General features: G+C 55.3%; 46 protein-coding genes and 2 tRNA genes. 22 read left to right on the top strand and 26 right to left on the bottom strand.

From position 1 onward, the window contains the following. Nucleotides 1–907: hypothetical protein (locus tag F7C11_RS05750; RefSeq protein ID WP_297091827.1), on the bottom strand; the 907-nt coding region annotated here is incomplete at its 3' end. A 149-nt stretch (nt 908–1056) separates the two neighbouring features. Between F7C11_RS05750 and F7C11_RS05745 the strand changes: the two genes are divergently transcribed. Genes F7C11_RS05745 through F7C11_RS05730 form a run of 4 tightly spaced genes read left to right on the top strand, consistent with a single transcriptional unit; the run spans nt 1057 to nt 4691 of the window. Continuing rightward, entirely contained in the window at nt 1057–1752 is a 696-nt protein-coding gene (locus F7C11_RS05745; protein WP_297091836.1) for an FmdE family protein, read from the top strand. A 1-nt stretch (nt 1753) separates the two neighbouring features. After that, nucleotides 1754–2872 (top strand): iron ABC transporter substrate-binding protein, encoded by a 1119-nt coding sequence (locus F7C11_RS05740; RefSeq protein WP_297091825.1) that lies wholly within the window; start codon nt 1754–1756, stop codon nt 2870–2872. A gap of 5 nt (nt 2873–2877) precedes the next feature. Next, nucleotides 2878–3912, top strand: a complete 1035-nt coding sequence (locus tag F7C11_RS05735; RefSeq protein WP_297091834.1) for an iron ABC transporter permease — start codon at nt 2878–2880, stop codon at nt 3910–3912. Continuing rightward, nucleotides 3909–4691: an ABC transporter ATP-binding protein gene (locus F7C11_RS05730; protein WP_297091822.1), complete on the top strand. Its 783-nt coding sequence runs from the start codon at nt 3909–3911 to the stop codon at nt 4689–4691. The genes F7C11_RS05735 and F7C11_RS05730 overlap by 4 nt, the downstream gene beginning before the upstream one ends. Here the strand turns inward: F7C11_RS05730 and F7C11_RS05725 are convergent. Both F7C11_RS05725 and F7C11_RS05720 read right to left on the bottom strand, forming a co-directional pair. Then, complete coding sequence (locus F7C11_RS05725) at nt 4653–5612, bottom strand: tetratricopeptide repeat protein (RefSeq protein WP_297091820.1); 960 nt, start codon at nt 5610–5612, stop codon at nt 4653–4655. The genes F7C11_RS05730 and F7C11_RS05725 overlap by 39 nt on opposite strands. 104 nt (nt 5613–5716) lie before the next feature. Continuing rightward, on the bottom strand, nt 5717–8728 hold the full coding sequence (locus F7C11_RS05720) for a PKD domain-containing protein (protein ID WP_297091818.1): 3012 nt from the start codon (nt 8726–8728) through the stop codon (nt 5717–5719). 257 nt (nt 8729–8985) lie between these two features. Between F7C11_RS05720 and F7C11_RS05715 the strand changes: the two genes are divergently transcribed. The 14 genes from F7C11_RS05715 (at nt 8986) to F7C11_RS05650 (ending at nt 20018) form a co-directional block, all read left to right on the top strand. Then, nucleotides 8986–9930 carry a ribonuclease Z gene (locus F7C11_RS05715; RefSeq protein WP_297091816.1) on the top strand — a complete coding sequence of 315 codons (945 nt, stop codon included), beginning with the start codon at nt 8986–8988 and terminating at the stop codon, nt 9928–9930. Next, nucleotides 9927–10628 (top strand): TraB domain-containing protein, encoded by a 702-nt coding sequence (locus tag F7C11_RS05710; RefSeq protein WP_297091814.1) that lies wholly within the window; start codon nt 9927–9929, stop codon nt 10626–10628. Before F7C11_RS05715 ends, F7C11_RS05710 begins: the two co-directional genes overlap by 4 nt. After that, a complete protein-coding gene (locus tag F7C11_RS05705; RefSeq protein WP_297091812.1) occupies nt 10628–10804 on the top strand; it encodes a hypothetical protein in 177 nt (58 codons plus the stop codon). Before F7C11_RS05710 ends, F7C11_RS05705 begins: the two co-directional genes overlap by 1 nt. A gap of 49 nt (nt 10805–10853) precedes the next feature. Then, nucleotides 10854–11033 carry a KH domain-containing protein gene (locus tag F7C11_RS05700; protein ID WP_167903715.1) on the top strand — a complete coding sequence of 60 codons (180 nt, stop codon included), beginning with the start codon at nt 10854–10856 and terminating at the stop codon, nt 11031–11033. A gap of 21 nt (nt 11034–11054) precedes the next feature. Next, entirely contained in the window at nt 11055–11666 is a 612-nt protein-coding gene (locus tag F7C11_RS05695; protein WP_297091809.1) for a site-2 protease family protein, read from the top strand. 67 nt (nt 11667–11733) lie between these two features. After that, nucleotides 11734–12303 (top strand): glucose-6-phosphate isomerase, encoded by a 570-nt coding sequence (gene pgiA, locus F7C11_RS05690; protein WP_297091806.1) that lies wholly within the window; start codon nt 11734–11736, stop codon nt 12301–12303. A gap of 70 nt (nt 12304–12373) precedes the next feature. Continuing rightward, on the top strand, nt 12374–13738 hold the full coding sequence (locus tag F7C11_RS05685; protein ID WP_297091805.1) for an ADP-specific glucokinase: 1365 nt from the start codon (nt 12374–12376) through the stop codon (nt 13736–13738). A gap of 82 nt (nt 13739–13820) precedes the next feature. Further along, nucleotides 13821–15002 (top strand): mannosyl-3-phosphoglycerate synthase, encoded by a 1182-nt coding sequence (gene mpgS, locus F7C11_RS05680; protein WP_297091803.1) that lies wholly within the window; start codon nt 13821–13823, stop codon nt 15000–15002. A 2-nt stretch (nt 15003–15004) separates the two neighbouring features. Continuing rightward, on the top strand, nt 15005–15736 hold the full coding sequence (gene mpgP, locus F7C11_RS05675; protein WP_297091801.1) for a mannosyl-3-phosphoglycerate phosphatase: 732 nt from the start codon (nt 15005–15007) through the stop codon (nt 15734–15736). Then, a complete protein-coding gene (locus tag F7C11_RS05670) occupies nt 15733–17115 on the top strand; it encodes a mannose-1-phosphate guanylyltransferase/mannose-6-phosphate isomerase (RefSeq protein WP_297091800.1) in 1383 nt (460 codons plus the stop codon). Before mpgP ends, F7C11_RS05670 begins: the two co-directional genes overlap by 4 nt. 2 nt (nt 17116–17117) lie before the next feature. Further along, on the top strand, nt 17118–17534 hold the full coding sequence (locus F7C11_RS05665; RefSeq protein WP_297091832.1) for a hypothetical protein: 417 nt from the start codon (nt 17118–17120) through the stop codon (nt 17532–17534). A 10-nt stretch (nt 17535–17544) separates the two neighbouring features. Beyond that, nucleotides 17545–18915: a phosphoglucosamine mutase gene (gene glmM / locus F7C11_RS05660; RefSeq protein ID WP_297091799.1), complete on the top strand. Its 1371-nt coding sequence runs from the start codon at nt 17545–17547 to the stop codon at nt 18913–18915. A gap of 69 nt (nt 18916–18984) precedes the next feature. Further along, on the top strand, nt 18985–19467 hold the full coding sequence (locus F7C11_RS05655) for a permease (protein ID WP_297091798.1): 483 nt from the start codon (nt 18985–18987) through the stop codon (nt 19465–19467). Next, nucleotides 19464–20018, top strand: coding sequence for a permease (locus tag F7C11_RS05650; protein ID WP_297091797.1), 555 nt, complete (start codon nt 19464–19466; stop codon nt 20016–20018). The genes F7C11_RS05655 and F7C11_RS05650 overlap by 4 nt, the downstream gene beginning before the upstream one ends. 56 nt (nt 20019–20074) lie before the next feature. Here the strand turns inward: F7C11_RS05650 and F7C11_RS05645 are convergent, their stop codons facing one another. The 9 genes from F7C11_RS05645 to F7C11_RS05605 form a co-directional block, all read right to left on the bottom strand. Then, complete coding sequence (locus F7C11_RS05645) at nt 20075–20893, bottom strand: energy-coupling factor ABC transporter ATP-binding protein (RefSeq protein ID WP_297091796.1); 819 nt, start codon at nt 20891–20893, stop codon at nt 20075–20077. After that, nucleotides 20890–21549 carry an energy-coupling factor transporter transmembrane protein EcfT gene (locus F7C11_RS05640; RefSeq protein ID WP_297091795.1) on the bottom strand — a complete coding sequence of 220 codons (660 nt, stop codon included), beginning with the start codon at nt 21547–21549 and terminating at the stop codon, nt 20890–20892. The genes F7C11_RS05645 and F7C11_RS05640 overlap by 4 nt, the downstream gene beginning before the upstream one ends. 1 nt (nt 21550) lies before the next feature. After that, nucleotides 21551–21799: a PDGLE domain-containing protein gene (locus F7C11_RS05635; RefSeq protein WP_297091794.1), complete on the bottom strand. Its 249-nt coding sequence runs from the start codon at nt 21797–21799 to the stop codon at nt 21551–21553. After that, on the bottom strand, nt 21796–22410 hold the full coding sequence (locus F7C11_RS05630) for an energy-coupling factor ABC transporter permease (protein WP_297091793.1): 615 nt from the start codon (nt 22408–22410) through the stop codon (nt 21796–21798). Before F7C11_RS05630 ends, F7C11_RS05635 begins: the two co-directional genes overlap by 4 nt. 146 nt (nt 22411–22556) lie before the next feature. Next, complete coding sequence (locus F7C11_RS05625) at nt 22557–23357, bottom strand: proteasome assembly chaperone family protein (protein WP_297091791.1); 801 nt, start codon at nt 23355–23357, stop codon at nt 22557–22559. A 1-nt stretch (nt 23358) separates the two neighbouring features. Further along, nucleotides 23359–23538, bottom strand: a complete 180-nt coding sequence (locus F7C11_RS05620) for an RNA-protein complex protein Nop10 (protein WP_297091789.1) — start codon at nt 23536–23538, stop codon at nt 23359–23361. Further along, entirely contained in the window at nt 23535–24362 is an 828-nt protein-coding gene (locus F7C11_RS05615) for a translation initiation factor IF-2 subunit alpha (RefSeq protein WP_297091788.1), read from the bottom strand. The genes F7C11_RS05620 and F7C11_RS05615 overlap by 4 nt, the downstream gene beginning before the upstream one ends. A gap of 92 nt (nt 24363–24454) precedes the next feature. After that, nucleotides 24455–24652 carry a 30S ribosomal protein S27e gene (locus F7C11_RS05610; protein WP_012571194.1) on the bottom strand — a complete coding sequence of 66 codons (198 nt, stop codon included), beginning with the start codon at nt 24650–24652 and terminating at the stop codon, nt 24455–24457. Nucleotides 24653–24655: 3 nt separating this feature from the next. Beyond that, the gene (locus F7C11_RS05605) at nt 24656–24940 is read right to left on the bottom strand and encodes a 50S ribosomal protein L44e (protein ID WP_014012391.1); all 285 of its coding nucleotides are present in this window, start codon (nt 24938–24940) and stop codon (nt 24656–24658) included. A 184-nt stretch (nt 24941–25124) separates the two neighbouring features. Here F7C11_RS05605 and F7C11_RS05600 point away from each other — a divergent pair, with 184 nt between their 5' ends. Next, entirely contained in the window at nt 25125–25700 is a 576-nt protein-coding gene (locus F7C11_RS05600) for a hypothetical protein (protein WP_297091781.1), read from the top strand. Here F7C11_RS05600 and F7C11_RS05595 read toward each other — a convergent pair. The 3 genes from F7C11_RS05595 to F7C11_RS05585 all read right to left on the bottom strand — a co-directional run bounded on the left by F7C11_RS05595 (nt 25682) and on the right by F7C11_RS05585 (nt 26746). Beyond that, nucleotides 25682–25861, bottom strand: coding sequence for an HTH domain-containing protein (locus tag F7C11_RS05595; RefSeq protein ID WP_167891690.1), 180 nt, complete (start codon nt 25859–25861; stop codon nt 25682–25684). The two genes, F7C11_RS05600 and F7C11_RS05595, sit on opposite strands and share 19 nt — an antisense overlap. A gap of 61 nt (nt 25862–25922) precedes the next feature. After that, complete coding sequence (locus tag F7C11_RS05590; RefSeq protein WP_297091779.1) at nt 25923–26504, bottom strand: lysine exporter LysO family protein; 582 nt, start codon at nt 26502–26504, stop codon at nt 25923–25925. After that, nucleotides 26501–26746 carry a hypothetical protein gene (locus tag F7C11_RS05585; protein ID WP_297091778.1) on the bottom strand — a complete coding sequence of 82 codons (246 nt, stop codon included), beginning with the start codon at nt 26744–26746 and terminating at the stop codon, nt 26501–26503. Before F7C11_RS05585 ends, F7C11_RS05590 begins: the two co-directional genes overlap by 4 nt. Before the next feature lie 188 nt (nt 26747–26934). Here F7C11_RS05585 and F7C11_RS05580 point away from each other — a divergent pair, with 188 nt between their 5' ends. Further along, the gene (locus F7C11_RS05580; RefSeq protein ID WP_297091830.1) at nt 26935–28134 is read left to right on the top strand and encodes a pyridoxal phosphate-dependent aminotransferase; all 1200 of its coding nucleotides are present in this window, start codon (nt 26935–26937) and stop codon (nt 28132–28134) included. A gap of 85 nt (nt 28135–28219) precedes the next feature. Here F7C11_RS05580 and F7C11_RS05575 read toward each other — a convergent pair whose 3' ends face one another. From F7C11_RS05575 to F7C11_RS05565, 3 genes are all read right to left on the bottom strand, one after another. Beyond that, entirely contained in the window at nt 28220–28423 is a 204-nt protein-coding gene (locus tag F7C11_RS05575; RefSeq protein ID WP_297091775.1) for a MoaD/ThiS family protein, read from the bottom strand. A gap of 725 nt (nt 28424–29148) precedes the next feature. After that, a tRNA-Cys gene (locus tag F7C11_RS05570) sits at nt 29149–29223 on the bottom strand. A gap of 21 nt (nt 29224–29244) precedes the next feature. Further along, a tRNA-Ser gene (locus F7C11_RS05565) sits at nt 29245–29330 on the bottom strand. 102 nt (nt 29331–29432) lie between these two features. Between F7C11_RS05565 and F7C11_RS05560 the strand changes: the two genes are divergently transcribed. Beyond that, on the top strand, nt 29433–30701 hold the full coding sequence (locus F7C11_RS05560; RefSeq protein WP_297091774.1) for an Nre family DNA repair protein: 1269 nt from the start codon (nt 29433–29435) through the stop codon (nt 30699–30701). Between the two features lie 66 nt (nt 30702–30767). Continuing rightward, nucleotides 30768–31889: an alkaline phosphatase family protein gene (locus F7C11_RS05555; RefSeq protein ID WP_297091771.1), complete on the top strand. Its 1122-nt coding sequence runs from the start codon at nt 30768–30770 to the stop codon at nt 31887–31889. Nucleotides 31890–32008: 119 nt separating this feature from the next. Here F7C11_RS05555 and F7C11_RS05550 read toward each other — a convergent pair whose 3' ends face one another. Genes F7C11_RS05550 through F7C11_RS05515 form a run of 8 tightly spaced genes read right to left on the bottom strand, consistent with a single transcriptional unit; the run spans nt 32009 to nt 41410 of the window. Next, the gene (locus F7C11_RS05550; RefSeq protein ID WP_297091769.1) at nt 32009–32656 is read right to left on the bottom strand and encodes a 30S ribosomal protein S7; all 648 of its coding nucleotides are present in this window, start codon (nt 32654–32656) and stop codon (nt 32009–32011) included. 5 nt (nt 32657–32661) lie between these two features. Continuing rightward, complete coding sequence (locus F7C11_RS05545) at nt 32662–33105, bottom strand: 30S ribosomal protein S12 (RefSeq protein WP_014788295.1); 444 nt, start codon at nt 33103–33105, stop codon at nt 32662–32664. Nucleotides 33106–33115: 10 nt separating this feature from the next. After that, the gene (locus F7C11_RS05540) at nt 33116–33553 is read right to left on the bottom strand and encodes a NusA-like transcription termination signal-binding factor (protein WP_297091766.1); all 438 of its coding nucleotides are present in this window, start codon (nt 33551–33553) and stop codon (nt 33116–33118) included. Continuing rightward, nucleotides 33553–33858 carry a 50S ribosomal protein L30e gene (locus F7C11_RS05535; protein WP_297091764.1) on the bottom strand — a complete coding sequence of 102 codons (306 nt, stop codon included), beginning with the start codon at nt 33856–33858 and terminating at the stop codon, nt 33553–33555. Before F7C11_RS05535 ends, F7C11_RS05540 begins: the two co-directional genes overlap by 1 nt. A gap of 13 nt (nt 33859–33871) precedes the next feature. Then, entirely contained in the window at nt 33872–35047 is a 1176-nt protein-coding gene (gene rpoA2 / locus F7C11_RS05530) for a DNA-directed RNA polymerase subunit A'' (RefSeq protein WP_297091762.1), read from the bottom strand. Between the two features lie 5 nt (nt 35048–35052). Further along, nucleotides 35053–37770 (bottom strand): DNA-directed RNA polymerase subunit A', encoded by a 2718-nt coding sequence (locus F7C11_RS05525; RefSeq protein WP_297091760.1) that lies wholly within the window; start codon nt 37768–37770, stop codon nt 35053–35055. 5 nt (nt 37771–37775) lie between these two features. Beyond that, entirely contained in the window at nt 37776–41144 is a 3369-nt protein-coding gene (locus tag F7C11_RS05520) for a DNA-directed RNA polymerase subunit B (protein WP_297091758.1), read from the bottom strand. A 17-nt stretch (nt 41145–41161) separates the two neighbouring features. Continuing rightward, entirely contained in the window at nt 41162–41410 is a 249-nt protein-coding gene (locus F7C11_RS05515) for a DNA-directed RNA polymerase subunit H (RefSeq protein ID WP_088865748.1), read from the bottom strand. Nucleotides 41411–42060: the final 650 nt, after the last annotated feature.

The following is a 42060-nucleotide window of genomic DNA, read 5'->3' as shown; positions in this document are numbered from 1 at the left end:
TTTTCCTCAGCTTCCATGCCAAGAGGACAAAGGTGCCAGCGCCCAGGAGGCCTTCACCCCTGATGCCGTTGAGCTCAAGGATTATGTCGTAGGGCACTAACCAGAATGCCAGAAAGCCAATGACTAGGGCGTACTTTCCCCTTTCGTCCAGACGGGCGGGCGTGGAGTAGAAGTGCAGCGTTACGAGGAGTCCCAGGAGGGACGTCACGACCGGGGGCATCGGAGAGCGCGGAAGGGTGGTGGATATCAAAAACAGGATAGAAGACACCAGGAGGCCGTAGAGGAAAGGATGTCTCCTCGGGAATGTCCCATCAAAGAGGGCCTCCCTTTTTATTTTCCTGGCCATCAGGAGCAGGGAAATCGAGAGGATTGCCGTGAGGAGATACTGGAGTGCAGGTGCTCTGTATGAACCAAGGACGGCGAAGAACACTGCACCGGACAGCAGAAACGACGCTGATGTAAGCAGGATTCCCCGCTTTCCGAGAAGACTCTCGTTCCGGAACTCCGGATAGAGGGCATCAATCACCATTATTGGAACCGCTATGCTCATCAGGGAGTGGAATATCGTCAGCCATACCGCCCAGACGGTGTTAACCCCCCATGCTCTTCCATAAACCCCAAGGATTCCAAGGTCGGGCCATTTCGGATTGAACCAGGATTTTATGACGAGCCCCTCCTCCACGATCCCGTAGACAAAGCCGAGTAGCATGAGTCTCAGGTAGTTTCTCCCCCACCGGACCCAGGCCTCGCGAACGAGGAGAACGCCCGCACCGTAGTATGCCCACAGAAGGGGGAACGATAGCGGATTGGTAAGTGCCTCCAGGGGAGGGGTAGAACCGCTCAGCACCTCTGCGAAGAACGGGGACAGGAATGACATGACCAGAGCAACCCTGATTCTGCGCTCCATGGAGGGGGCTTGTGCAAAGGGTGATTTATACCTTCCCCTCCTGCCTAATCTGGTTAGTTGCTCTCTGTCCGGTGCAACACCAAAGGTTGATAACACCTAGCTTAAAAAACCGTTAAAAACGTGCTACTTAATTGCCAATTGGTGATACCATGCTCGCGCTCAACCGTCTCGTAGAAGAAAAGGATGCAGAAAAAATCCTTGAATACGCCCGCGAGTTTCACGGCCACGTCTGTCCATACCTCGCTCTTGGAATAAGGGCGTCGCTGATAGCCATGGAGGAACTAGGCGTCGGAAGGCTCGACTACTCTGGAAGCGTCGATGAGTCCATTCTTGCCATGGTCGAGGTCAACAGTTGCTTTACTGACGGCGTCCAGGTGACGACAGGCTGCACGCTGGGAAACAACTCCCTGATATACATCGACCTCGGCAAGACCGCCCTGACCCTCGTCAAGCGCTCCACATGGGAGGGCGTTAGGGTCTACGCCGACGCTGAGAGGCTGAGGAAGTACTACCCTCGGGGCACGACCGAACTCTTCAATAGGGTCGTTAAGGAACGGAGGGGAACCCCGGAAGAGCGGAAGCGTCTCTGGGAGCTCTGGGAGGAGATAGCCCGCACCATGCTGGAGCTCCCAAAGGACGAGTTCAAAATCGAGCGTGTTAGGGTTCCCCCGGTGGAGCAGGCGCCGATAGTGGAGAGCGTTCGCTGCTCGAAGTGTGGGGAGCTGGTCATGGAAACCCGGGTCGTTTACATAAACGACGAACCCTTCTGCCTCCGCTGTGAGGGAGAGGTGTATCGTGCGGTGGTTGGAAGGGGAATAGTTGACGTCTCGCCGAGGGGGTGCTGAGATGAGGAGGCTCCTTGCTCTGTTGCTCGTCCTCATGGTGGTTTCAATAAGCGGCTGCATCGGGAATGATACAATCACCGAAAGTGGGAAGGCAACGATAACCGTCACGGACGCCCTTGGGAGGAGTGTGGAGGTTCCCGCGAAGGTGAGCCGGGTGGTTGCCGTGGGCCCGGGAGCGCTGAGGCTTGTTGTTTACCTCAACGCAAGCGACATGGTGGTTGGCGTGGAGGACTTTGAGAAGAGCTACAACTTTGGAAGGCCATACATCATAGCCCATCCTGAACTCAGGAAACTGCCCACAGTGGGCCCCGGTGGGCCTGGCAAGCTGCCCGACTTCGAGGCGCTCGTAGAGCTGAAGCCCGACGTTATCTTCATAACCTACGTGGACAGGAAGACTGCCGATGAGATACAGTCGAAAACCGGCGTTCCGGTCGTTGTTCTAAGCTACGGTCAGCTAACGACCTTTGAGGATGCGGATCTGTTCAAGTCCCTTGAGCTGGCCGGCAAAATCCTCGGAAGAGAGAAGAGGGCGGAGGAGGTAATAAACTTCATTAAGGCAACCCAAGAGGACCTGATGGAGCGCACGGCGGACGTTGAGCCCAAGACGGTTTTCGTTGGCGGCATCGGTTACAAGGGTGCTCACGGCATGGAGAGCACCGAGGCAAGCTATCCGCCGTTCATTGTTGTCCACGCCAAGAACGTTGCCGATGAGCTTGGAAGCGGCCACCAGTTCATTGACAAGGAGAAGCTCCTTGAGTGGCAGCCTGATTACATCTTCATCGACGAGGGCGGCCTCCAGCTAATCCTCGATGATTACTCCAAGACTCCGGACTTCTACGCCTCGCTCAGAGCAGTGAAGGAGGGCAACGTCTACGGCATACTGCCCTACAACTTCTACACAACAAACATCGGAACGGCCCTAGCCGATGCGTACTTCATAGGAAAGGTGCTCTATCCTGAGAAGTTCAGCGACGTGGACCCTGCAAAGAAGGCGGACGAAATATACACGTTCCTTTTAGGGAAGCCCGTCTATGACGTCATGAAAGAACAGTTCGGCGGCTTTGGTAAGATAGACCTCTCCAACGGGACGGTCAGCTACTCACTGCCGGTCTCACCGTGATGGAGATGGACTACGAAGGCTATGTGGCAAAAAGGGTCTTCATTGGCCTTTTTCTTTCTCTCTCAATCATGGTGGTTAGTCTGTACGCCCTTTCCCACGGGGCCTATTCGCTCTCCGTGAGGGAGGTCGTTGACGCCCTCTTCGGCGGCGGAACGGACAGTGCCCGGCTCATAGTCTGGAACATAAGACTTCCAAGGATAGTTGCCGGACTTTTGGTCGGTGCCTCCCTGGCCATAGCGGGCGCGGTCATGCAGGGCTTTCTTAGAAATCCACTGGCCACGCCGTTCACGATGGGCGTCTCTCATGGGGCGATGTTTGGTGCTTCCTTTGCGATACTCCTTGGAGCGGGCTACGCGGAAAGCTCCGGGAGAATTTCACTGGACAACCCCTACGCTGTTGTCCTCTTTGCTTTCATCGGTGCTATAAGCGCCACAGCTGTGATTCTGACACTTGCAAGGCTTAAGGGACTTAGCCCGGAGGCGATAATCCTGGCCGGTGTTGCCATGAGCTCGCTGTTCGTGGCCCTAACAACGCTCGTTCAGTACTTTGCGGATGAGCTTCAGCTGGCCGCTATGGTCTACTGGAGCTTCGGCGACCTCGGGAGGGCCACTTGGCGGGAGGATTTGATGCTGTTCGCGGTTTTTGTTCCTGTTTTTGTGTATTTTGTCGTTAAGCGCTGGGATCTGAACGCATCCGTTATGGGTGATGAGGTAGCCAAGAGCGTTGGCGTTGACGTTGAGAGGGTTCGCCTCATCTCGACGTTTCTGGCGGCTTTAGTAACCTCCGTAAGCGTTGCTTTTGTGGGTGTCATTGGCTTTATAGGGCTGATAGCGCCCCACGCCGTCAGACTTGTGGCCGGGGGAGACTATCGCTTTCTTGTTCCTCTATCTGCCTTGGCGGGCGCTTTGCTATTGGTGGCAGCGGATACGGTTGCACGGCTTGTTCTGTCCCCTATGATTCTGCCGGTTGGCATAGTGACGTCATTCCTCGGTGCTCCCGCCTTTATATACCTCCTTGTAAGGATGGAGGGGAGGAAATGAGTGCCGTAAAGGTCACGGACCTTCACTTCACCTACAACGGTTCGGAGGTTCTGAGGGGAATCAACCTTGAAGTTGATGAAGGTGAATTTGTGGCCATACTCGGCCCTAACGGTGCAGGTAAGAGCACGCTCCTCAAATGTATCGCGGGCATATTGGAATGTGACGCCGTGGAGATTCTTGGGCGGCCCATACGTGAATACTCCCGAAATGAACTGGCAAAGGTTCTCGCCTACGTGCCGCAGAGATACGAACCGGGTTTTATGACGGTGTTTGACACCGTTCTTCTTGGCAGGAGGCCTTACATGGGGCTGAGACCATCGAAGGGCGACGTTGAGACGGTACGGAGGGTGATGAGGATTATGGGTATCGGGCATCTCGCCCTGAAGACCACCAACGCGCTGAGCGGTGGGGAGCTCCAGAAGGTCAGCATAGCCAGGGCCTTGGCACAGGAACCAAGGATACTCCTTCTCGATGAACCAACCAACAACCTCGACCTTAAGAGCCAGCTGGAGGTCATGGAAATAGCGAGACACTTCTCCGAGGAGGGAGGGACGTCAATAGTGGTTATGCACGACGTTAACCTTGCCCTTCGATTTGCCCGAAGGTTTATCTTCATGAGTAATGGAGGCATTGTGGCAGACGGCGGAAGGGGAATACTGGAACCGGGCCTCTTTGAGGAGGTTTACGGGGTGAGGGTAAGGATAGAAGAGATTGGGGGAATCCCCATGGTGGTTCCCCTCTCACATCTCGGCCTCTCCGAGGAACTCAAGAAGGTCTAGCAGGCGTGGATCCTTGACCTTTTCTATGACTTTCCCTGCCTCCTCGGCCTCGATCTTCCCATCCTTGTACAGGGCTATCGCCTTCACGGCCTCAAAGAAGTCCGCCAGCTCGGGGAGGGCATTTGCGAACATGTCCATGTGCAGGTAAACCGTCTCGAAGTCGTCCTCAAGGAACAGCTGCCAGAGGACGTCCATGAGCGAGCCGAATGCTATGTCCTCGTAATCGGTACCCCTCGCATGTATCAGGGCGTAGAGGCATTCCTGAAGTGCCGCGTCGTAGTTCTCGTCCTCCTCGAATATTTCCTCAAAGCTGAGGTGGATTTCAACGAGGAGGTCGCTCTTGTTCAGAACCTTCGGCAGAATGCCTGCGAGCATGGCCTTTGCCTCGTAGGTTTCCCCAGATTCAAAGAGAACGTACGCCTTGTGGATAGCTATCTTCAGAACCTCGTCCTCGTCTTCAAGTTCGCGGTATATCTCCTCCGCCTTTTCCATGAGGCCTATGGCCTTCTCGTACTCCTGGAGCTCCTCATGGATGAGCGCCATGGCGTAGTAGATCTTCGCTATGTTCTCCTTGTTCCCCTTCTCGGTTTCCTCTTCGAGAAGAGCCCTGTAGAGGTCGAGGCTCTTTTCAAGCTCCCCTATCAGGTAATAGAGGTCGGCCAGCTCGAACTTTACCTCAAAGGTGTCCTTCTCCTCCGCCATCTTTTCAAACTCGCCCAGCTTGTCTATGCCGAGAAGCTCATGGAAGTAGTAAACGGTGAGCTTGTACAGTTCGAAATCACCACACTCCAGGGCGAGCTTTTCGGCCTTTTCGAGGGCTTCTTTAAGCTCCTCGTCGCCCAGCCCGTCGACCCTGTGGTACAGGAGGGTTGCAACTTTTTTGCAATCCTTTTCCTCGATTGCCTTCAGAATCTCCTCCATGCTAAACACCTCAGAATAGTTAGCCCTCCCGGGTATTTAATGCTTTGGTTAAGCCGGTTTCATTGTGCCCCGGGCTGACTTCTGGGGAAAAATAAATGGGAAGCTCAGCGCCTCCGGAAAAGCGCCGCTAAGACTGCCACAAGGGCCATAATTCCAGGCCCGCAGGTTCCCCCGGATTCAGTTGGAGAAGGCTGATTGCTTGTTGGTGTCGAGCTCTGAGATGCAGTCTCGGATGAGGGGGTTGTTGGGGGACTGCCCGTTTCCGTTGCGGTCGAGGAAGTGGACTGCGTCGTTGACGTCGTGGTAGTGCTGCTCTCTGTCTCGGTGGTCGTCGCTGGAGTGACCTCGGAGACGGTTATGGTAATCCTCCTGACGTCCTCTCCGCCCTCCTCGTCCCTTACGGTTAGCGTTACCGTGTAGTTACCGGGGCTGGAGAAGGTGTGCGTTGGCTCGGCCTCGCCCGAAGTGGCACCGTCACCAAAGTCCCAGCTCCAGCTTATGATGTTGCCGTCCCTGTCGTAGGACTTGTCGGCGAAGCTCACCTCTTCGCCTGCCTTCGGCTCCTTCGGCAGGAAGGTGAAGTCGGCCGTTGGGAGGTAGTTCCTCGGCTGGACGGTTATCTCCTTGTAATAGCTTCCCCTCAGTCCGCTCTCGTCCTCAACAGTTAGCATCACGGTGTAAACTCCGGGCGATGAGTAGACGTGCCTCGGGTTCCTCTCGTCGGAGAAGTTGCCGTCGCCGAAGTTCCAGCTCCAGCTCACAACGCTCCCGTCAGGGTCAGAGGAGCTGTCCACGAAGCTCACTTCATCGCCGGCCCGGAGTTCTGCCGGCGAGTAGCTGAAGAGGGCCTCCGGCCTCTCGTTGGGCTCGACGTTTATCGTTGCACTGCACGTCGAGTTGGCGTTCCAGATGTCGTAGACGGTGAGTGAGAGCCTGTAGGTGCCTTCTCCGGTATAAACGTGCCTCAGCTCGGTGTAGTTGCCCTCAAGGGTTGCGCCATCGCCAAAGTCAAGCTCCCACCTCACCGAACCGTTCTCAGGGTCGCTGAAGTTCAGGTTAAAGCCCACCTCAAGGGGCATCTTGCCGGAGTTCGGCGTTGCACCTATGGAGCACTCCGGGGGATTGTTCAGTGCTTTAAGGGCGTTGAGGTTGATCCGGAACAGCCCGAAGTTTATGAAGATTGGGCTCAGCTCCCTCGCCTCGTAGTATGAGCCCTTGCTCGGGACGTAGAAGTCGAGGACGAGATGGCCATCTTCGCTGTCCGTGTAGATGACCCCTGTCGCGTTGTACCACTTGCTCCCCTCGTCTATCCTGCCCTCGTAGGCGACCAGCACAGAAGTCTCGTTCGAGAACGTAACCTCGTGGGTCGTCAGCTTCTCGTGGCTGTAGTCGCCCTGGACGGAGCCCTCAAACCCCGTGAGAACCTTGCTCCCCAGCGTGCCGCTGAAGGAGAGGGACACCCCAACGGAGAACGTGTTGGCCTGCTTTTCCCAGCTGAGCTGCCTCATGTACTGTTCGTAGGAGCTCTGGACGTTGCTGGCCTCTATGGTGAAGACCCCGAGGACTCTGCTGGCGTCGTAATTCTTGAGGTCGGTTATCCTGGTCGGGTAGGTGTTGATGTCGCCTATTTCATGGAGGTTCGAGTCGTAGCTCTGGAAGTGCACGTTGGGCGGCCCCTTGGGAATCGAGACGAGGACGTACTGCTGTTTGCCGTTTATCACTGCGAGCTCGGGCGGGGATATTATGGGGAACTCGTAGACGTCGTAGTCCGTGCTCACGTATATCGCCCCATCGGCCATGTCGGCGAGCATCTTATGGGTTATCGCGGTTTCGTAGCTCTGGCCGGTCTCGCGCTGGAGCTTCTGGCCGACCATGGTCTTCAGGCCGAGTTTGTACGTGACTAACCCCGGTGCGCTCTGCATGAACTTGAGCTCCGCCGTCATCTTCATGTCGGTGGTGGCCCTGATTGAAGCTGTAGTCGTCTGGGTCTGCTTGCTAGTGTACTCCGCGTAGAAGGTTCCGCTCTCGTTTATGGCGTCGTAGTCAACGGGCGGGGCGTTTATAACCGCCAGAATCTGGTTAACCACGTGGAGGGTGGCCTTGTTAGGAGGACCGACGACTATTGAGTCGCCGTTGAGGTCGCCGACCGCTAAGCCCGCCCCGTAGGTGAACTCAGTCTTGAAGCCGTTGGGGCCGTTTAGCAGGTCACCTATCATGCTGTAGACCCTGACCCTTCCGTCTGACTGTGAAGCCCACACTATCTCAGCTAAACCGTCGCCGTTGACGTCGCCGACGACCATTCTGTCGCCCTTTTGGAAGTTCATCGGGAAGTAGCTGAGCTCCCTGAGGGAGTAGGCGTTGTTCCTGTAGTCTATGCTGAATACGTGGATTCCTCTCTTTGCACCCTTGTTGTCGTTGTCCTGCGTGGCTATGACGAGCTCCTCCCTGCCGTCGAAGTTCACATCGCCAGTACTTACCTCGTCCCTGTCCGTGAGGTCAAAGTACCCGCTGACGTCGAGGGAGGCCCTGTAGATGATGGGGCTGTAGTGAACGGAAAAGTCCAAGTCTATGATGTGGAGCTTGTTCTCGTCGTGGTCGGCCAGTATGATCTCCTGACTACCGTCATCGTCCGCATCAATCGCCGCGAGGCTGTCCCCGTACTCGAAGTCATTAAGCTCTTCCAGCCCGGCCTTGCCCAGGGGCTGAGTGTAGGCCCAATGTGAATCCATAATGGTAATACTGTCCTCGCTCCTGTCCGCAAAGACCAGCTTGAAAGTCCTCCCTGTCCGCATGCACGCCAAATCGTCCCCTTCCTCAAAGTCCACGTCCTTCTTGAAAAGCTCGTTCCCGTACATGTCGTAGGCGTAGATCTTGTCCGTGCTCCTGTCTCCCTGGATTATCTCGTCCTTCCCGTCCCCGTTGATGTCGCACGCTACCAGCTCGTCCCACTTCTCGTAGCCGGTGTGGAACTGCATCATAACTCCACCGCTCTCGTTCTCGTAGCTCCACAGGTAGTCGTCCCTGTCTCCGATGATGATCTCGTTGTTGGGTATCATCGTACCGCCTTGGTTGTCGAGGAAGTCTACCTCCTGAGCGTGAACTGCTGCGAGGGGCATACCAACTAAAAAAGCGACTAGGAGTAAAAATATCAAGAAGACTCCGGTTTTCATAAACACGCCTCCCGAGATCGAGTTTACAAAGGCCTGCAGAAGGGCAAACCTATGTAAACCCATAATACCATTAGCGCTTGAAATATAAAACGATTTTCATGGATTAATGTTACGAAGAACCAGAGAAATCTATATGTTTATCCACCGTTTCGACAGAGTCAACCGACAGTGGGGTTTTAAAGGCCTTCCGAGCACTATACATCATGCTGGAAGTGGTCTTCCTCGGCACAGGCGGCATAATGCCAACCCGGGAACGGAACGTGCCTGCGATAGCCCTTCGGTACAAGGGGGAGGTAATTCTCTTCGATGCCGGAGAGGGCACGATGAGACAGATGAACGCGGCAAAGCTGAGCCCCATGAGGGTCGAGAAAATCTTCATAACCCACTTCCACGGCGACCACTACCTTGGGCTGGCCGCCCTCATACAGACGATGAACCTGTGGGACAGGGAAAAACCCCTCCACATTTACGGCCCCAAATACACCTTTGAGTTCGTCCAGCACTTCCTCAACAGCGGCTTTTTCCGGCCGGGCTTCGATATACACGTCCATGAGCTCGGTGAGACGAGGCTGAAGTTCGGGGACTATGAAATCTGGAGCTTCAAGGTCGAACACGGGATTCCGGCTCTGGGCTACGTCTTTAGGGAAAAAGACCGGCGCGGAAAGTTCCTGCCCGAGAAGTTAAGGGAGTACGGCCTGAGTGAGGGCCCGATACTCGGAAGGCTTGAGCGGGAGGGTCAAATCGAGTGGAACGGCCGGGTAATCCACCTTGAGGACGTCACCGGGCCGAGGCGGAGGGGGCTGAAGGTGGTTTACACTGGGGACACAGAACCCTGCGAGAGGGTCAGGCTCTTCGCCGAGAGGGCAGACCTGCTGATCCACGAGGCGACCTACCTGAACCCCGCCCACAGGGGCGATAGCTATCACTCGACGGTGGAGGAGGCTTGTGAGGTCGCTAAAAAGGCCAAGGTCAAGCTCCTTGCCCTCTTTCACAGGGCCTTCCGCTACACCTACGACGAATACCTGAACGAGGCCTCGCGGATATGCCGGGATTTTGGGGTGGATTTCATAGTTCCGAGGGATTTCGACATTCTGACGTTTAAATCCGGTGAATTCAGCGTGAGAAACCTTCTGGAGGAGAGGAGATGAGCTATCTAAGGTACGTCAAGCTTATAGGCACGATGCACGTTTCGCCGAAGAGCAGGGAGGAGGTAATCAGGACGATACTCACTGAAAGACCCCATGCCGTTGCGATAGAACTTGACAGGGCGCGCTTTCTGGCAATGAATGAGAACCGGCGGCTAACTCTGGAGGAATCACTGCGCTTCGGCAGGAAGGGGGTGATAAACTACGCTTTGGCAAAGGTCGAGGAGAAGCTCGGGGAGGAGTTTGGGATGAAGCCGGGGGAGGAAATGAAAGCTGCTATAAGCGCCGCTCAGACCCTCGGCGTCCCCCTCTACCTCATAGACGAGGACATAAACCTCATACTCTCAAAAATCCTCGCCGCACCTGTGAGGGAAAAGCTCCTCATGGCCCTGGAAGCGCTGGGCCTTTTCCTTCCAGTTGGAGGTGGTCATACTTCAGACCCCATGGCCGAGTACAGGGTCATGATGGTTCAGTTCCGGAGGAGGTATCCCTACCTCTACCGCGTCCTGGTGGAGGAGCGCAACGAGGTCATGGCGAGGAATCTCATCTCAATAGTCGAGAACCTCAAGCTCCGGGGGGTTAAGAGGCCGAGGGTCATAGCCGTCGTTGGCCTCGGCCACAAGCCGGGGATAGAGCACCTTCTCGACAGGGCAGAGGAGGGAAAGCTCCTCTCGCCCTACTGGACTGCGGGGGTGGTATGATGGAAAGAAGGCATCTGGTTTGTCCGCTCTGTGGTGGGTCGGATTTTAAGGTTGAGGAGGGCAAGATAGACAGCAAATGGGGATTCACCGCCCACAAGGTGAAGATAGTCATCTGCAGGAACTGCGGCTATGTCATGATGTTCTACAAGGGGAGAACCATCTGGGACTTCGATTGATTCGTTACTTTTATATTTGGAACCGCCACAGCATTCTTGGGGATCCACCATGAAGGACAGGCTCGAAAAAATGCTCAACGTCAAGATTCTTGAAATCGAGGAGCTTGAGGACAGGATAGTCGTTTACGTTCCGGAGGATCAGGTGAGAATAGCCGTCGGGAGCGGCGGTGCGGCCGTTAAGGCGGCGGAGCTTGTAATCGGCAAGAAAATTGAAGTGAAGGGCAAGTGAATTCCCCTGCGGGGCGTTCTGATGAACTACGAACCCTGGCGGGCTGTGAATAATCCCCGGGGTGCAGGAAGGAGTGAGATCGAAGACCTGCTGATTTCTTTTCTAGTCCTCACTCTGCTCTTTTCCAACTTTGACCCTCACTCTCTCCCCTACGCGGCCGTGGCGGTTCTGACGGCTTTTCTCTTCCACGAGCTCGCCCACAGACAGGTGGCGAGGCACTACGGCTACAGGGCCTACTACAAACGCTGGGAGACAGGCATGCTCCTCGCTCTCCTCGTTGGCATAACCACCCGTCTTCTCACCGGGACGACGTGGATATTCGCCGCCCTAGGCGCCGTTCAGGTTTATGCCCCCTACGCCGTCGACTCTAAGGAAGCCTTCGGGAAGATAGCCCTCGCTGGCCCTCTGACCAACATAGCCGCTGGCATGGTCGCCCTGATCCTTTTGAGAACTGCCCCTCCGTTCACCTCCCTCTGGTGGGTTTTTAGGACGACGGCGGCCGTCAACCTGTGGCTGGCGTTCTTCAACCTGCTCCCGTTCCCTCCGCTGGATGGCTCGAAGGTCGTCCGCTGGAACGCCGGAGCCTGGGCCGTGTCCATCGGTGTTGCCTATCTTCTCTTCAGGTTGGTGTAACACTTTCGGTGATATAGAAGGGAAAGGTTAAATAGGCCCGCCCTTACTTCTATCACGGTGGTTCCCCATGGAGTACAAGAATCCGCTTGGTGTTAATATTGACCTCGAAACCGGAGTTATTCCCGGTGCCAAAAAGCTCGTCAGAAGGCTGAGCGACTTGAAGGGCTACTTCCTCGATGAAGAGGCATACAGCGAGCTCCTCAAGGAAAACCCGGTCGTCTATGAGGTTTATGCAGTAGAGCAAGAAGAGAAGGACGGTGACCTCAACTTCGCAACCACCGTCCTCCACCCGGGCAGGGTTGGTAAGGAGTTCTTCTTCACCAAGGGACACTACCACTCCAAGGCGGACAGGGCGGAGATATACTACGGCATCAAGGGAAGGGGAGGGATGCTCCTCCAGACGCCCGAAGGGAAGGCCGAGTGGATAGAGATGGGCCCGGGGACGGTAGTCTATGTTCCACCATACTGGGCGCACAGAACCGTCAATACGGGCGATGAGCCGTTCATCTTCCTGGCGATTTATCCTGCCGACGCGGGCCATGACTACGGGAGCATAGCCGAGAAGGGCTTCTCCAAGCTGGTCGTTGAGGAGAACGGCGAAGTCAAGGTTGTGGACAACCCGCGCTGGAATAAGTGAGCTTTTAATTTTCCCTTTCTCACCGCAACCCTTATTAACTTCCAATGGTTACATCACTCCCGGTGATACAATGTCATGGGACGCTCTTTACTCATCGGCCTTTGATAAAGTCCGCGGGAACATCGGGAAGGTCGGAGGGGTTCTTCTCGCCTACAACACGAACATCGACGCGGTAAAGTACCTTGACTCCAAGGACCTGGAGCGACGGGTGCGGAATGTGGGGGAGGATGAAGTTCTGAGGTACTCGGACGAACTCCCGGAGAAAATAACCTCCCTTGAGCATCTCTTCGGCGGAATTCTCTGGAGCGTTCGCCGGGGCAAGGCCGCAGAGCTCTTCGTGGAGAGCTGCAGCGTCAGGTTCTACATGAAGCGGTGGGGATGGGACGAGCTGAGGATGGGCGGCCAGGTGGGGATAATGGCCAACCTCCTCGGCGGCGTTTACAACGTTCCGGTCATAGCCCACGTCCCCCAGCTTTCGAGGCTCCAGGCGGAGCTCTTTAAAGACGGCCCTATCTACGTCCCTAAGGTCGAGAACGGAAAGCTCAGGCTTGTCCATCCGAGGGACTTCGCTGGGGACGAGGAGAACTGCATCCACTACATCTACGAGTTCCCGCGTGGGTTCAGGGTTTTCGACTTCGAGGCGCCGAGGGAGAACCGCTTCATAGGCTCTGCCGACGACTACAACCCGAACGTTTACATAAGGCCGGAGTTCCATGAGCACTTTGAGGAGATAGCCTCCGAGTCCGAGCTGGCCGTAATAAGCGGCCTGCAGGCACTCACGGGGGAGAACTACCGTGAGCCCGTTGAGACTCTCAGGGGACACCTTGAAATCCTCAATGATAAGGACATCCCCGTCCACCTTGAATTTGCCTTTACCACCGACAGAACCGTCAGGGAAGCCCTCGTTGATCTTCTCGGGAAGTTCTGGAGCGTCGGCTTTAACGAGGTCGAGCTTGCATCGATAATGGAAGTTGTTGGCGAAGACGAGATAGCCAGGAAGCTCCTTACCCACGACCCGGTTGATCCAGTTGCGGTTACCGAGGCGATGCTCAAACTTGCCGAAAAAACCGGCGTCAGGAGGATACACTTCCACACCTACGGATACTACCTGGCTCTCACGGCTTATAAAGGCGAGTTCATCAGAGACGCGCTGCTCTTTGCGGCTTTGGCAGCTGCAGCCAAGGCAAAGCTTGGTGACGTCCATTCCATAGATGACGTGGTCAAGGCCATGGAGGTCCCTGTGAACGAGAGGGCAAAAGCCGTGGAGGCGGCTCTTGAGGAAAGGTACGGTATGGAGAAGGGAATCGCTGACGTAGATGGCTACCAGCTTTCATTCGTTCCAACGAAGATAGTGGAAAGGCCAAAGTCCACCGTTGGAATAGGCGATACCATCTCAAGCTCCGCCTTTGTCGGCGAGTTTGCACTGCGTCCGTAGAACAAACCTTTTTATTTTGTGTTTCCCAAATTTTTTACGGGATTTCCTTTTCATCTTTGAAAATTATGGCGGGGTGGTCGATTTGCTTTTGGAGGCTCCGGTTTACAAGGAGCTGTTTGGAGCAGTTGAGATTTACGAGGTTCAGAAGGTCATCAAGCTGGACACTCAGACGCGAGACGTGGGGAGCTTTACCGTCACCAATGTGCCCAGGGAGGACATCTACGGCATACTTGAGGACATGGCCATAGTAGTCCCGATGAAAAACGAGAAGCTCCAGTTAGTCGACGGGGTTCTGAAGGCGATACCCCACCAGTGCCCGATAATAATAGTCTCCAACAGCAGGAGGGAGGGGCCCAACCTCTTCAAGCAGGAGGTTGACCTGGTCAAGCACTTCTACAACCTGACCCGGTCGCGGATAGTAATGGTCCATCAGAAGGACAGCGGCATTGCCGCAGCATTCAGAGAGGCGGGATACACCGACGTGCTCGATGAAAACGGTGCCGTGAGAAGCGGCAAGGGGGAGGGGATGCTCATTGGAATACTCATCGCCAAGGCAATTGGAGCCAAATACGTGGGCTTTGTTGACGCGGACAACTACATCCCCGGCTCGGTCAACGAGTACGTGAAGGACTACGCGGCTGGCTTTCTGATGAGCGAGAGTGAGTATGCGATGGTTCGCCTGAGCTGGAGGCATAAGCCAAAGGTCAGCACCAGAGGGCTCTACTTCAAGAAGTGGGGGCGTGTGAGCGAGATAACCAACCGCTATATGAACGCCCTCTTCGGCGTGGCGACCAACTTTGAGACCAACATCATAGTCACGGGGAACGCTGGGGAGCATGCGATGACCCTGAAACTGGCTGAGATTATGCCGTTTTCGACCGGATACTCGATAGAACCCTTCGAACTGGTGCACCTCTTTGAGACCTTCGGCAGGTGGGGCAGCGACCCCCACACGGACGTCTATGACCAGGGGGTTGAGGTCTTCCAGATAGAGACCCTAAACCCACACCTCCATGAAGACAAGGGGAAGGAGCACGTCAGGGACATGATTCTAAGCTCCCTTGGAGCAATCTATCACTCCAAACTTGCCACAGAGAGCCTCAGGCGGAGAATCCTCCAGGAACTGCGTCTCCACGGCCTCATCGGCGAGAATGAGGAACCGCCGAAGCCGAGGATCATGCCCCCCATCGAGAACATAAACCCGAACCAGTGGATGAAGACCCTCGAAGACAACGCCGAAACGCTCCTGCGCTTTGAGGTGTGAGGATGAGGGTGATATTCCTGGATCTCGACAGAACCCTGCTCGGTGACGACTACTCCCCCAAGCCGGCTAGACCAGTCCTCAAGTCCCTTGTCAGCGAGGGTTTCGAGGTCGTGCTCAACTCATCGAAGACCTTCGCGGAGCAGGAATACTACAGGAAAGCCTGGGGGCTGGAGGGTCCTTTCATAGTCGAAAACGGGAGTGCCGTCGTGATCCCGGAGGGCTACTTCCCCTTTGACGTCCAGGGAGTGAGGCGCGGCGGGTACATCTTCATTGAACTGGGAGAAAGGTACGACCGTATAAAACGCATCCTTGACCACCTGGCACCCGAATACGGCCTCAGGTACTACGGAAACTGCACGCTCGATGACGTCATGGCCTTCACGGGTCTGCCCGAAAATCTGGCGGGGCTTGCAATGAAACGGGACTACAGCGAGACGATATTTGCATGGGAAAGACCGGGCTTTGAGGAACTGCTCTCCGATAGGGGTCTCAGGGTATCGCGGGGCAGCAGGTTCATCGGCGTGACCGGGAGCACCGATAAAGGGCGTGCCGCCGTGGAACTGCTGAGGCTGTACTCCCGCCTTGGGAGGGTCGAAAGCTACGCCGTTGGTGATGGAAAAAACGATTTCCCCCTCCTCGACGTTGTGGACCATGCCTTCCTCGTAGGGGCCCTCAGGCATCGGAGGGCTAAAAATATAAGCTCGATCGACGAACTACTGGAGGTGGTGTTATGAAGACTCTGATTCTCGCCGGCGGGAAGGGAACGAGGCTGTGGCCTCTCAGCAGGGAGCTGATGCCCAAGCAGTTCATAAGGATGTTCGATGACTATTCCCTCTTCCAAAAGACCGTCCAGCGGGCACTTGCGTTTTCCAAACCGGACGAGATTTTTGTGGTCACCAACGATATGTACCGGTTCCGCGTTCTCGATGACCTGAGGGAGCTGGGCCTTGAGCTTCCGGAGAACAACATCCTCCTTGAGCCGAGGGGAAAGAACACCCTGCCTGCGATATTCTGGGGGATAAAGAGAATCAAGGAAGCCTTTGGAGATTCGGTGGTGGCTGTGCTCCCATCGGATCACCTGATAGACGCCAACGAGAACTACGTAAAGGCATTTAGAAACGCGGAGAAACTTGCCAGGGACTACCTCGTGACCTTCGGCATAAAGCCGACCAGGCCCCATACCGGCTACGGCTACATAAAACCCGGGGAGAAGCTTGAGGGTGGCTACCTGGTGGCGGAGTTCAAGGAGAAGCCGGACCTTGAGACGGCGAAGCGCTACGTTGAGAACGGCTACTACTGGAACAGTGGAATGTTCATGTTCAACACGGAGGTTTTCACCGAGGAAGTGAAGAGGCACGCCCTCGGTGTCTACGAGGCCTTTGAGAAGGCGGAGAGCATCGAGAAAGCCTACGAGCTCGTCCCTGAGCTGTCGGTTGACTACGGGGTCATGGAGAAGACGGACAGGGCGGCAGTAGTTCCTCTCAACGTCTACTGGAACGACCTGGGCAGCTTTGACGCCATCTACGAGGTAATGGAGAAGGACGAGAGCGGAAACGCCGTCAAGGTGGGGGGCAGGAAGGGCTACCACATTGGCGTTAACTCCCGCAACAATCTCGTCATGACGAGTCGCCTCACAGCGACGGTCGGGGTCGAGGATCTCATAATCATAGACACGGACGATGCCCTCCTCGTCGCCCACCGCGGTGAAGGGCAGAGGGTGAAGGAAGTTTACAAACGCCTTAAGGAGATGAACGACGAGCGTGTCATGGTTCACCGGACAGCCTACAGGCCATGGGGAAGCTACACTGTTCTGGAGGAGGGAGACCGCTACAAGATAAAGCGCCTGACAGTTCTCCCGGGCAAGAAGCTCTCCCTTCAGATGCACTACCACCGCTCTGAGCACTGGGTTGTCGTCAGGGGCACCGCAAAGGTTCGTGTGGGGGAGAAGGAGATACTTCTCCGGCCTGGGGAGAGCACCTTCATACCCGCTGGTGTCGTCCACAGACTTGAGAACCCAGGTAAGGTGGTTCTTGAGGTCATTGAAACCCAGATCGGGGAGTATCTGGATGAGGACGATATAGTTCGTTTTGAGGATGATTTCGGGAGGGAGTGATAATGGCTGAGGATGAGAAGAAGCAGAAGAGTGCCAAGAACTGCGGGGATGAGTGGGAGCGGTTCAGCAGCTCCATATCTTCCCTTTCGCTCAGCCTCCTGCCCACGCTGCTCTTCGTGCTAATAATGTCCTACATAATCGTCGTGGGGCTTCAGAACGCCGACATAACCTTCACCGTTCAGGGCCAGGAGGTCACCATAACCTACCCCCAGATAAACATACCCGTGGACTATTCAGCCATAAAGAACGCGGTAATTTACCTGTTCGCCGCGATACTGATAGGAATACCCGTGCCCCTGCTCTCGGGCAAGTGGAAGCCGCTGAAGATACTAGTCTCGCTGATTCAGGCTGGAGCCTTCGTCTACGGGCTCTACATCTTCGTGATGATGATAATCAACTTTGCCAGTGCCCTGATGTGAGGTGATTGCAATGGGAAGGCTGTTCGGCACCTTCGGCGTCAGGGGAATAGCGAACGAGATGATAACCCCTGAATTTGCCCTCAGGATGGGCATGGCCTTCGGGACGATGCTCAGGCGGGAAGGCAGGAAAAGACCGCTCGTCGTCGTTGGCAGGGACACGAGGGTGAGCGGGGAGATGCTCAAGAATGCCCTGATAAGCGGTCTTCTCAGCGTCGGCTGTGACGTCATAGACGTTGGAATCGCCCCTACCCCAGCGATACAGTTCGCGACGGCACACTTCAAGGCCGACGGTGGGGCGGTTATTACAGCCAGCCACAATCCGCCTGAATACAACGGCATAAAGCTGCTTGAACCCAACGGAATGGGGCTGAAGAAGGAGAGGGAAGCCGTTGTCGAGGAGGTCTTCTTCAGCGAAGACTTCGAGAGGGCAAGATGGGACGAGATAGGTGAAGTCAGGGAGGAGGACGTCATCAGGCCCTACATCGAGGCGATAAAGGCCAGGGTTGACGTTGATGCAATAAGGAAGAGAAAGCCCTTCGTCGTCGTTGACACCTCCAACGGGGCGGGCGGTTTGACCCTCCCCTATCTCCTCAGGGAGCTCGGATGCAAGGTCGTCAGTGTCAATGCTCACCCCGACGGCCACTTCCCTGCCAGAAACCCGGAGCCGAACGAGGAAAATCTAAAGGGCTTTATGGAAATCGTGAAGGCCCTCGGGGCGGACTTCGGGGTTGCCCAAGACGGGGATGCGGATAGAGCAGTCTTCATAGACGAGAACGGGCGCTTCATACAGGGAGACAAGACCTTTGCTCTGGTTGCCGATGCCGTGTTGAGGGAGAACGGCGGCGGGCTGCTCGTCACCACCATAGCCACCTCCAACTTGCTCGACGATATAGCGGAGAGGAACAACGCTAGGGTAATGAGAACCAGGGTTGGAGACCTCATCGTTGCTAGAGCCCTGCTTGAGAACAACGGCACCATCGGCGGCGAGGAGAATGGCGGCGTGATCTTCCCTGACTTCGTCCTCGGCAGGGACGGGGCGATGACGACGGCGAAGATAGTCGAGATCTTCGCGAAATCAGGAAAGAAGTTCAGCGAGCTGATAGATGAACTGCCTAAGTACTATCAGTTTAAGACGAAGAGAAAGGTGGATGGCGACAGGAAGGCGGTGGTTGCCAAGGTCGCCGAGCTGGCGGAATCAAAGGGCTACAGAACGGACACGACCGACGGGACTAAAATCATCTTCAGCGACGGCTGGGTTCTCGTGAGGGCCAGCGGAACGGAGCCGATAATCAGGGTCTTCAGCGAGGCGAAGACCGAGGAGAAGGCGAGGGAATACCTTGAGTTCGGATTGGGTCTTTTGGATGGGGTCGTGAATGGTTAATTTTTCAAACTTTTTATTCTACCATAAAACTTTTATCGAATCTTGTTTCATATATTGAGGGGGAATTCAATGAGTGTGACCACTGTATTTATAAATGCTTTAGCTGTTGTATGTCTGGTTTTTGCTTTAATAAAAGACCGCGCAAAAACAAAACAGGCATTAAAGATGGCCTTTAGGTCGTTCTTCAGAATCATGCCCACGATGCTCGCCATAATAGTCATCATAGGCCTGCTCTCCGGTTTCGTGCCGGAAAGTCGAATTTCCAGCATCATCGGTGAAAACGCCGGATTCAGGGGAGTGCTCACTGTTGCATTTTTGGGAGCGATACTGCATATCCCCTCGCTGATATCTTTCCCGCTGGCGGCATCTCTCCTTGAAAAGGGGGCTTCGATTACCTCAGTTGCTGTCTTTATAACTACCCTGACAATGATTGGAATGGTTACTTTGCCTCTTGAAATAAGGATATTGGGGAAAAAGCTGGCGTTGCTTAGGAATGGGTTGAGCTTTATCATTGCAATCATCATTGGACTCATTATGGGGGCGATATTATGAAAAAGATGTCGAAAGAACAACAGAAAAAGGGACTCGTAAAAGATATGCTCTTTTTGGGGATTACATTGGCGATTGCGGTGGTTTTGCTGTTGATGTTTCCCGAAAAGAGGGAACCCGTGATTTCGTCTTCGAAGGGGTTCTTTATAGAAATGATTCTGATACTGCCCGCCGTGATGGTATTGATGGGGCTTTTTGCGGTGTTTGTTCCAAATGATGTCATCGTGAAGTATTTGGGAAGAAGTTCTGGAATAAAAGGTATATTCCTTGCTATACTTATGGGAGCATTTCCTACGGGTCCCCTTTACGTGGCTTTTCCCATAGCCGCAACTTTACTTAAAAAAGGCGCCCGTATCTCTAACATTATCGTCTTTCTTTCAGCATGGGCATGTATCAAGATTCCCCAAGAGCTGGTGGAGCTCCAATTCCTTGGATTGAAATTCATGATAACGAGACTCATTTTAACTGTAGTCTTTGTGATTATCATGGGAATAGTGATAGAACAAATAGTTTTGTGGAGCGAAAAGACCGAGGGACAGGGACAGGCTTCATAAAACCGTTGCGTTCTCCGTAAAGTCTGGTTTGTAGGTGTGCGGCAGCTCGTGCTTTCCTACCCCTTCTTAGGCTTTTGAGCTGAAAGAGCCAACAGATTAGCTATTTTTTCCTTGGCATCTTCCAGGTTCTTTGGTACGCCCAAGTTTAAGCTGAGAAACAGCTCAATGAGGGGAGGAACGTCGAGGTTGTGCTCCCTCAGAAGGTCAGGGTCTCCGAGTATCTCCTCGGGCGTTCCGACGGTGACTATTCTCCCCCCATCCATCAGGGCTATCCTGTCGCACAGGGCCAGGTAGTCCGCCTCGTGGGAGGCCAGTATCACCGTCTTCCCCTCGGCCATCAGCTCGATTATCAGTTCCCTCATTATCCTCTTGCCCCTGAAGTCGAGGTTGGCGAAGGGCTCGTCGAAGGCTATCACCTCCGGCTCCATTGCCAGAACCGTGGCTATCGCTATCCTCTTCTTCTCACCGAAGCTAAGCTCCCTGGTTTCCCTCTCTGCGTATTCGAGCATCCCCACCCTTTCAAGCGCCCACAGAACGCGCTCCCTCAGCTCCTCGCCGCGCAGACCCAGGTTGTAGGGGCCGAATGCCACATCCTCAAACACCGTCGGAGAGAAGAGCTGGTCGTTGGGGTCCTGAAAGACTATCCCGACCTTTCTCCGAACTTCCCTCGGGTTTTTTGCCGGGTCAAGGCCGTCCACAATGACTCTGCCCTTCTTTGGCCTGAGTATCCCGTTGAGGTGGAGCATGAGGGTGCTCTTTCCTGCACCATTGGGCCCGAGGAGACCGAAGGACTCTCCCCTCTTAATCGTGAGGGTTATCCCCCTGAGCACCTCCCTGCCTGAGTATGAGAAGTAAACGTCTTTCAGCTCTATCATACCAGCAGACCCCCCAGTGCGAGCAGGGCCAGCATCGCCGTCTGGACGTTGGGTCTCGGCTCTTCCAGGCTGGGAAACTCCCCGAAGCCCCTGGAGAGCATGGCCCTGTATATCCTCCCGTTCCTGAGGTATGCCCTGACGAAAACCTCGCCTATAAGGGAGCCGAGCTTTCTGTAGTACTCCCTCCTCCCCACGCCAAAGGCCCTCGAGTCCAGGGCGCGCTTCATCCTAACAGCCTCGTCCGCAAAGAGGTCAAGGTAGCGGTAGGTGAAGGCCAGCGTTAAGGTGAGTATCCGGGGAAACCTCAGCGCCTCCATCTCGGCTAGTATCCTGGAGAATCCCACCGTGCTGGTCACGACCACGGCCGTTCCGGCGGAGAGGAAAGCCTTTCCGAGGAGGGTGAAGAACGAGTACACTCCCTCGTGGGTTATCGGGCCGAGGGGCGTCTCCAGGAGCGGCCTACCCGGGTTAAACAGAGCCATAACGAACAGCAGGCCCTCGAAGCCGAGGAGAAAGCCGAGCTTTTTGAAAACGCTCTTCTCCGGCCTCATAATGAGGGTGACCACAAGGAAAAGGAGCGCAAAGTAGACTAACTCGGTGGGGTTCTTTCTCGTCACGACTCCGATTGCATAAAGGAAAATGAAGGGCAGGTACACTTCAGGCACCCTTGGCGAGCTTTGCCAGACCGTAGCCGACTCCGAAGGCCAGTGTGATCCCGAGCAGCCCCATGACCACGCTCTGACCCCAGGTTTCGCCGTAATCGAGGGGAGCGTGGTAGATCGGATTCTCCTCAAGGCCGACCTTTTCCATCGTTGCCTCCAGCCCGTCGGGGTTGCTCGACGCGAGGGGCAGCACTATCGCCAGCACAACGGCTATAATTATCAAGCCCTTGAAAACCGTCCTCATGCAGGCACCCCCTCAATGGATGGAAGCTTTGCACTTACGGCGTAGACTATCAGGACGGTGAGTATCGCCTCACCGATTCCGATTATCGAGTGGTAGCCGGCCATCAGGGTGAGCACCTTGAGGAACGGGAGGCTGTGGCTGAGGCCTATCTCAACCGCCGCCAGGGTCGCCCCGAGGACGACTGAGAGCCATGCGGCAAAGCCCATCGCGAGGGTCTCGTTGATGCCCTTGAGCTTTGTGTAGACTCCGTAGCCTATGAAGGCCCCGATCAGCCCCATGTTGAGGATGTTGGCACCTATTGCTGTTATTCCACCGTCACCGAAGAGGAGCGTCTGTATCAGCAGAACCGCTGTCATGACTATCACTGCCGCGTAGGGCCCGAGCATTATGGCAACCAGCGTCGCCCCGAGAAGGTGGCCGCTGACTCCCCCTATTATCGGGAAGTTGACCATCTGCGCCGCGAAGATTCCTGCCGCGAAGAGTCCGAGGAGGGGTATCTTCTCCTCCGGGAAGTTCCTGAGCTTTTTGGCCGCGTAGGCTATTCCGGCTATCGTTATCGCGTAGGTAACCACTATCACCGGCGTGCTCAGCAGTCCATCTGGTATGTGCAAGCCAAACACCTCCACGAGTCTTTTGGTGTCATCAGTTGTAAGAAGAGTAGCACGAAATAAAAGTGTTTTTCAAACTGCGTATTATCAACCAAAGGTTTGAAACGGCAATTGCCAGTAAATCCTGTCAGAAAAGAAAAGGGCAGGACTCATAGGTAGCCCCTGTCCTCTTCCTCCGGGGTGGGAGGCATCCCCTGCTCCAGCATGGCCCTCTGCATCTCTTGGACCTTTCTGAGTATTTCCTCCGTCTCCTTGGCGCGCTCCTCAAGTGCAGTCATGTCAAGCTCAAGACCGAGGATTTTGGTCACCGCCAGGAGGACGGACTTTGCGGCCTTGGCATCCACGATGTAACCAAGGCTCTCGCCGAGGAGGCTTATGCCGTACATCGAACGGAGCTTGCCCATTCCCAGCAGAAGACCGGCGGCACCGACTATTGCTCCCCCTTCGTCCTCGCGCCAGATAACCTCAACGCTGCATCCTTCAAGCTTTCTCTGGTAGTACTCAACCAGCTCCTCGTGGGTCACCGCCGCTAAAACCCTCGGCTCCCCCTGGAGCTCGGGCACCTGGTAGCCGCCCATCGTGATTATCTCGCGGACGCCAAACTCGTTGACGAAGTCCAGCATCTTTCCAACGACTTCGAAGTGGCCGGGGCTGTCGGTGGGCGGAACCTGCTGGTCGCCGGTGATGATTATGATGTCCCTGCCGTTCTCGTCAGGGTTCTTCCAGTAGTAGAACTCGTTCTTCATGAGCTCAACGACGGAGTTCTTCTTTATGAGGACCTGATGCATGAAGTGCGGTGAGTATAGGTCTGCGAACTTGACGGCCTGAAGCTCCTGGATGAGGTGCTCCGCGGCGAGCTTTCCAACCAGGCCTATACCAGGGAGACCCTCTATGAAGACCGGGTCCCTGAGTTCGGGCCTCTCATAGACATGGATAACTGACTCCTTCATATCACTCCCTCCCTGCTATGCCCAGCTGCTCGCGCTTCAGCCTTCTCCTGTACTCGCCGTACGGGTCTTCCGGCGAGAAGCGCGGCGGATGGGCTACCTTGGTTTTAGCTCCACAGACTGGACAGGTTTCCTTGAGGGTGTATCGCCCGCACTCGGGGCATTTCTTTATGCGGAACCTCATGCCCCTCTCCTCTTTATCTTCTTGATGCGCTTCTCCTTCCTGATCAGGGTCGCCTCGCCGCCGGCTTCCTTTATAACGCGCAGTATCTCCTCCGCTATGTCCTCAAGGACCTCCTCGGCCTTGTAGTAGTCCGGGGCGGTGATATCTATCCTGTACCTTGGCGCCCCCTGGTATGAAAACTTGACCTCTATCTCCTTTTCCTCGTTGGCCCTGTCGCGCGCCCTGATGAGGGCTTCCTTGATGATCTCGATCCCGTTGGGGCTGGGAACGGTTATCTCGAACTCAGCATCGATGGTAACCGTGGGTATCTCGACGTAGGCCTCTATGATCGGCCTGAGTGCCTCAATCCACTCCTCGCTTATGAGGTCTTCAAGGACTTCCATCCCATTTTGGGCGGCATCCTCGAAGGCGGCATACACCTCTCCGTACTCCTCCTCAAGGGGAACCCATACTTCCTTCCACGCCGTTTCGAAGTCCTTTCCTACCTTCTCGGCCGCCATCTTGAGAAGGTTCTCCGCCTTCTGGGCGCGCTTGTATTCCTGGAGCTTGGCCTTCCTCTGTTGCTGGTTGACGCGCTTAAGGCTCAGGTCTATGTGCCCCTTGCTCGGGTCAACGCGTATGACCTTGGCGACTATCTTCTGCCCCTCCTTGATGAAGTCCCTGATGTTCTTGACCCACGTTGAGGCGACCTCGCTTATGTGCATGAAGCCCTCCTTGCCCGGGTACTCGTCGAGCTTGAGGAATGCACCGTAAGGGTGAATGCTCTTGACAGTCGCGACCACAAACTCTCCCTCTTCGGGATACTCCTTGGCTTTCCTCGGCATTTTAACCACCTCAAAATTTTCTCTGCCGGGGTAAGTTACGAAAAGAGGTATTTAAAGTTTAGCAGAAGGCGAAATTAAGGGAAAGGGAGGGTTCACTCAAGAACCTCAAGTATCTTGGCCTTGATGACGCCCTTTCCACCGGTCGGCTCGACGAGCGTTGCACCGCAGACGAGGCACCTAACGGTGGTTGCCGGGTTGCTGAAGACGATCTGCTCGTTGCCGCAGTCGATGCACTTGACACGGAGGAACCTGCTCCTCGGCATGGGTATGAGGTTCTTCGGGAGAGCCATGCTTCACACCTCCACCAGCTCAAACTTCTTCACGCGGAAGCCCTGTCCCCTGGTGTGGGCCTTGCCGCAGACGGTGCACCTGAAGCGGAGGTCAAGCTTCTTGACCGGCTTCTCCCTTCCGGCCGGGTTCGGCCTCGGGAAACCGCGGTAACCCTTCATGATTCTCCTGAAGCGCCTCTGGCCCTGGCTGAGCTCGCTCCTCGGCCTCTTTTTGACCTTCTCGACCTTGTGGATCGTGTGCTTCTTACAGTAGGGGCAGTAAGTCCTTATCTGCTTCGGGTACTTCATTCTCTCACCTCCATACAGAGGCCCGGTGGGTTCCTACTCGCCCCAGCCTCGGAGACCCCCGAGCCGTGAGGCATGATAGTGCCTGCAGGCATCGGTAGGGGTGAGGCTTTAAAAAAGTTTTTGCGTTTTGAACCAAAATCTTTAAATAACTAAATGTTATTAAACTGCTCCGGAGGTGGAGAGCATGGAGAGGATGATAACCACGGTTGAGGAGCTGAAGAGGCTGGAGGAAAAGGCCGAGAGGGAGTACAGGAAGCTCCTTAAGAAGCTAAGGGATCCGGAGTATGCCGATCTGAGGGCCCTCATAATGAGAATGGCCATAGATGCGGCATTCCACAGACATCTGATGGAGGCGCTTGAGAGGGCATATCATGACTCCATGAGGTTGGTGGAGGAGTATGGAACCGGAGAGAGTGCTGGTGAAGTGGCCCTCATCCCGGGTCTGCCCACGGTCGTGATGCCGCTGGGGTTCGGCGCAATGGGGGCCAGGGTTCCTCCTGAAGAGATAATCGAGGAGTACCTAAAAGACTTCCCGACGGAGGTTGTCCTGCCTGAGAACGGGGATGGGAAGGTGGGGGAGCTCCTTGGACGATACCTTGAGCTGGAGAGGGACATGCTGGAGCTCTACGACAGACTGTCCCGGAGGGCCTTCCACCCGGTCGTGAGGGAGCTCGTCAAGGAGATAAAAAGAAACGAGGAACAGCACGAGGCGATCCTCAAAAAGCTCAGCGAGAAGTATTCTCACTCCGCAGGGGCATAGTAGCAGCGTTTCGGCGAGATGATTTTGCCCTCCTTTTTGAGGATCTTGATAGCCTTATCAACCTCTTTCTTGTCGATTCCAGCGAGTTCGGCTATTTCCTTGCTCTTGAGGGGCTTTCCGGCCTCCTTCAGAACCTTGAAAACGAGTTCAACCTCAGCCATCTTTATCACCCCGTAGGTTTGTCAATAGAACCTAAAACGTTTGAACTTAAAAGGTTATTGGTCAGAACTGTAGTATGAATGGAACCACAAACGGTACAAGTGCCGTGAGCACGAAGCCGTGAACGAAGGCTATCAGCGCAACCTCGCTGCCCCCGAACTTCGTCATAATCGGGAGCGTCGTGTCCATGGTTGTGGCGCCGCCCATGGAGACCGCCAGCTCCTTCCGCATTTTTCCAATAGCGACGGGGTAGAGGAGGACGGTGAATATCTCCCTTGTCAGGTTGGCAAGGAAGCCGAGGGTGCCGTAGACGGCTGAATACTGAGCTATCAAAGGCCCGGTGAGGCTGTACCAGCCGCAGCCGGCCGCTATTGCCAGCCCCCACTTGAGCTCTATTCCCAGGAGCAGGGAAGCAACGAGGCCGCCCAGGAGTGAGCCCAGGAGGGTGCCTAGGGGCAGTTTTATGGCCAGCCTTCCGAGCTTCTTAATCTCCTTCAGGCGAAAGCTCTGACCGAGGTCAATTCCTATTATAAGTATCAGCAGGTAGAGCATGATTTCATAGAGATTGCCGAATTCGGGGGCATAGAAGTGCCCCGTGAGTATGCCCGCAGTCAGAGCGAGCAGGACGTAAATCAGAAACCTCATCCCCTTCCCCCCACGATGAGAGCGATTCCGACGCTTCCCGCAATTGTCAGGGCCGCGAATACTACGGATGAGCTTAGGAGCCACAGGGCGTCTATCCTCACTTTCCCGGCCTCGACGCCCATGAAGAATATCAGGAGCAGCAGTGCGGCGCTCATTGGAAGGTCGGCGTCTACCTTGCGTCCCTTCCGACGAAGAAGGTAGCCTATGAGAACGCCCGCGATTAGTGGGATAAAGATGTTCATGTAAAAACCTTCTTTTGAATGTTAATAAACGTATCGAGGGGCTCGGTGGGTGTTCACGTCATCATTCGTGAGCTTTCAGCATGCTTGCTACTCGTCATTGCCCGTAACCCGTTACAGTCACGCCCTTTTAAACCTATGTGGGCAAAGGTTTTTTACGACAACCATTCATCATTCAAATGGTGGTTCACATGATTCGTGCATCCGAAAGGGCCATGGGCATCGAATACGCCATAAGGGACGTTGTTCTCCCGGCGAGGGAGCTTGAAAAGAAGGGGATAAAGGTCATCAGGCTCAACATTGGCGACCCCGGAAAGTTCGACTTTCAGCCGCCGAAGCACATGAGGGACGCCTACTGTAAGGCCATCCAGGATGGGCACAACTACTACGGACCGAGCGAGGGAATCCCCGAGCTGAGGGAGGCAATAGTGGAGCGTGAGAGAAAGAAGAACGGCGTTGATATAACCCCCGACGATGTCCGCGTTACCGCGGCTGTTACCGAGGCGTTGCAGTTCATATTCGGCGCCCTCCTCAACCCCGGCGACAACATCCTTGTCCCGAGTCCCAGCTATCCGCCATACACCGGCCTGGTCAGGTTCTACGGTGGCATTGCCAATGAGTACCTTACCGTAGAGGAGAACGGCTGGCAGCCGGATATCGATGACATGAGGAAGAAAATAGACGAGAGGACGAAGGCCATAGCGGTCATCAACCCGAACAACCCAACCGGAGCGCTCTACGAGAGGAAGACGATTAAGGAGATACTCGACCTTGCCGGTGAGTACGACCTGCCCGTGATAAGCGACGAGATATACGACCTCATGACCTACGAAGGAAAACACGTCTCTCCGGGCTCCCTCACGAAGGACGTTCCTGTTATCGTTATGAACGGCATGTCAAAGGTTTACTTTGCCACAGGCTGGCGCCTCGGCTACTTCTACTACGTTGACCCCGAAGACAAGCTCGCCGAGGTGAAGGAGGCAATAGACAAGATGGCGAGGATAAGACTCTGCCCGAACACCCCTGCCCAGTTCGCGGCAATAGCCGGTCTCACAGGTCCGATGGATTACCTTGAGGAGTACATGGCCAAACTAAAGGAGAGGAGGGACTACATCTACAAGCGCCTAAGTGAGATTCCAGGGATAAGCACCACCAAGCCCCAGGGAGCATTCTACATCTTCCCGAGGATAGAGGAGCGCTCCAAGTGGAAGAGCGACAAGGACTTCGTTCTGGATGCCCTACATGAGGCCCACGTGCTCTTTGTCCACGGCTCCGGCTTTGGCTACGCCGGCGAGTGGCACTTCAGGGCGGTCTTCCTGCCCCCAGTTGAGATTTTGGAGGAGGCCATGAACAATTTCGAGGCATTTATGAGGAGGAGGCTTTCTGAGTGAACTCTTGTCTTTTCTCTCCTGGCTTTTTTCTTCTCCAACCCTCGCCCTTCAGGGCTGGGGAGATCAGAACCATTAAAAAGAGAGATCAGCCGCCGGAAACGACCGGAATAACCTCAACATAGTCGCCGTCCTTCACGTTCTCGTCTTCAAGTGCTACCCTTCCGTTGAGCTTTGCTATAGCGCTTTCGGTGTTGAATCCGACCTCACGGAGAACGTCTGCGACTCTCATGCCCTTCTGCCACTCGATTTCCTTCTCTATTCCCCTTCCAAGGACCTTTACCCTGATCATCTCTCACCACCGAAAGGTGGTACTTTCATGCCTTTATAAAATCTCCCGGCCAATGCGCTTACGCTCCCTTCGGGCTGAACGGTTGGCCCGGCACCGAGCGGTGGGAAGGGCCACCACTTCTGAGGCCAGCAAGCTTTGCTTTTGCAAAGCTTGACCAAACGACTTAACTGTTTAAAAAGGAGTAGTCAAAAGTTGGCATGCTTTTTCAAGAGTTACGTTTGAAGGGGTTTGTACTCACGCTGGTTGATTTAAGGAGTGTTTGCTTTAAAATAACGCCCGAAGGCGCTCAAGCATAGAAAACACGCTTGAAATTGCCAGTTGGAAGTCAAACCCCTCCAAAGAGCCCAGCACAAAAAGCATGCCGAACTTTGATGCATCTCTATCGATCAACTTTGCCCAGCAAAGTTTCCCAACGCAGGGTGAAAACCCCGCATCGGAGGGTTTGAGGGTACAGAGCAAGCTTTGAGAAAGCTTGACCAAAAGTTCCCTTCTCTATTAAACGGTTACAAGATAAAGCGTGCGCTCTGAAACTTGCCTGTGGTGGGGTTTAACTTTAAAACAGGTCACCAATCAGGTTCCACGCTTAGTCTGGCGTCCTTCGGACGCCTTGTGGAGAGTGGAACGTGGTAGAACGGCCAATTGAATGATAAACCACTCAAAAAACAAGTGTTTTTAAAATTGCACGCCATCTTTCCGTCAACGCTTTGCGAAGCAAAGGGTTGATGTGGAGCCGGGACCGGGATTTGAACCCGGGTGGAAGGGATCTGCAGTCCCTCGCCTCGCCTCTAGGCTATCCCGGCATTTGACCCAAAGAAATATGCTGGCGCCGCGGAGGGGATTTGAACCCCTGTGGGCAACGCCCACCGGCTTAGCAGGCCGGCGCCCTACCAGGCTAGGCTACCGCGGCACTCCAGTGCCCAGGTTATATGAGCCGAGGAGGGTTTTTAAGTTTTTTGGAACTTCCCCGCCATCGGCAAACCATAAATACCCTCCCACGTACCTATCTCCAATGAGTGCCCCACCCTTTAACTCGAAACTCTGTGCAGTATGCAAGGGCAGAAAGCTCCTCTGCGGGAGGCCTACCTGCCCGATTCTTGAGAGGTTCAGGGTAGCCCGCACCGTTGAGCAGAGACTGAACAAGCGCCACCTCTTTGGCTCTTCTCCCCCCAGCATCTTCGTCGGCGAGTACGGTTATCCCAAGGTCAGGATAGGCCCTCTCGTGCCCCCTGTTGAGGGGGACACGAGCTATCTTGACAACCCTCTCAAGTGGGAGGACAAGACGATAAGGGACATACTCTACTACCGGTCGCTCCTCGTCATGGGCGAGACCAAAGCCGACGTCCACGTGAGGAGGAGCGGCCGGATTTTGGGTGAGGTTCAGGAGCTGGCGATGAGCGTTAAGCCCGTTGACAGCGAGATACTCCTCAAGAGGAAGCCCATCCTCAAAGTCCTCCCAAGCGAGTTCGCCCCACCAATAGGGCCTAAGGCGGAGCTGCTCGATTTCGAGCTGACCGAGAATCCGAAAATTCCCCGCAGAACCGACTACGTGGTAAGCGACGAGCTGAAGGCGGAAGCGGCCATAATGCGTCTCTACAACTGGGGCTTCGATGAGTACTACATCATAAGGCTCCTCTCAGCGGGGCTTCTCGGCCTTGATAAGAGGCTCGTCCCAACGAGGTGGAGCATAACGGCCGTGCAGGACACCATAGGCAAGAATCTGAGGCGCGAGATTCTCCGCTACCCGGAGATAAACGACTACGAGGTCTACTTCTATCGCTTCCTCGGCAACCGCTACGCCGTCCTGCTGATGCCCGAAACTTACGCCTTCGAGCTACTTGAGGTGTGGTTGAGGGGTTCCCTCTTCGGGGCTAGTGAACCGAGCGTAATCCACGACTACGAGGACTTCCGGGGAAGGAAGGAATATGTAAAGGAAACCGCCGGCGCTTATCATGCGGCAAGGCTGAGCGTCCTCGAAGCGCTGAGGGAGAGAAGGAGGCAAGCTAGAGCGGTCGTGTTCAGAGAGGTCACCCCTGAGTACTACGCCCCCGTCGGGGTGTGGCAGATAAGGCTGGGGGTTAAGAAGGCCATGGGTAACCTCATAGGCCGCTTCGAGACCCTCAACGAGGCACTTGATGCCATAAGGAGGCGCCTCGAACATCCGTTTGAGAAGTACCTTGAGAGGAGCTACATCCTTGGCCATCTTGCGAGGCAGAAGACCCTCGACCAGTGGCTCGGAAGGAATATATACCGCCTTGATAAAGAAAGGGCAGGTGGATGACGAACACTCCATCCCACTGAAGGGTGATGACTGCACGTCAGGCTGACACCGCTTGGAGGTCTTGCGATGGGAAAGAAGCTCGCCCTCATAAGCCTCGATGGCAATGGAATCTACAACCTCAGGCACATGCCCTTCCTGAGCGAGCTGGCTGAAAGCGGCGATTTTGCGGTCGTTGATTCAATCTTTCCCACCCTTACCGACCTGGTTCACACGAGTGTAATGACAGGTGTATGGCCAAAAGACCACGGCGTCGTTGAGAACGGTTACTACGACCGCTTAAGCGACAGGAAGGTGAACTTCTACGACTATGAGGTGGCTTTCAACCCGCACAGGGTCATAGCGGCACCAACCATCGTGGATATCCTTAGGGGTAGGGGCGTTAGAACCGCCGCCGTCAGTGGCTACACCATGCCGCCCTTCAGCGGAACCGATGTCAGGATTTTCCCACCCTTCTTTGCTGGTGATAGGATGTACCGTCAGCATGGTCGTGATTGGAGGAAGGACGCCTGGGTTATGAACTCGGCCCTCTACCTCTATGAGGAGTGCAGGCCCGATTTGCTCCTCGTCCACTTCGCCTCGATAGACGGCATGAGCCACGATTACGGCCCGGAAAGCGAGGGAGCTTTAAAAGCGGTCGAGACGGTAGATACCGCCGTCCGGACCCTGTGGGAGCGCCTGAAGGACGAGTACGCATTCATAATCTTCGCGGATCACGGGCAGGAGAAAGTGCACACCTGGGTGAACCTGCGCGTTTACCTCAGGAAGCACGGGGTTGAAACGCTCAGGGTTTCGTCGGGTGGTGGTGTTCACGTCTATCTAAAAGACCCGAGCCAGAGCGAAGAGGCCTTTGAAGTTCTGAGGAGGGCTCCGGGGGTCAAAGAAGTGTTTTTCCGCGATGAGCTCCCCCACCTGAACACGCCCAACAGCGGCGAACTAATAGTCTCGGCCAAGCCGGGATACTGGTTCTGCTCCCACAGGATGTGCAAGGGCATAAAAGGAGTAAGCCACTGGGTGAAGGGTATGCACGGCTCGATGAACGAGCCGGTCGTGAAGGTTCCGCTCATTCTCTGGGGCTTTGAGAGGGCAAACCTTGAAAACGCCTCGCTCATGGACATAGCGCCGACGGTTTTGAGGTTCTTCGGGATAGAAAAGCCGGGGAATATGGTGGGGAGGAGCCTGATTGAATAGTCAAATCATGATCTCGTCCCTGAATTCGAGAGCATCTTACCCAACGAATACAAGAACATCAAGGACATTTGGGATATCGGCCGAGAAAAGCGGAAATGAAGGAGAAACCCCGCCAGCCCTCAGCGTGAGGACTGGGCGATCCTCTCGATCTCTTCCTTCTTGCTGTAGGCGAAGCTCTTCGGGTCCCTGTTGGCGGCGGCTATGATTTCCTCAGCCAGAGCCTGGGCGTAGCTGGTCTTGTTCCTGTAGCACTTTGCTGAAGCGCCAAGGGCGATGTTCTTGAGGGCTATGTCGAGCCTCCTGAGCGGAGAGACGTCGACCGCCATGTGGTAGCGGATTCCACCGAAGGCTATCGTTGTGGTGTCCTCCCTCGGGGCGGAGTTCTCGATGGCCCTCACGAGAACCTGAATCGGGTTCTGCTTCGTCCTGCGCTCGATGATCATGAAGGCCTCCTTGACGACCTCGTAGGCCTTCATCTTCTTGCTCATGAGGGAGCGGTGCTCACGCCTCATGAAGTGGCCGCCGACCTTGTGGCCGCTGGCTCCGCTGCGCATGACCTTGTTGATGAGCCTTTCAACGATGTGAACGTTGGCCTTTCCAAAGGGTTTCTTGGCGTGCCTTCCATGGCTGTGGGGGAGTATGCGGGCATCAAGGTTGATGTAGGGCCTGAGCGACGGGTCGTTGACGGTTACATCCTCAACGCTCCACCTTCCCATGACCTTGAGCTCCTTTGGCTGATAGAACCTCTCTGTAAACGGCTTGGCCATTCACTTCACCTCCTCGGCTTCTCCTTCCTGCCCTTGACGAGCTCCTTGAGGCTAACACGGTTCACCTTGACGACCTTGTACCTGATTCCGGGGATATCACCCATAGAACCTCCCTTTGGACCGCCGATTCCCTCGATGATGACCTCGTCGTGCTCGTCGATGTGGTTTATTGCACCGTCACCCGGCGTGAAAGCGGTAACGACCTTACCGTTCTTGATGAGCTGAACCCTGACGGCCTTACGCATAGCCGAGTTCGGCTGCTTAGCCTCGACGGCTATCTTCTCAAGGACGATTCCCTTGGCCTGCGGAGCGCCCTCAAGCGGGTCGCTCTTCTCCTTAAGGCGGAGGACTCTCCTCTTGTACCTTATGTCGCTCCAGCGGAACTTCTTTCTCTTGAGCTTGAGCTTTCTACCGGCAAACTCTCCATACGGGGCCTTCTTTCCAGGCATGATCATCACCTCAAATTATGATCACATCTTGAATGCCGTGGTGTCTCTCCATCAACTCTTTCACGAGGTTGATGTTCTGGCCGCCCCTTCCGATGGCGCGCGGCTTTTCACGCGGACCTATGTCCAGGAGGGCGACCTTCTTACCATCACGCTTCTCAGTGATGTGAACCTTTTTAACCTTAACCCCGAGGCTCTTATAAATGTTCCTCAGGAACTCTTCTGGGTTGTCTGAGTGCTCGATAAGCTCTATGTCCTTTCCGAGCATGTTCTGAACGCGCTTGACGTTGGCTCCCTTCTTTCCGAGTGCCAGTCCCATCTCACCCTTCTTGATGACGTAGATCAGCCTGTTTCTCTTGCTGTCTATGAGGCAGTCCATCACTGTCGCTCCGGTCATGCTCTCGAAGAGCGCTATGAACTTGATCTGGTCGGTGTTGAGCTTGAGCGGCATTACTCCTTACCCCCAAGAGCCAGTATTCTGCTCTCACCGGGGTCTATCACGGCGAGGGCCGAGACAGTGTGCGGCCTTCCCAGAAGGGTTCCGAGCTCAACGCTGGTCCCCTCAAACTCATAAACAGGTATGCCGCTGAGCTTGGCGTAGTACTCGATGTCCTCCTTGATGTCCGGTCTGGCGTTCTTTGCGACGATAATCAGCTTCGCTCCACCCATCTTGGCGTACTGTATGGCCTTCTTGGCACCCATGATTATCTTTCCGGTCTCCTCAGCCTTCCTAAGCTCGAATGCAAAGTCAACCATTAACTACACCTCCCTACTCCCTTTTCGGTCTCAGGGGGAGATTCATTGCCAGTTTGACTATTCCCGTACCGACGGGCACGGGCTGTCCGATAAGGACGTTCTCGACGACGCCGTTGAGCGGGTCGGTTTCGCCCCTTTCAGCAGCCTCGAAGAGGTGCTGGGTGGTGATCTCGAAGGCGGCCCTGGCAAGCACGCTGGCCTTCTCCCCAACTATACCGTGCCTGCCTATGGGCAGTATCACACCGTCGAGCGTCATCATGTCGGCGACGAGCATTATGTGCCTGACGTCGACCTCAAGACCCTGCTCGCGCATCGTGTTGACGATTTCCTCGATGATCGCATTCCTCGCCGCCTCGATGCCGAGCACCTCGGCGATCTCGTGGATGTTGTTGGTCCTGGTTCTCGTCGGGTCAACGCCCGGAACCTTGAGGATCTGCTTGAAGTTGGAACCCTCAGTGTAGATGACGTACTCGTCGCCTTCCTTCCTTATGATGGTCTTCCCGACGCCCGAGAGACCCTTAAGGCGGTGCTTTTTAACCTTTTCGGCAAGTCTCCTCAGGTCGGAGAGCTTGCCGACCTTCTTGGGGCGCATTATGACCGTGTAGCCGTCAACCTCAAATTCGGCGCTCTTGAAAGAGCTCTCCAGCTTCCTCTGAATTCTCTCCATGTCGAGACCGGCCTTTTCGAGCCTCTCCGGGTCAATGTCAACTATGAACTCGAAGTTGAGGATGTCTATGCTGGTCTCCCTTGCGAGGTTCTCAAGGCTGGTTCCCTCAATGCGCCTCGCAACTTCCAGAGCCTTCTCCCTATCATAGCGGTGCTTCTCGTCGAGGTAAACGGTCATGATTGGCGTTGAGGGGTTCTTTCTCGCGTCGACAATCTCGATGATCCTCGGCAGACCGAGGGTGACGTTGATCTCGGCGACACCCGCGTAGTGGAAGGTGTTGAGGGTCATCTGCGTTGACGGTTCACCTATCGACTGTGCCGCGACGGTCCCGATGGCCTCGCCCGGCTCTATAAGCGCCCTCTGGTACTCCTTAACGGCCTCGTCTATGATGGCCTGAACCTCGGCCTTCTTGAGCTTGTACTTCTTGTTGTACTCGATGAGCTTGTTGTAGAGCTCTTCCTTGATGTTGTCGGGAAGCTCGGCCTTGTCAACCATGCTCTTGATGGTTTTTGCGGCGACCATTTACCTCACCCCTTCCCCCTCACTTTGAGCAGGGTTTTCACAATGACCCTATCAACGTCCACGGTCTTGCCTCCCCAGCTCTTCATGGGGTCTATTCCGTCCTCACCGTACTTGAACTGGACGATGATTCCGGTCGGATCCCTGACCGTTCCGTCGTAGTCAACCTTGAGGTCCTGGAGCGCGTTGATGAGCCTGCGCTGCATGTAACCGCTCTGTGCCGTCCTGACCGCGGTGTCAACCAGTCCCTCACGTCCACCCATAGCGTGGAAGAAGTATTCCTGTGGCGTGAGACCGCTCTTGTAGGAGTTGGTGACGAAGCCCTTTGCCCTGGCGCCGAGGTCATCTGGCTTGAAGTGAGTGAGAACCCTTCCGCGGTAGCCGCGGTAGAGCCTTTTACCACGGATGGACTGCTGGCCGAGCATTGCGGCCATCTGGGTGATGTTGAGCATTTTACCCCTCGCTCCGGTCTTTGCCATTATGACGGCGTGGTTGTTCATACCGAGGTAGCGCTCGGCGACCTTACCGGCATTGTCACGCGCCTCGGCCAAGACAGCCATTATGTTGCTCTCCAGCGTCTCTTCAAGGGTTTTACCGGGTAGAGGTTCAAGCTCTCCGTTCTTGTACGCCTCGATAAGCCTGTTGACCCTCTCCTCGGCCTCGCGGATTATCTCCTTGATCCTGTCGAGGGCCTCGCTTGGGAGGTCTTCGTCGTCTATCGCAGTGGTGAAGCCCTTGTGGGTTATGACCCATATGGCTAGCTTGGTGACCTGGTCGAGGAACTGCCTCGCCCTCTCAACGCCATACTCCCTCACTATGAGGTCGAGAAGCTTTCCGTCCTCCCTTCCGTAGGCCTTCTTGTCTATCGCACCGCTCAGGAGCTTTCCGTTGAGTATGTAGGTGAAGCCGTCGTAGGCGAGCTTTCTGACCTCCTCCTCATCGGGGATAAGCTTCTCCTCTATGAGCTTCTCAATGGCCTCGCATCTCTCGGGGTCATCGCAGAGCTTGTTGCGGTACCAGATGGTGAGGTCGTCCGGCAGGAGGAGCGAGAATATGGTCTTTCCGCTCCAGAGCTCAACGCCGTTCTCGATCTTGTCCGGCTTGGGGAGCTCCTTCACGTCAACGCCTGCAAACATGAGCATCTGCTCGACCTCTGAGCGGGTGAAGTGGGCCCCCTCACGTGTGAGCAGGTAGCCGCCTGAGATGTGGTCCTGTATTCCGGCGATGAGCGGGCCACCGTACCTCGGGGATATGATGTGGTTCTGGACCTCCATGAGTATCTTCGCTTCCGCCTGCGCCTCCTCCGTCTGCGGGACGTGGAGGTTCATCTCGTCACCGTCGAAGTCCGCGTTGTAGGGCGGACAGACGGCGAGGTTGAGGCGGAAGGTCTTGTAGGGCATTACCCTGACGCGGTGGGCCATGATGGACATCCTGTGAAGCGAGGGCTGTCTGTTGAAGAGAACTATGTCCCCATCGAGGAGGTGCCTCTCGACGGTCCAGCCGAGGTCGAGCTTTTCGGCGATGATCTCAAGGTTGTTCTCCATGAGGCGTATCCTTCTTCCCTCGGGGTCGATAACGTAGTTGGCTCCCGGGTACTTCTCGGGCCCGTTGAGCACCATCCTCTTGAGCTTCTCGAAGTTGAACTCGGTGACCTTTTCCGGAACGGTGAGCTCCATGGCTACAGCTATGGGAACACCAACCTCGTTGATGCTTATCATCGGGTCTGGGCTGATGACGGTACGGGCGGAGAAGTTGACACGCTTACCGCTGAGGTTTCCACGGAAGCGTCCTTCCTTACCCTTGAGCCTCTGTGCCAGGGTTTTCAGCGGCCTTCCGCTCTTGTGCTTGGCCGGCGGTATTCCGGAGGTCTCGTTGTTGATGTAGGTGGTGACGTGGTACTGGAGGAGATCCCAGAGGTCTTCTATAATCAGCTGCGGTGCGCCGGCCTCGATGTTGGACTTGAGGCGGTTGTTGATACGGATTATGTCGACGAGCTTGTGGGTGAGGTCGTCTTCGGCACGAATGCCGCTCTCAAGCGTGATGGAGGGTCTCATGGTAACGGGCGGAACGGGCAGAACCGTGAGAACCATCCACTCCGGGCGGGCCTTTTCGGGATGGAGTCCAAGGAGCGGTAAGTCCTTGTCGGGTATCTTCTCAAGCCTGTCCCTGACCTCGCTCGGCATCATCCTGTGCTTGTACTCGTTGCCCTCCTCGTCCTTCCTGAGCTCCCAGTAGATGGTCGGCCTCTCGAACTTGATCGGGAACTGCGGGGCACCGCAGTGCGGACAGACCATTCTCTCCTTGGCCTTCTTGTGTATCTCCTTGATGAGCCTGTCCTTGGCCTTCTTTCTGTCGCCCATGACCTCGAACTTGTGGGTGTACTCCTCTATCTCCTCTTCGGTGAGCTTTATCCTTCCGCACTCGCGGCAGGTGCTCTCCAGAACCCTGTGGATGGTCTTGGCGAAGCCGACGTGGATTATCGGCCTGGCAAGCTCAACGTGGCCGAAGTGGCCGGGACAGTCTCCGGCTCTCGCTCCGCAGGTCTCACAGCGCAGTCCCGGGTCGATAACACCTAGCCTCTTGTCCATGAGGCCGCCCTCGATGGGGTAACCGTCATCGTCGTATGTATCGGGGACGCTTATCTCGGCCGCACTCATCTTTCTGATTTCTTGAGGTGAGAGGATTCCGAACTCAATACTTCCGATGACCTTTTTCATCGACTGCATGGCGATCACACCCTATCAACTATGTTGAGAGACGGCCTTATTCCCATCGCCTTCAGCTCATCCAGCAGCAGCTTGAAGGCGTAGCTCATCTCCACCTTGCTTATCTTTTCTTCCTCTCCGCAGACCGGGCAGTAGACTTTACCCCTGCGTTTGTCCTCAAGTGCCAGGTGTCCGCAGCTCTCGCAGACCCATACCTCGGTCTTGTCGCTTTCCTCCAGCAGTCTCTCTATGAGCAGCATCGCGGCGCCGTGGCCGATGAGGACGTCACGCTCCATCTCACCGAACCTGAGACCACCTTCCCTGGCTCTTCCCTCGGTGGGCTGCTTGGTGAGAACCTGTACGGGACCCCTGCTCCTCGCGTGCATCTTGTCGGCCACCATGTGGTGAAGTCTCTGGTAGTAGATGACACCGACGAAGATGTCAGCCTCAAGCCTTCTACCCGTTATGCCGTCGTACATGACCTCCCTGCCGCTGTGTTTGAATCCGAGCTCCTCAAGCTCCTTCCTGAGTTTCTCCTCCGGCTCACCGATGAAGGCCGTGCCGTCAACGCGCCTGCCCTTGAGCGAGGCAACCTTTCCACCTATGGCCTCGATGAGCTGTCCGACGGTCATACGGCTCGGGATACCGTGCGGGTTGACTATGAGGTCGGGAACGATTCCGCTCTCAGTCCAGGGCATGTCCTCCTGCGGGACGATAAGACCGATAACACCCTTCTGACCGTGCCTCGATGCGAACTTGTCTCCGAACTCGGGGATGCGCAGGTCCCTCACGGTTATCTTGACGAGCTTGGTTCCGTCGCCGGTCTCGGTGATGATGACCTTGTCCACTATGCCCTTCTCGCTCGGTCTGACGGCAACGCTGGTTTCACGTCTCTCCTGGAGGATTATACCTCCGAGACCGCTCTGCTCCTCAAGGAACCTCGGCGGGGAGGTTCTTCCGACGAGGACATCCTTTCCTTCCACCTTTGACTCCGGGAAGATTATACCGTCCTCATCGAGATGCCTGTAGTACTTCTCGCCCAGATAGCCCTGTATGGTCGGGTCGGGAACTTCAAAGCGGTCAGTCTGGCCGCCGAGGTATCTCTTCTCTTCTGCCTCGTAGGTTCTGAAGAAGGTCGAGCGAGCAAGACCGCGCTCTATCGAGGCCTTGTTCATGATGACGGCATCTTCCATGTTGTATCCCGAGTAGCTGAGAACCGCGACCACGAAGTTCTGACCGGCGGGTCTCTCTTCAAAACCAACTGCCTTCATTATCCTTGAGTTGACGAGCGGAACCTGCGGGTAGTGCATGAGGTGGCCTCTCGTATCAACGCGAATCCTGAAGTTGGCCCAGCCGAGACCGAGGCTCTGCTTTGCCATACCTGCACCGTAGGTGTTTCTCGGAGCGGCGTTGTGCTCCGGATACGGGACGAGCGAGGCAGGAATGCCGAGTATCGCCGCGGGCATCAGCTCAAGGTGGGTGTGCTCCTCGGTGACCTCCCAGGGCCACGTTGCCACGTAGGCGTTCTCCTCTTCCTCGGCGTCCAGGTACTCGATGACCCCCATCTTGACGAGGTCGCTCCAGGTGAGGGTGCCGTTCTTTATCCCCTCGACGTGCTCTTTCGTGAGCTTGGGCTGTCCGTTTTCGACTATGATGAGGGGCCTCCTAACACGGCCATCGTCACTGTTGATGTATATCTCTTTGACCTCCTCGTCCTGGTAGAGGGCAACGTTGATTGCGTCGCTTATTCTTCCGCTTCTTCTGTCGGTTCTTATTCTGTTCACGAGGCTTTCCCCGTCCTCAACGGTTCCGATGAGAACGCCGTTGAGGTAGACACGCCAGAGGTCTGGATTCGGCCTCTGCTCCTCTATTGGGATAACTCCGAGCCTGTTGAGGTACTCCCTGGCCTCTTCCTCCGGGATTCCGGTGGTTATCTGGGCCATCAGAGCGAGGTTCTTGACGAGACCACAGTTCGGACCTTCAGGGGTCTCAGTCGGACATATCCTGCCCCAGTGAGTTCCGTGCAAGTCACGCGCCTCGAAGTGGGGCTGATCCCTGCTCAGAGGAGAGGTGACACGCCTGAGGTGAGAGAGGGTTGACATGTAGTTGGTCCTGTCGAGGAGCTGGCTCACACCGGTTCTACCGCCGGGCCAGGCGCCGGTAGCTAAAGCGTGCTCAATCCTCTCGCTCAGCACGTCGGGCCTTATCGAGTTTCTAACGAACCTCTGGATGTTCTCGAAGGTGTACCGCTCACCCTTCCTCTGGTAGGTCTTGGTCATCTGGTACTGCATGTCCTTGACGAGCTGGCCGAAGGCCACCCTAAAGAGGTCTCTGAGGAGGTCTCCCGCTAACTTGAGCCTCTTGTTGGCGTAATGGTCCTTGTCGTCCTCACCGCGGAGGCCGAGGGAAAGCTCCAGAACCTTGAGGGCCATCATGCCGAGATAGTAGGCCTTTGCCTTTCTGTCCTTCTCCTCAACGCCCATGTGGGGCAGGAGGTTGTTGTCTATGATGTGCTGGGCCCTTCTGAGCCTGTACTCCTTGGGCTGGCCTGGGAGGGCGAGCTTGCCTATGTAGTCGAGCGCCTCCTCCTGGCTGGTTATGTCGCTTGCGTCCTCAAGGTTGTCGAAGAGAACCTGCTGTATGCGCGGGTCGTCGCTCACCGCCTCGACTATCTCCTTATCGCTGAGAACACCCAGGGCGCGCATAACGTAGACGAACTTAACCGGCCTGGGAACGTTTGGGATGTTGACGTAGAGAATTCCGTCCTTTCTCCTCTCGACGGTGATTAAAGCCCTGTATCCGTGCCTGTAGGAGAAGCACTTGGCTATCACCCTGTTCTGCCTCTGGTCTCTCTCAACCAGGGTCTTGTTCGGGGCGAGGTCTTCGATAGAGACGATAACCCTCTCGGAACCGTTGATGATGAAGTATCCTCCCGGATCCTTCGGGTCCTCGCCGAGTTTTATAAGCTCCTCGTCGCTGAGGCCGTAAAGGCGGCACGCCTTGGATTTGAGCATTATCGGGAGCTCACCTATGCGCACCTCGACGGCTTCCTGGGCGATTCCGTTAACGACGGGAATGAGTTCAAGATACAGTGGAGCAGAATAGGTCAGGTTTCTAATTCTTGCGTCCATCGGGTAGAGGGGCTTTCTCTGTCCCTGGGCCTCCTGGAACTCGGGCTCGCCGAGGCGAACCTTTCCAAACCTGACTTCGAAATCGGGGATGTCCGGCTTAATGCCGCCGAACTCGTCTATGACCTTCTGCATCCCGTAGTCGATGAAGGCGTTGTAAGAGTCAAGGTGCTGTCTGACGAGTCCCTTTTCCTTCCAGTATGCCTCCATAACGAGCCAGAGGTCGTCAGGAGTAACATCCACAACGGTCGGTCCTCTCGATGCCATAATCTCACCTCGCAGAATCAGTCCTCAACCACCAGACGGTAGTAGTAATAGTAGCCCGCCGTCGGGCTCTTTCTCTTGATCTCAAGAACGTCGCCGGGCTTCGCGCCGAGCGCCACAACGGCTGGATCCGAAGCCTTGATCTGCGGAAGCTGGGAAATCCTAATCCTGTACTTTCTGAGGAGCTCCTCTTTCTCCTCCTCGCTGAGTATCCTGTGTTCAGGAACCAGCTCGTGAGTGAATATATCAAATTCTTTTTTCGCCGCCACCGAGAATTGCCCCCTTAACATTTTTTAAGAACGATTATCACTACCTCCCACCTGCGGGTTTCGGTATATAAGCTTTTCGAGTGATAACTCGCCCACAGGGGTTTATATCGGTTACGAAAAGTTTAAGAACCGTTTTCCATGCCGAAAATCTACGCTGATGCACTGTTATGTTCACCTTTACTGGGAAAGCCTTATAAATGGTCAGCACGGGTTCGAGGTTCGAACTCAACGGGAAATGACTGAACGCCCGAAATTCGTTGGAGTTTTGATATTGTTCCGTGGAATAACTTGTCATGATATCCCATTTGATGAAATTTGTTGTCATATTCGCTCAAAATATGGGCAAAATCTGGTCAGTTTTTTGAGAAAAATGGGGGAGAATCTGGGCTCCAAATCCAGAACATGGGGAGATATTGGCTTATTTTAGCTGGTGGCCAGACTTGATTCCATGATTACAGAAAATCTGGACACTGCGGTATTCATCAGACATTGCAGGCTGGTACTGCATCCGTAAACTAAAAATGATATCAAGCTTGGCCGATTGGGTGTACTGCCAGCTTTTAATCGAACTTCTCTAGAAGAGTTTCTTGTGGTGGGCCCGGGGGGCTTTGAACCCCCGACCACGCGGTTATGAGCCGCGCGCTCTGACC

Source organism: Thermococcus sp., assembly GCF_015521605.1.
GTDB lineage: Archaea > Methanobacteriota_B > Thermococci > Thermococcales > Thermococcaceae > Thermococcus.
This window is presented reverse-complemented; position numbering and strand designations above follow the sequence as displayed.

Bases quoted from the DNA above. Each gene is read 5' to 3' on its own strand.
- F7C11_RS05745 (WP_297091836.1), top strand. From the start codon at position 1,057: ATGCTCGCGCTCAACCGTCTCGTAGAAGAAAAGGATGCAGAAAAAATC.
- F7C11_RS05740 (WP_297091825.1), top strand. From the start codon at position 1,754: ATGAGGAGGCTCCTTGCTCTGTTGCTCGTCCTCATGGTGGTTTCAATA.
- F7C11_RS05735 (WP_297091834.1), top strand. From the start codon at position 2,878: ATGGACTACGAAGGCTATGTGGCAAAAAGGGTCTTCATTGGCCTTTTT.
- F7C11_RS05730 (WP_297091822.1), top strand. From the start codon at position 3,909: ATGAGTGCCGTAAAGGTCACGGACCTTCACTTCACCTACAACGGTTCG.
- F7C11_RS05725 (WP_297091820.1), bottom strand. From the start codon at position 5,612: ATGGAGGAGATTCTGAAGGCAATCGAGGAAAAGGATTGCAAAAAAGTT.
- F7C11_RS05720 (WP_297091818.1), bottom strand. From the start codon at position 8,728: ATGCCCCTCGCAGCAGTTCACGCTCAGGAGGTAGACTTCCTCGACAAC.
- F7C11_RS05715 (WP_297091816.1), top strand. From the start codon at position 8,986: ATGCTGGAAGTGGTCTTCCTCGGCACAGGCGGCATAATGCCAACCCGG.
- F7C11_RS05710 (WP_297091814.1), top strand. From the start codon at position 9,927: ATGAGCTATCTAAGGTACGTCAAGCTTATAGGCACGATGCACGTTTCG.
- F7C11_RS05705 (WP_297091812.1), top strand. From the start codon at position 10,628: ATGGAAAGAAGGCATCTGGTTTGTCCGCTCTGTGGTGGGTCGGATTTT.
- F7C11_RS05700 (WP_167903715.1), top strand. From the start codon at position 10,854: ATGAAGGACAGGCTCGAAAAAATGCTCAACGTCAAGATTCTTGAAATC.
- F7C11_RS05695 (WP_297091809.1), top strand. From the start codon at position 11,055: ATGAACTACGAACCCTGGCGGGCTGTGAATAATCCCCGGGGTGCAGGA.
- pgiA (WP_297091806.1), top strand. From the start codon at position 11,734: ATGGAGTACAAGAATCCGCTTGGTGTTAATATTGACCTCGAAACCGGA.
- F7C11_RS05685 (WP_297091805.1), top strand. From the start codon at position 12,374: ATGTCATGGGACGCTCTTTACTCATCGGCCTTTGATAAAGTCCGCGGG.
- mpgP (WP_297091801.1), top strand. From the start codon at position 15,005: ATGAGGGTGATATTCCTGGATCTCGACAGAACCCTGCTCGGTGACGAC.
- F7C11_RS05670 (WP_297091800.1), top strand. From the start codon at position 15,733: ATGAAGACTCTGATTCTCGCCGGCGGGAAGGGAACGAGGCTGTGGCCT.
- F7C11_RS05665 (WP_297091832.1), top strand. From the start codon at position 17,118: ATGGCTGAGGATGAGAAGAAGCAGAAGAGTGCCAAGAACTGCGGGGAT.
- glmM (WP_297091799.1), top strand. From the start codon at position 17,545: ATGGGAAGGCTGTTCGGCACCTTCGGCGTCAGGGGAATAGCGAACGAG.
- F7C11_RS05655 (WP_297091798.1), top strand. From the start codon at position 18,985: ATGAGTGTGACCACTGTATTTATAAATGCTTTAGCTGTTGTATGTCTG.
- F7C11_RS05650 (WP_297091797.1), top strand. From the start codon at position 19,464: ATGAAAAAGATGTCGAAAGAACAACAGAAAAAGGGACTCGTAAAAGAT.
- F7C11_RS05645 (WP_297091796.1), bottom strand. From the start codon at position 20,893: ATGATAGAGCTGAAAGACGTTTACTTCTCATACTCAGGCAGGGAGGTG.
- F7C11_RS05635 (WP_297091794.1), bottom strand. From the start codon at position 21,799: ATGAGGACGGTTTTCAAGGGCTTGATAATTATAGCCGTTGTGCTGGCG.
- F7C11_RS05625 (WP_297091791.1), bottom strand. From the start codon at position 23,357: ATGAAGGAGTCAGTTATCCATGTCTATGAGAGGCCCGAACTCAGGGAC.
- F7C11_RS05620 (WP_297091789.1), bottom strand. From the start codon at position 23,538: ATGAGGTTCCGCATAAAGAAATGCCCCGAGTGCGGGCGATACACCCTC.
- F7C11_RS05615 (WP_297091788.1), bottom strand. From the start codon at position 24,362: ATGCCGAGGAAAGCCAAGGAGTATCCCGAAGAGGGAGAGTTTGTGGTC.
- F7C11_RS05610 (WP_012571194.1), bottom strand. From the start codon at position 24,652: ATGGCTCTCCCGAAGAACCTCATACCCATGCCGAGGAGCAGGTTCCTC.
- F7C11_RS05605 (WP_014012391.1), bottom strand. From the start codon at position 24,940: ATGAAGTACCCGAAGCAGATAAGGACTTACTGCCCCTACTGTAAGAAG.
- F7C11_RS05600 (WP_297091781.1), top strand. From the start codon at position 25,125: ATGGAGAGGATGATAACCACGGTTGAGGAGCTGAAGAGGCTGGAGGAA.
- F7C11_RS05595 (WP_167891690.1), bottom strand. From the start codon at position 25,861: ATGGCTGAGGTTGAACTCGTTTTCAAGGTTCTGAAGGAGGCCGGAAAG.
- F7C11_RS05590 (WP_297091779.1), bottom strand. From the start codon at position 26,504: ATGAGGTTTCTGATTTACGTCCTGCTCGCTCTGACTGCGGGCATACTC.
- F7C11_RS05585 (WP_297091778.1), bottom strand. From the start codon at position 26,746: ATGAACATCTTTATCCCACTAATCGCGGGCGTTCTCATAGGCTACCTT.
- F7C11_RS05580 (WP_297091830.1), top strand. From the start codon at position 26,935: ATGATTCGTGCATCCGAAAGGGCCATGGGCATCGAATACGCCATAAGG.
- F7C11_RS05575 (WP_297091775.1), bottom strand. From the start codon at position 28,423: ATGATCAGGGTAAAGGTCCTTGGAAGGGGAATAGAGAAGGAAATCGAG.
- F7C11_RS05560 (WP_297091774.1), top strand. From the start codon at position 29,433: ATGAGTGCCCCACCCTTTAACTCGAAACTCTGTGCAGTATGCAAGGGC.
- F7C11_RS05555 (WP_297091771.1), top strand. From the start codon at position 30,768: ATGGGAAAGAAGCTCGCCCTCATAAGCCTCGATGGCAATGGAATCTAC.
- F7C11_RS05550 (WP_297091769.1), bottom strand. From the start codon at position 32,656: ATGGCCAAGCCGTTTACAGAGAGGTTCTATCAGCCAAAGGAGCTCAAG.
- F7C11_RS05545 (WP_014788295.1), bottom strand. From the start codon at position 33,105: ATGCCTGGAAAGAAGGCCCCGTATGGAGAGTTTGCCGGTAGAAAGCTC.
- F7C11_RS05540 (WP_297091766.1), bottom strand. From the start codon at position 33,553: ATGCCGCTCAAGCTCAACACCGACCAGATCAAGTTCATAGCGCTCTTC.
- F7C11_RS05535 (WP_297091764.1), bottom strand. From the start codon at position 33,858: ATGGTTGACTTTGCATTCGAGCTTAGGAAGGCTGAGGAGACCGGAAAG.
- rpoA2 (WP_297091762.1), bottom strand. From the start codon at position 35,047: ATGGTCGCCGCAAAAACCATCAAGAGCATGGTTGACAAGGCCGAGCTT.
- F7C11_RS05525 (WP_297091760.1), bottom strand. From the start codon at position 37,770: ATGCAGTCGATGAAAAAGGTCATCGGAAGTATTGAGTTCGGAATCCTC.
- F7C11_RS05520 (WP_297091758.1), bottom strand. From the start codon at position 41,144: ATGGCATCGAGAGGACCGACCGTTGTGGATGTTACTCCTGACGACCTC.